Annotated in this window: 62 protein-coding genes and 4 pseudogenes (2 of these 66 running past the window's edge); 20 read left to right on the top strand and 46 right to left on the bottom strand. The window is 49.4% G+C overall.

The genetic code is table 11. The features are described from left to right. From JWG88_RS17085 to JWG88_RS16915, 35 genes are all read right to left on the bottom strand, one after another. A protein-coding gene (locus JWG88_RS17085) for a hypothetical protein (protein ID WP_205235015.1) crosses the window boundary here: on the bottom strand, positions 1 to 1608 show its beginning. It extends 1776 nt beyond the left edge of the window; only the first 1608 of its 3384 coding nucleotides appear in the window; its start codon is at positions 1606 to 1608; its stop codon lies beyond the left edge, outside the window. Further along, the gene (locus JWG88_RS17080) at positions 1605 to 1970 is read right to left on the bottom strand and encodes a hypothetical protein (protein WP_205235014.1); all 366 of its coding nucleotides are present in this window, start codon (positions 1968 to 1970) and stop codon (positions 1605 to 1607) included. The genes JWG88_RS17085 and JWG88_RS17080 overlap by 4 nt, the downstream gene beginning before the upstream one ends. Next, positions 1967 to 3718, bottom strand: a complete 1752-nt coding sequence (locus tag JWG88_RS17075; protein ID WP_205235013.1) for a hypothetical protein — start codon at positions 3716 to 3718, stop codon at positions 1967 to 1969. The genes JWG88_RS17080 and JWG88_RS17075 overlap by 4 nt, the downstream gene beginning before the upstream one ends. Continuing rightward, positions 3694 to 4008 carry a hypothetical protein gene (locus JWG88_RS17070; protein ID WP_205235012.1) on the bottom strand — a complete coding sequence of 105 codons (315 nt, stop codon included), beginning with the start codon at positions 4006 to 4008 and terminating at the stop codon, positions 3694 to 3696. The genes JWG88_RS17075 and JWG88_RS17070 overlap by 25 nt, the downstream gene beginning before the upstream one ends. Then, positions 4005 to 4466, bottom strand: coding sequence for a hypothetical protein (locus tag JWG88_RS17065; RefSeq protein ID WP_205235011.1), 462 nt, complete (start codon positions 4464 to 4466; stop codon positions 4005 to 4007). Before JWG88_RS17065 ends, JWG88_RS17070 begins: the two co-directional genes overlap by 4 nt. 6 nt (positions 4467 to 4472) lie before the next feature. Then, complete coding sequence (locus JWG88_RS17060; RefSeq protein WP_205235010.1) at positions 4473 to 5519, bottom strand: phage tail tube protein; 1047 nt, start codon at positions 5517 to 5519, stop codon at positions 4473 to 4475. 16 nt (positions 5520 to 5535) lie between these two features. Beyond that, positions 5536 to 5970, bottom strand: coding sequence for a hypothetical protein (locus tag JWG88_RS17055; protein WP_205235009.1), 435 nt, complete (start codon positions 5968 to 5970; stop codon positions 5536 to 5538). A gap of 4 nt (positions 5971 to 5974) precedes the next feature. Then, entirely contained in the window at positions 5975 to 6388 is a 414-nt protein-coding gene (locus tag JWG88_RS17050; protein WP_205235008.1) for a gp436 family protein, read from the bottom strand. Then, positions 6385 to 6804: an HI1506-related protein gene (locus tag JWG88_RS17045; protein ID WP_205235007.1), complete on the bottom strand. Its 420-nt coding sequence runs from the start codon at positions 6802 to 6804 to the stop codon at positions 6385 to 6387. Before JWG88_RS17045 ends, JWG88_RS17050 begins: the two co-directional genes overlap by 4 nt. A 69-nt stretch (positions 6805 to 6873) precedes the next feature. Beyond that, a complete protein-coding gene (locus tag JWG88_RS17040; protein WP_205235006.1) occupies positions 6874 to 7794 on the bottom strand; it encodes a Mu-like prophage major head subunit gpT family protein in 921 nt (306 codons plus the stop codon). A gap of 48 nt (positions 7795 to 7842) precedes the next feature. Beyond that, positions 7843 to 8247: a hypothetical protein gene (locus tag JWG88_RS17035; protein WP_205235005.1), complete on the bottom strand. Its 405-nt coding sequence runs from the start codon at positions 8245 to 8247 to the stop codon at positions 7843 to 7845. 63 nt (positions 8248 to 8310) lie between these two features. Then, positions 8311 to 9315 carry a phage protease gene (locus tag JWG88_RS17030; protein WP_205235004.1) on the bottom strand — a complete coding sequence of 335 codons (1005 nt, stop codon included), beginning with the start codon at positions 9313 to 9315 and terminating at the stop codon, positions 8311 to 8313. Beyond that, positions 9316 to 9873 carry a phage virion morphogenesis protein gene (locus tag JWG88_RS17025; protein ID WP_205235003.1) on the bottom strand — a complete coding sequence of 186 codons (558 nt, stop codon included), beginning with the start codon at positions 9871 to 9873 and terminating at the stop codon, positions 9316 to 9318. Between the two features lie 104 nt (positions 9874 to 9977). Continuing rightward, on the bottom strand, positions 9978 to 10217 hold the full coding sequence (locus tag JWG88_RS17020; protein ID WP_205235002.1) for a hypothetical protein: 240 nt from the start codon (positions 10215 to 10217) through the stop codon (positions 9978 to 9980). A gap of 48 nt (positions 10218 to 10265) precedes the next feature. Next, entirely contained in the window at positions 10266 to 10724 is a 459-nt protein-coding gene (locus JWG88_RS17015; RefSeq protein ID WP_205235001.1) for a phage head morphogenesis protein, read from the bottom strand. Positions 10725 to 10743: 19 nt separating this feature from the next. After that, positions 10744 to 12297, bottom strand: a complete 1554-nt coding sequence (locus JWG88_RS17010) for a DUF935 domain-containing protein (RefSeq protein WP_205235000.1) — start codon at positions 12295 to 12297, stop codon at positions 10744 to 10746. After that, positions 12297 to 13910, bottom strand: coding sequence for a hypothetical protein (locus JWG88_RS17005; RefSeq protein ID WP_205234999.1), 1614 nt, complete (start codon positions 13908 to 13910; stop codon positions 12297 to 12299). The genes JWG88_RS17010 and JWG88_RS17005 overlap by 1 nt, the downstream gene beginning before the upstream one ends. Then, the gene (locus JWG88_RS17000; protein ID WP_205234998.1) at positions 13911 to 14474 is read right to left on the bottom strand and encodes a DUF3486 family protein; all 564 of its coding nucleotides are present in this window, start codon (positions 14472 to 14474) and stop codon (positions 13911 to 13913) included. A gap of 3 nt (positions 14475 to 14477) precedes the next feature. After that, positions 14478 to 14777, bottom strand: a complete 300-nt coding sequence (locus JWG88_RS16995) for a VpaChn25_0724 family phage protein (RefSeq protein ID WP_205234997.1) — start codon at positions 14775 to 14777, stop codon at positions 14478 to 14480. Continuing rightward, positions 14777 to 15169 (bottom strand): DUF2730 family protein, encoded by a 393-nt coding sequence (locus JWG88_RS16990; RefSeq protein WP_205234996.1) that lies wholly within the window; start codon positions 15167 to 15169, stop codon positions 14777 to 14779. The genes JWG88_RS16995 and JWG88_RS16990 overlap by 1 nt, the downstream gene beginning before the upstream one ends. Next, positions 15166 to 15387 (bottom strand): TraR/DksA family transcriptional regulator, encoded by a 222-nt coding sequence (locus JWG88_RS22215; protein WP_205234995.1) that lies wholly within the window; start codon positions 15385 to 15387, stop codon positions 15166 to 15168. Before JWG88_RS22215 ends, JWG88_RS16990 begins: the two co-directional genes overlap by 4 nt. 1 nt (position 15388) lies before the next feature. After that, positions 15389 to 15553: a hypothetical protein gene (locus tag JWG88_RS16980; protein WP_205234994.1), complete on the bottom strand. Its 165-nt coding sequence runs from the start codon at positions 15551 to 15553 to the stop codon at positions 15389 to 15391. Next, entirely contained in the window at positions 15550 to 16065 is a 516-nt protein-coding gene (locus JWG88_RS16975) for a transglycosylase SLT domain-containing protein (protein ID WP_205234993.1), read from the bottom strand. The genes JWG88_RS16980 and JWG88_RS16975 overlap by 4 nt, the downstream gene beginning before the upstream one ends. A 212-nt stretch (positions 16066 to 16277) precedes the next feature. Further along, positions 16278 to 16631, bottom strand: a complete 354-nt coding sequence (locus JWG88_RS16970; protein WP_205234992.1) for a Mor transcription activator family protein — start codon at positions 16629 to 16631, stop codon at positions 16278 to 16280. Next, complete coding sequence (locus JWG88_RS16965) at positions 16618 to 17034, bottom strand: regulatory protein GemA (protein ID WP_205234991.1); 417 nt, start codon at positions 17032 to 17034, stop codon at positions 16618 to 16620. The genes JWG88_RS16970 and JWG88_RS16965 overlap by 14 nt, the downstream gene beginning before the upstream one ends. Position 17035: 1 nt before the next feature. Then, positions 17036 to 17587, bottom strand: coding sequence for an HI_1489 N-terminal domain-containing protein (locus JWG88_RS16960; protein WP_205234990.1), 552 nt, complete (start codon positions 17585 to 17587; stop codon positions 17036 to 17038). Next, the gene (locus JWG88_RS16955) at positions 17584 to 17754 is read right to left on the bottom strand and encodes a hypothetical protein (protein ID WP_205234989.1); all 171 of its coding nucleotides are present in this window, start codon (positions 17752 to 17754) and stop codon (positions 17584 to 17586) included. Before JWG88_RS16955 ends, JWG88_RS16960 begins: the two co-directional genes overlap by 4 nt. A gap of 107 nt (positions 17755 to 17861) precedes the next feature. Continuing rightward, the gene (locus tag JWG88_RS16950) at positions 17862 to 18131 is read right to left on the bottom strand and encodes a hypothetical protein (RefSeq protein WP_205234988.1); all 270 of its coding nucleotides are present in this window, start codon (positions 18129 to 18131) and stop codon (positions 17862 to 17864) included. After that, positions 18132 to 18494, bottom strand: coding sequence for a hypothetical protein (locus JWG88_RS16945; protein WP_205234987.1), 363 nt, complete (start codon positions 18492 to 18494; stop codon positions 18132 to 18134). 33 nt (positions 18495 to 18527) lie between these two features. Beyond that, positions 18528 to 19316 carry a DUF3164 family protein gene (locus JWG88_RS16940; protein WP_205234986.1) on the bottom strand — a complete coding sequence of 263 codons (789 nt, stop codon included), beginning with the start codon at positions 19314 to 19316 and terminating at the stop codon, positions 18528 to 18530. Then, positions 19313 to 19885 carry a hypothetical protein gene (locus JWG88_RS16935; RefSeq protein ID WP_205234985.1) on the bottom strand — a complete coding sequence of 191 codons (573 nt, stop codon included), beginning with the start codon at positions 19883 to 19885 and terminating at the stop codon, positions 19313 to 19315. Before JWG88_RS16935 ends, JWG88_RS16940 begins: the two co-directional genes overlap by 4 nt. 4 nt (positions 19886 to 19889) lie before the next feature. Further along, positions 19890 to 20609 (bottom strand): AAA family ATPase, encoded by a 720-nt coding sequence (locus JWG88_RS16930; RefSeq protein WP_205234984.1) that lies wholly within the window; start codon positions 20607 to 20609, stop codon positions 19890 to 19892. Between the two features lie 31 nt (positions 20610 to 20640). Next, positions 20641 to 22860, bottom strand: a complete 2220-nt coding sequence (locus JWG88_RS16925; protein WP_205234983.1) for a Mu transposase C-terminal domain-containing protein — start codon at positions 22858 to 22860, stop codon at positions 20641 to 20643. A 3-nt stretch (positions 22861 to 22863) separates the two neighbouring features. Further along, positions 22864 to 23742, bottom strand: coding sequence for a hypothetical protein (locus tag JWG88_RS16920; protein WP_205234982.1), 879 nt, complete (start codon positions 23740 to 23742; stop codon positions 22864 to 22866). A gap of 258 nt (positions 23743 to 24000) precedes the next feature. Then, a complete protein-coding gene (locus JWG88_RS16915; RefSeq protein ID WP_205234981.1) occupies positions 24001 to 24420 on the bottom strand; it encodes a hypothetical protein in 420 nt (139 codons plus the stop codon). Between the two features lie 326 nt (positions 24421 to 24746). On the opposite strand from JWG88_RS16915, the gene JWG88_RS16910 reads away from it, so the two are divergent. From JWG88_RS16910 to JWG88_RS16850, 13 genes and pseudogenes are all read left to right on the top strand, one after another. Then, positions 24747 to 25532: an XRE family transcriptional regulator gene (locus tag JWG88_RS16910; RefSeq protein ID WP_205234980.1), complete on the top strand. Its 786-nt coding sequence runs from the start codon at positions 24747 to 24749 to the stop codon at positions 25530 to 25532. A 42-nt stretch (positions 25533 to 25574) separates the two neighbouring features. Further along, a complete protein-coding gene (locus tag JWG88_RS16905; protein WP_205234979.1) occupies positions 25575 to 26000 on the top strand; it encodes a hypothetical protein in 426 nt (141 codons plus the stop codon). An 89-nt stretch (positions 26001 to 26089) separates the two neighbouring features. Further along, entirely contained in the window at positions 26090 to 27169 is a 1080-nt protein-coding gene (locus tag JWG88_RS16900) for a YaaC family protein (protein WP_205234978.1), read from the top strand. Positions 27170 to 27243: 74 nt separating this feature from the next. Next, positions 27244 to 28143 carry a hypothetical protein gene (locus JWG88_RS16895; RefSeq protein ID WP_205234977.1) on the top strand — a complete coding sequence of 300 codons (900 nt, stop codon included), beginning with the start codon at positions 27244 to 27246 and terminating at the stop codon, positions 28141 to 28143. Positions 28144 to 28197: 54 nt separating this feature from the next. Continuing rightward, positions 28198 to 28488 carry a hypothetical protein gene (locus tag JWG88_RS16890; RefSeq protein WP_205234976.1) on the top strand — a complete coding sequence of 97 codons (291 nt, stop codon included), beginning with the start codon at positions 28198 to 28200 and terminating at the stop codon, positions 28486 to 28488. 33 nt (positions 28489 to 28521) lie between these two features. Further along, on the top strand, positions 28522 to 28791 hold the full coding sequence (locus JWG88_RS16885; RefSeq protein WP_205234975.1) for a hypothetical protein: 270 nt from the start codon (positions 28522 to 28524) through the stop codon (positions 28789 to 28791). A gap of 297 nt (positions 28792 to 29088) precedes the next feature. Beyond that, on the top strand, positions 29089 to 29490 hold the full coding sequence (locus JWG88_RS16880; protein ID WP_205234974.1) for a hypothetical protein: 402 nt from the start codon (positions 29089 to 29091) through the stop codon (positions 29488 to 29490). Positions 29491 to 29572: 82 nt separating this feature from the next. Continuing rightward, positions 29573 to 30373: a DUF2971 domain-containing protein gene (locus JWG88_RS16875; protein ID WP_205234973.1), complete on the top strand. Its 801-nt coding sequence runs from the start codon at positions 29573 to 29575 to the stop codon at positions 30371 to 30373. Positions 30374 to 30761: 388 nt separating this feature from the next. Then, positions 30762 to 31190 (top strand): annotated as a pseudogene (locus JWG88_RS16870) (transposase); the annotation flags it as partial. Between the two features lie 63 nt (positions 31191 to 31253). After that, positions 31254 to 32383 (top strand): annotated as a pseudogene (locus JWG88_RS16865) (IS3 family transposase). A 253-nt stretch (positions 32384 to 32636) separates the two neighbouring features. Further along, on the top strand, positions 32637 to 33122 hold the full coding sequence (locus JWG88_RS16860) for a hypothetical protein (protein WP_205234971.1): 486 nt from the start codon (positions 32637 to 32639) through the stop codon (positions 33120 to 33122). A 35-nt stretch (positions 33123 to 33157) separates the two neighbouring features. After that, the gene (locus JWG88_RS16855; RefSeq protein ID WP_205234970.1) at positions 33158 to 33796 is read left to right on the top strand and encodes a hypothetical protein; all 639 of its coding nucleotides are present in this window, start codon (positions 33158 to 33160) and stop codon (positions 33794 to 33796) included. Positions 33797 to 34365: 569 nt separating this feature from the next. After that, positions 34366 to 34815 (top strand): annotated as a pseudogene (locus tag JWG88_RS16850) (transposase); the annotation flags it as partial. A 293-nt stretch (positions 34816 to 35108) separates the two neighbouring features. Here JWG88_RS16850 and JWG88_RS16845 read toward each other — a convergent pair. The 3 genes from JWG88_RS16845 to JWG88_RS16835 form a co-directional block, all read right to left on the bottom strand. After that, complete coding sequence (locus JWG88_RS16845) at positions 35109 to 37403, bottom strand: tetratricopeptide repeat protein (RefSeq protein WP_205234968.1); 2295 nt, start codon at positions 37401 to 37403, stop codon at positions 35109 to 35111. Position 37404: 1 nt separating this feature from the next. Further along, entirely contained in the window at positions 37405 to 37926 is a 522-nt protein-coding gene (locus tag JWG88_RS16840) for a QcrA and Rieske domain-containing protein (protein WP_205234967.1), read from the bottom strand. An 88-nt stretch (positions 37927 to 38014) separates the two neighbouring features. Next, entirely contained in the window at positions 38015 to 39286 is a 1272-nt protein-coding gene (locus JWG88_RS16835; protein WP_205234966.1) for a cytochrome b N-terminal domain-containing protein, read from the bottom strand. 648 nt (positions 39287 to 39934) lie between these two features. Here JWG88_RS16835 and JWG88_RS16830 point away from each other — a divergent pair. The 4 genes from JWG88_RS16830 to JWG88_RS16815 all read left to right on the top strand — a co-directional run bounded on the left by JWG88_RS16830 (position 39935) and on the right by JWG88_RS16815 (position 44278). Further along, complete coding sequence (locus tag JWG88_RS16830; RefSeq protein ID WP_353740694.1) at positions 39935 to 41473, top strand: arylsulfatase; 1539 nt, start codon at positions 39935 to 39937, stop codon at positions 41471 to 41473. A gap of 65 nt (positions 41474 to 41538) precedes the next feature. After that, on the top strand, positions 41539 to 42528 hold the full coding sequence (locus tag JWG88_RS16825) for an HAD family hydrolase (protein ID WP_205234964.1): 990 nt from the start codon (positions 41539 to 41541) through the stop codon (positions 42526 to 42528). Further along, positions 42471 to 43892, top strand: a complete 1422-nt coding sequence (locus JWG88_RS16820; protein WP_205234963.1) for a hypothetical protein — start codon at positions 42471 to 42473, stop codon at positions 43890 to 43892. Before JWG88_RS16825 ends, JWG88_RS16820 begins: the two co-directional genes overlap by 58 nt. Positions 43893 to 43981: 89 nt before the next feature. After that, a complete protein-coding gene (locus JWG88_RS16815; protein ID WP_205234962.1) occupies positions 43982 to 44278 on the top strand; it encodes a hypothetical protein in 297 nt (98 codons plus the stop codon). 258 nt (positions 44279 to 44536) lie between these two features. Here JWG88_RS16815 and JWG88_RS16810 read toward each other — a convergent pair whose 3' ends face one another. The 6 genes from JWG88_RS16810 to JWG88_RS16785 form a co-directional block, all read right to left on the bottom strand. Then, complete coding sequence (locus tag JWG88_RS16810; RefSeq protein WP_205234961.1) at positions 44537 to 45721, bottom strand: ABC transporter permease; 1185 nt, start codon at positions 45719 to 45721, stop codon at positions 44537 to 44539. After that, positions 45718 to 46887, bottom strand: a complete 1170-nt coding sequence (locus JWG88_RS16805) for an ABC transporter permease (protein ID WP_205234960.1) — start codon at positions 46885 to 46887, stop codon at positions 45718 to 45720. The genes JWG88_RS16810 and JWG88_RS16805 overlap by 4 nt, the downstream gene beginning before the upstream one ends. Next, positions 46884 to 47861: an HlyD family secretion protein gene (locus JWG88_RS16800; protein WP_205234959.1), complete on the bottom strand. Its 978-nt coding sequence runs from the start codon at positions 47859 to 47861 to the stop codon at positions 46884 to 46886. The genes JWG88_RS16805 and JWG88_RS16800 overlap by 4 nt, the downstream gene beginning before the upstream one ends. Next, entirely contained in the window at positions 47861 to 49237 is a 1377-nt protein-coding gene (locus JWG88_RS16795; protein WP_205234958.1) for a TolC family protein, read from the bottom strand. Before JWG88_RS16795 ends, JWG88_RS16800 begins: the two co-directional genes overlap by 1 nt. A gap of 134 nt (positions 49238 to 49371) precedes the next feature. Next, positions 49372 to 49734, bottom strand: a complete 363-nt coding sequence (locus tag JWG88_RS16790) for a hotdog domain-containing protein (RefSeq protein ID WP_205234957.1) — start codon at positions 49732 to 49734, stop codon at positions 49372 to 49374. 215 nt (positions 49735 to 49949) lie between these two features. Then, complete coding sequence (locus tag JWG88_RS16785; protein ID WP_205234956.1) at positions 49950 to 50555, bottom strand: TetR/AcrR family transcriptional regulator; 606 nt, start codon at positions 50553 to 50555, stop codon at positions 49950 to 49952. 335 nt (positions 50556 to 50890) lie between these two features. Here JWG88_RS16785 and JWG88_RS16780 point away from each other — a divergent pair, with 335 nt between their 5' ends. Both JWG88_RS16780 and ahr read left to right on the top strand, forming a co-directional pair. Then, on the top strand, positions 50891 to 51109 hold the full coding sequence (locus tag JWG88_RS16780; RefSeq protein WP_205234955.1) for a hypothetical protein: 219 nt from the start codon (positions 50891 to 50893) through the stop codon (positions 51107 to 51109). An 87-nt stretch (positions 51110 to 51196) separates the two neighbouring features. Continuing rightward, positions 51197 to 52198: an NADPH-dependent aldehyde reductase Ahr gene (gene ahr, locus JWG88_RS16775; RefSeq protein WP_205234954.1), complete on the top strand. Its 1002-nt coding sequence runs from the start codon at positions 51197 to 51199 to the stop codon at positions 52196 to 52198. A gap of 124 nt (positions 52199 to 52322) precedes the next feature. Here the strand turns inward: ahr and JWG88_RS16770 are convergent, their stop codons facing one another. Continuing rightward, positions 52323 to 54491 (bottom strand): acetyl-CoA hydrolase/transferase C-terminal domain-containing protein, encoded by a 2169-nt coding sequence (locus JWG88_RS16770; protein ID WP_240194536.1) that lies wholly within the window; start codon positions 54489 to 54491, stop codon positions 52323 to 52325. A 637-nt stretch (positions 54492 to 55128) separates the two neighbouring features. Here JWG88_RS16770 and JWG88_RS16765 point away from each other — a divergent pair. Further along, a protein-coding gene (locus JWG88_RS16765) for an IS5 family transposase (protein WP_205234953.1) occupies positions 55129 to 56636 on the top strand; the annotation gives its coding sequence in 2 pieces (ribosomal slippage) (positions 55129 to 55719 and positions 55722 to 56636; 1506 coding nt in all). 132 nt (positions 56637 to 56768) lie between these two features. Here JWG88_RS16765 and JWG88_RS16760 read toward each other — a convergent pair. Then, positions 56769 to 56897 (bottom strand): annotated as a pseudogene (locus JWG88_RS16760) (IS3 family transposase) (its annotated part continues 513 nt past the right edge of the window); the annotation flags it as partial.

Below are 56897 nucleotides of genomic sequence, written 5' to 3'. Positions count from 1 at the left end.
CGGCATCGAAAATGTGCGCCATGCCCCGTTTATATACATGCGGAAGGAAAGCTCCGGCGGGTCATAACTTGCAACATAATAATCCAGGGTATATTCCAACCATACCCCGTTATTATTCGGATAGTTCGGAAAGGTCACCTTATCCGACTGATAACTACTGCCCTCGATCCATTGCCCCAGCGGGAAGCTGCCGATACCCGTGGAAATCTCATTAACATTATTGCTCAGGGCATGATCATGATCGGGTGAGTTACTGTCAAAATCAGGATCCGAGTAATAATGCCCATGGTCATACCCTTTCTTATGGCTATGCGGATGATCGATATCCACATCCGCCTCAAGATCTACATAATCCTCCGGATTCGGTCGGGAGAGCCTGCGCACATTGCCGATGCCCGATACCCATACCTGCACGTAGTCCGATTTAAAGACACCGCTGGCCCAATGCACAATAGAGAGATAGGCCTTCATGATCGGCCCGCGATCGGGATTGACGGTCTCCTGGCGCAGGGCCAGGATGTTGGCACCCTCTTTTATGGTCGCGGCCGTCGCCACCTTGTCATTATCGAAGGCGTAGGCGGGATGCAGCGCCGTGTTGTTATCCGGCACATGGTCAAACTGCATCTCCAGAAAACGGGTGGCCTTGGAGAAGCGCTCCACATAGGGCGCCGTCTTAAAAACCACCCTGGCCGGATCGAGTTCAGGATGCACCGTATATATTGAAGACGGTGGCTCAATGCCTTCGATCTTCACGTTTTTGATGGACTCAACCGGCCCCTCGCAGAAGATAAAGGTATGATCGGTGATATGCTCAACCACCTCCGAATTATGCAGATGCTGATCCTTTTCCGAACTCCAGCCGCGCTGCACCACCACCAGGCTGTTGGCGGAAAAACCATTGTAGCGGATCAGCTCCTCGTCTATCTGCACCGTGCCGGAGCTGTGCAGGCCGCTCTCGCTTAGTTCTTCCTGCACCGGCAGCAACATGGTGGTACTCAGCACCGAGCCTTTCAGCGTCAGCTTCACCGGCGCTCGGGCATACAGAGACGGCACCGGGCCGGGAGCGCCCAGCAGCAGCGGAATGCCCTTGCCGATATCGCCATCCAGCGCATACGGCCAGTCCGCTTTTGTCAGTTTGCGGCCGAGCGGCCGGTTCAGCCTGATTGGCAAACCGACCAGGTCGAGTGTCAGCAGCCGGTTGTTTTCGTCAAACTCAATAGGGTCCTGGACCAAAAAAGTATCGATCAGCGCCTTGTCATCCTCGCTCAAGCCCACGAACCACTGGTAGAGATCAACCTCGATATTCTCGGGATGTTCGGCCAGAAAATAATCGGAGAAGGGCGCCTCTCCACCATTCCATAACGAAATGGAGACCTGGCGGATCTCGGCACTCTCTCCGGCCCTGTCATCACCGGCAGTATCCTGCAGCTCCCCCCAGTCCTCCACCAGGGGCAGATAGGTATTCGATAGTCCCTGGGCAGGCCCCAAAGGCTGATCGGAGACAAAGACATCGCCAGCCCCAGGGAAGTGAAACACCAAGAGCTGCCTCGGCCGCCGAAAGCGTTTGATCTTCTCAAGATTAAAATTATAAGAGAGATCAGACCTCATCCAACCACCTCAAGCTCAAGCTCCCCGGCATAGCGCTGGTAGGAGGTCTCGGAAAAATCGGCGGGATTGCTGCGCATGATCACCAGCATCGACTCGCCTGTCTCATCATAAAAGGTAAACTCCAGCCCGGCCCCATAGACGATATTGTCATACCAGTCGCACAGCGCCAGCCAGTCTGCCACCGGCAGATTCTTAAAACGCAGGATACGGCTGCGGATGGTGATGCCCAGATCCTCGGTCCTGGTGGAACCGCCCGCCGATCTGCTCACCGCCTGCAGCCGCTCGGCCGGTTTGTTCACCGGATACCGGATCCCCTTGGAAAACTGGAGCTGCTGCGCCCCTAAAACAAAACGTGGTTTCATGACCGATCCTTTATCCTGCTCTGCTCACTGCTGATATCAACAACATCCTGCCTGCTCATCTTGCCATTAAAGTTGTTATTGATGACGGTTGCGCCGCTCTGCCTCTGGCTGTCCTCATACACTTCTTTAGCGCTCTTGTTGGGATCGGTATTGACATATGGCGTCGATGATTGCGCCGCCTGGGCGCTGCTGCTCACCGCCTGCAGCTGGCGCAATTTGGCAATGATGGAATCGACCTGGCTGGTAATGCCGGAGCCATCCAGACTGGCGCTGATGCCGATATGGGAGCCGTCCAGAGTTTGAATTTCGATGCCGAGTTCCTGCAGCTGATTCAAGCCTGCCGTGGTAGTGGCAAAGAGCTCGTCAACCAGGGTGGAAGACTGCACCTGTAGATTATCCATGGCGATGCCCGCCATCTCTTCACCCTCCGTCCAGGCCTTCTCGGAGAGCTTGCCCAATTCACCATACAGCCAGTTCTCAATCGCCAGCACATCGCCGCCAGCCTTCTGCCACCGGGCTGCCTTCTCCACCAGGCTGCTGGCCTGCTGGTTGTAGTAGGCCTCGGCACCGATCCCGGCCTCCTCATACATCTGCCGTTCGGCAGCGGCCTGCTCTTCGGCCTCTTTTTGCTGTTGCTTGAGAAGATCCGTCTGTTTCTGCTGGATACCGGCAATCTCAGCCATCTCGTTTTTTTGAGAGCGCAGATTTTCAAGCACCTTTTCAGACTGAGGTTCACCGTCTTTCCACAGCCCGATCATAGTCTCCCAGGTCTCCTTCATATGCTCCATGCCGAGATCGGCAGCCGCCTCGGAATTGTCGCCGATGGCCTTGGCTTTTTCGGCCAGTCCTTCAAAAAGACCGCCGATCAGGGGAATATTGCCCGCCAAATCAAGCGATCTGCTTTGCCAGTTTGCCAGAGAGGCAACGCCACGATTAAACGTCGCTCCGATCCCGGTGAAAACGGTTTCGACAATCATGCCGGTAGAAAGAGTGATATTGCCGACAACAAGCAGTGCATCATTCCACCTGGCCTTGTAACGCTCCAGCTTATCCGCCGCCGTATCCTGCTGGTCGCCAAGTTTCTCGGTCAGTTCCTTCCCGGCTTTCAAGGTGGCATTCATAAAAGCCTGCTTACGTTCCAGATCCGTCAGCTGCGTGGCCGTCTTATTGATGCTTTGGGCATATTCCTCATTGGCCTTTTCTACATCCAGAATGATGCCCAGGTTATCCAGGATCATCTTGGACTGCCGTCCGACAGCCAGAGAGATATCTTCAAACGCCTTGACAGTGGTCTGCCCGGTCATTTTCGCGGTTGCGCGTGCCACCTTCATCAGCTCGGTCACCTTATCCGGAGCAATGCCCATCATCATGGCGGTACCGGCATTGCGTATCAGGGTCATGGTGTCGATGGTATGGCCGCTGGCCTCTTTCAATGCATCGATAATCTTTTTTGAGTTGACGCCATAAGATGCAGCCAGCGATTCAAAAGAGCGCTGTTCCTGCCTGGCCTTAGCTGCGGAGTTGGAAAGATTCCAGGCCTGGGCCATGGCCATAATACCCGCGACTATGCCAACCCAGGCGCCCCTAACCTGCTCCCAGGCGGACTGGATACGACCGGCCGCGCGGGTACCCGCCTGCTCAGTCTTATGAAAGGCCTCTTGAGTGTCCTGGGAAAACTGCTTTACCCTCAGCGTCCCCTTGTCGTCGACATACAGCTCTATGGCTACTCTGGCTTTGCTGTTTGGCATTGTTTCTCGCTGGCGTCTTTTCTCATCAAACGGTGCAGGGCGATAACGCACCGTCGGTATTTGCGGTAGTGAAAGGAGGGAATTGCAACATCCTTTAATGCCTGGTTAATGGCATCATGATCAAGCTCACCCCAGATGCAGGCCCGGTCATATAGCTGCAGGGCAAGATTGACCTCCTCATCCCATCTCTTCACCGGACAGTCTTCACAATCCGGCTCGATCTCGTCTTCTATAAAATTCGTTCCGCACTGGCGGCAGTTCACCCCTGGATAATCCAGGCTGAACCTCACCGCTTCCAGAACTTTTTTTCCAGCTGCTCCTCCCGTTCACGGTTGAGCAGCTCGATATTGAGGCTGACATTCTGCAGCCAGGTCTTAAAAAGAGGCGACCAGGTGATGAGGATCCGCCGCGCCTCCGCATCAAAGGCAATCTCTCCCTCAGCCTTTCGCAGCTTCTTAAAATCGCTAATCAACACCAGCCGCCGCAACTCTTTCACGGTCAATCCCTGCCAGCCGCACACCACATAGGCCCCGAAGAGCTGCAGATATTTCTCCTGGTTGAGCACCATCGTCTTTTTCATAAGGGCTTCATCCCATACCGGCTCGGTGGCTTCCTGGACAAACTCCTGATGCCTGTTGCCCAGCGGCCTAATATTCACCTTAAAGGTTGCCGAGCCGGGGAAGGCCACCAGCACCGGCGGCTGTTCTTCCCGCGTATCAACCAGGTATGTCAGAGTAAGCTTTTCCATAGTTATTTAAGCCAGCGGATCCGTGGTCCTGGTGTTGGTTGTCTCGATACGCAGCGGTGCAACCAGCCCGGTCATCCCGGCAGGTGCAACGTCCGCTCCGATCGCCCGTAGGTTCATGGAATAAGGGATCTTGCCGGGACCGGACACCGGCGCCTCCGGATTATCGATCTTCAGATTGGAAAAGAGGATCCGAAAAGAATATTTATGGGCCCCTTCGATGGTCTTACCGGTAAAGGTGATATCCATTTTCTTGCTCACCGTGTTCTTCCAGTCATCGAAATAGATGTCATTCTCGCTGTTGTACCTGGGAAATTTCAGCGCCAGCGAACAGGCGGGAAATCCATTGTCAGCAGGTTCGTCCACTCCCTCCTGACCCGCCACGAAATCGGAGTCCATCGGCCGGGTAAAAGTCAGCTCAAACGAAGATGGATGAAGTTTATCGGTATCGAGAAGCTCTCCGGCAGCCTGATCGTTCATCCTGAACACGGTATCCTTGTTCATGATGATGCGGTTTTTCTTCAGCGCCGTAACCTGCGCCATGGAAGCGGCCGTATTGGTCGCCGAAGCCCGGTCCAGGGTATCGCAGATGGCGTCAAAGCTGATCTTTACCGGCTTGTTCATCTCGCCGGAAAGCTTAAATCCATGCAGCTTGACCGCCGGATATTCCCAAACCTTGTCGGTCAGCTTCTTCTGGGCCAGGGTGGCAAACATGCCGTCGATCTTCGAGGCCAGGTCATAGGTGTTGCTATAGGCGGTAGTGAGCTCCAATTGGGTCGGCGCCCCCGATATTCCCATAATCAATGCCAGCCACAGATCAAAGCCTTCATAGCGCATATAAGCCTCGATATTGCCGGAGACATTCTCCACACCGGCATCCGCCTCGGTTATCCATTGCTGCCCGGCCGATTCGTCAAGCTCCAGATCCATGCCCACCTTGATATTGTCGGCAAGTATCAGCACGCCTTCCCCGACAGCGACGGCCACCGGTGTATGCCAGCTATCAGCTTTGGCCAGGCCGCATATGGTCTCCCGTCCGGTAATTTCTTTTGTCATGATTTATGTCCTTTGCTTAGCTGTATCGTTCAAATTTCATCACCACCGGCAGCATGACGATGTCGAGATTATCCGTTGACAATATTTCCGACTCCCCCACGGAAACCGGCAGGGCCAGATCTATTCCCGCAGGCAGGGTATCCACCAGCAGCGCGATCACATCCTTGGCCATATCGAGCACACCAATCGAGCCGGTCGAATCATCTCCCATGATGGAGGCCTCGCTTTTGGCCAGCTTCACCTGCAGGGAGAAAGAAAGCTGCAGCGACTCATCGCCCTGATCGCCTGACTCAAAAGCAAAATTGATGCCGCCGTCCTTTATACCAATAGCCGGATAGCTCCCGGAATTCCTAATCAGCCGCAGATCCTCGGTCACAAAAACATCCCGGTCCTTTATGTAGCCGATGCCGGTGCGGATGGTGGCCCTGGTGGATTCGATTAGCTGCTTCATTGCTTTAATAACCCTTTAAACTGTCGCGGGAGAAGATGCGCTCACTGCTGATCACCTGGGCTTCATCGCCAGCCACCGGAGTGGAGGCGCCCAGGCTTATCTCACCGGCCACCACTTTCTCCAAAAAGGAAATATGGTTGTCATACTTCTTCTGCCAGTGCTCCGGAGGGCCGTTGCGCCGGGAATACAGATTGACAATGGCAATGTCCGCCGCCACATGGGTGAGGATTTGCACGCCTTCCACCAGGGGCAGCGAGTATTTTGCCGCCAGATAACTGTCAATCTCCACATCGGCCGCTTCCAGCGCCGCATCGATCACACTATTGACAACACTGCCGGTATCGGCATCATCGCTAAGCTGGATCAGGGTCTCCTCATCCAGCTTGTTTTTCAGATCTGCCAGGGTGGCGTAGCTCATTTCTTGCCTTCCAGGTAGATTTCATAGGCGGTATCTCGATCGGCTGCAGAGATATCCTTCAGGCCGGATATCTCCTCCAGCGCATCTATCTGCGGCACTCCGCTTTTGGTCCAGTGCTTGGCGTTTTCCTTGTCCTGGTCAAGCTGCAGAATTGCCCGGACAAGCTGCGTCGAGATGGATAGGGCCGGGTATCCTGTACCGCCGGTTGCCTTCGGTTGCTCAGGAGATTTATTCTCTGGTTCACTTTCACTTTCTGCTGTACCGCCTTCAATCAAATCAACGACCAGCATATTCTCGGCCAGCAGCGCCTCCACTTGTTTTTCACTGAAAAAATCATCCGCATACTCACGCGGCTCCACCGTATGCGCCATGCCCGCCCGGCGAAAGCCGTTTTTCAAACTGCGTATTCTGATCATGATGTCCTCTCTTTCGTTTGTGTTAAAAGAAGCAGGCTAAAAGCCTGCCCCTTCAAAGATGATGGCCTGTTATCCCTGGCCGGTGGAGCCGTAGCAGAGCTGCCAGAAACCATAGCCGCCAGCGGCCCTTGCCTCTGCCCCGAAGAGAAACTTCTTCCGCTTAAAGACATCGTCCGCCTGCGGATCGGTCATAGAGACAAAGACCGGCTTCTTGCGCTCCTGATAGATAAACGGCTTGACCGGCTTGGAGGTATCGAGCAGGAACCAGGCGGTATCGGAGGTTATGTCGCTGTTCACCACGACCTCGCAGGCTCCTTTATACAGGTTCGGCTTACCGTCCTCGAGGCGATCGGTGGTCATAAGCGTTTTGGCGACATCCTCCAGGGCGGGTCCGACCATCAGTACATTGGGATTGACCTTGAGGGAGCGTCCCTCATCATCCTTGAACTTGCGCATGGCGGTCCTGGCCGCGCCGAACGATGCCATGGCCGCTGCCTGGGTGGCAATGGAGAGAGCGACCACTCCCTTGTTGGAGACACTTATCTCCCCACCGTTACCGTCACCAACCGGATGATCGGTATCGCAGAAGAACTGGCCGTCATAGCAGAGATTGGTGAAAGCACCGTTTACCACTTCACCGATGATCTCATCCGGCAGCATCTTGGAAGACTCACCGGCCGCCTGGGCCTGCGGTGCATAGATGCCGAGGCGGTCATCCTCGATATGGTTGCGGTCGACCTCGACAGTGGCCTCCCAGTCCTCGTTGACAATGGTGTACTTAAAGGCCTTCAGCTTGGCGATGAACTTCTCGCCGATCCAACGCCGCATCTTGGGAAACTTGGCCAGCCAGGCATAATCCTCCTCACCCGTGGTGGAAGGAACGTGCATGGCAATCTTTTGGTACATCGGCTCCGCTGAGGCAAAGGCCTTGTTGAACAAGGTATTGAGCCCAATGAAAGCCGCCGCGATGGTCGATTTATTTACAAGCATTTTCTAGCTCCTTTCTTGAATAGAAAAATTAAAGAGTCTACTGATCAATCAGCTGATTTCGACAAGCACGCCACGGCTGGAAACAGCCAAACACTTTCCGGCGACGATATTGTTCACGCCTCCGGAGCTGGAGACCGTCTCATCGTCTTCCACATACACATCCGTCTGCAGATGGGCGATGGTGACCGGGTTGCCGGAAGAGTTCTTCAGCCAGAAGGATTTTTTCCTCCGGGTCAGCACATTCTTGGCGCCATTTGCCCCAGCCGTGTTATCTACCTGCTCTTCCGATATGCCCACCACCTTCAGCCCGGCCGCATCGGCAGCGGGCAGGGCATAACCGGCAGCGTTCACAGCGGTCAAGCCGCCGCCGAATATTTTCGTACTTGCGGCAACACCGGATGAGAGCAGCTCGCTGTCCTGATGGCCTGTCATTCTGTCTTCTGTTAAAGGCATTTCATCTCTCCTTCATTGATATTAAAAAACTGCTTCGCTCAAATGTCTGGCAGAGACCGGCCTCTACTTCAAGCCGCCGTACTGCTTCAGATCCTCTTCACTCACATCCATCAGCTTGGCCACCTTGAGCACATCGCCGGTCAGCTCGGCCGTGGTTTGCTCCTGACCGCTCTCCGGCAGTTTATCCACGGGGATGACAACCGGCGCCTTGGCCACGAAGGTCTTGAAGCCTTCCAGGTCCTTGGCGGCATACTGCTTTGCCCAGTCCTTCTGATCCGGAGTGATCTTGCCCGCGCCGATTGCCTTGGCAATAACCTCATCGGCGTCTCTTTCAACCAGCTGCCTCTGCAGGGCCGCAAACTCCTCACGGCTCACCGCGCCCCTGCCGGTCTGCTTCAGGGCATGAATGGAGGCGACTACGGTGGAAACCGAGTCATCCTCTTTCAGATCGAGCGCCGAGAGCACATCGCCCGGCAGCTTGGCAACCACTTCGCCATCCTTTTCTAAAAGCTCTTTGACCTTGGCGACCACCTGTGCCTCTGTAGCGTCTTCATTCAGCTTGAGAGAGGCGATCAATAACTTGAGAAGGTCCATATCGTTCTCCTTGTGTTCTGCCCCAAGCTTGGCCAGGAGCGGTTTCAAATGATTGGTCTTGGGCGCATTGGTCAGCGCCACACTATGAACGGCGCAGAGCCGTCCGTCTGTTTTCCGTACAAAAAAGACCGGCGAAAAATAGCGGTATTCGCTTTTAGCTAGATATCCGGCCGCCTCCTCGGTCCAGTCCACTTTCGCTTCAATCCCCACGCCTTCGAGGTAGCGCCACTCCTTACACCAGCCCGCAGCCGGTGCCTTGGTATCCGCCAGTGTCTGATGCTCATAATCAAAGACGACTTCCAGGCCGCGCCTATCGATCCGCGCCTTCACCAGATTCCAGGAGTTCTGGTCGACGATAAATTTGCCTTCGCCTTCAACTTCGCTTTCGCCCTCGGGAAAAATCAGGTACCACTCAGGCAGGTTGCCACCGGTAGCTGACGACATGGCAGCAACAATCGTGTAGATCTTTTTCATTTACGCCTCTCCTGTAATCAAATATCCAGCCAGCGCTCCCTCGATCTCCAGCAGATCCCGGCGCTGCAGCAGCATGAACCGGCGTGCCGGAATATCGCCCCAGGGCAGTCTCATTTTCCGGGTATGCGCTCTCACAAAGACAACTCCGCTGGCCGTCTTCCTGCGGCCGCTCTTCATATTGCGGCCCTTGTACTTGCGACGGTGGGCCGGAACTTTGGCGACCACCGTGCCGAAAGAAAATTTCTTCGCCCCGAAGTTATGGACGGCGGCATAAACAACGTTGGTGCCGATGATCACGCTCTCGCTACCCACGGATGCGGCAATCGAGTTCTGCAGCCTGCCGGTCTTTCTCAGGGTCTGGCCGCGCTTACCCTCCACCCGTTTGGACGGTGTCCATTTCTCCGGCCTGCCACCTTCACGGAAATTCCTTCGTACCGACTCTCTGCCGATGGCGCCGATGGTTTTCAGGGCCTGGCGCTTGCTGCTCGAACGGGCAACGATATTGCCTAAAACCGTGTCCAGCTCGCTATCGTCTATTTTGATCCCTGTCTCAATCATCTGATACCGTTTAAACCATCTTTAAAATCGCCTGTATTAAACGCTGACCCTCGTGTGCCTCTGTGCGGAGGCAGACACTCCTCTTTTTCGCAGCACAGGGCCATTTACGGCTTTTTCTCTTCCAGCAGCGGATCCAGCTCCGCCTCGACCAACGCCGCCAGCTCGGCCGGGTAGGATTTGATGCGCTCCCGGATATATTCTTCCGTCTTCTGCCAGTACATCTTTGCGGGGTTATAATCGAAGCCTGCTTCCGGAATCATGTTGGCCGTCTCCAATTTATTCCCAGTCTGCCGGTCCACAACTTCCAGCATCCTGTCGGTGGGATCATCCGATTCCACCTTCAAGCCGCGCTGCTCAACCTGGCTCCCGGTCACGCCGGAGACCGAACAGCGTCAGTTGTAACCGTTGAGTGGATACCAGGTATTCCAAACCGGATGATCGGCGGGCCAGACGCGGCCATCCATGGCCAGGTGCGTCTTTCTGGTGCCGGTATCGTTAATGGCGTCATACATCCAGTAGGGCATCACGTCCTTTTCCTGCTGGAGCTGCTCATAGCGCCCGACGTTGTAGGCGGTTTGAATATTGGTCTGAAAGATATTGTTCACCCGCCAGGCCCGCTTGCCCACCCAGCCGCGCCGCTCGAAGATATCGGCGGCATCCTCTTTGAACTGCTCGAAGCTTATGCCCTCATCCACTGCCCGTTGCAGTGCGGCAAAGACCGTGTTCAGCTCATCTCCTTTGGCAATGCCGGAGACGGCAAAGGCCCGCTGCCTGGCTTCATCCGCCAGTGCCGCATATTCTGAGGCGGACATCTGCACCTTGTCCCGCCAGAAGGCCTGCGCTCCTCGCATCGGCAATGCAAAGGATTGCTCAATCACCATTGCTCACTGCCATTCTGCCGAAGAGGTTGCCGTTTACCATGGCCGTCTCCACACTGTCCTGCAGGGTGGCCACGTCCATGTCCGGATACAGGGCAAGCACGTTCTCGAAGGCCTCTTCATAGCTGTTCGCCCGCTGCACCGCCTCAAGGATCGCGGCTTCGTTGCCTGAAAGATCGGCGGCACCGGCAAGCTCCTCCGCATGGTTGTCGAGCACCTGTTGCCGTCTGTCCGGGGCTGGCTTGTCAGCGGCGACAATCTTGGCGCTATAGGGACTCTCCAAACTTTTTGAGGCGGTGATGATCTCCTCGCCTTTCTCCGGTTCCGGGATGCTGAACTCCTTGCGCAGCCAGGGCAGGCTCATGGGTACCGATCGATCCATCAGCTCACCGATCCATTCCGCCTTTTCCTTGAGGTTCTCACCTTCATCGAACTTCGATAGATATTTGGGCAGCGGAGTATCCCAGCCGAAGTTGAAGCCGACCAGGGGCCGGATCACCTGAGAGCGGATCGTCGATGCCAGCGCCCGGCCATCGGCTGTTAAAAGATCGAGCCGAACCTCGTTATGCGTTTTCGAGGCGGCATAGGAGCCTTTGTCTCCCACCTGGGCGGAAAGGGTCTGGCCAAGGACCGCCTTGGAAATTTCAGCATTACAGAAATCGGCCAGCAGTTTCCACAGATCACCCCTGGCGGACTTCACCGTTTCCACAAACTCGATCTCGGTTGACTTGGAGATGATCCCGGCGGCATCGCTACCCAGGGAGGAGATGGCATTGATCAGCGCATCCTTGTCTTCCTTGCCCGCGCCCTGGTCATATTTGCCGATGCGCAGCGGCATGCCGAACAGTTCACAGAAGATTACCCAATCCTTGATGGCGTAGTTTTTAAAGAGCACCATCCAGGAGGCCACCCGGTAGATTCCCGATCTGGCCGGGTGGCCGGACTTGCCGCCATATTGATGCATGGTCGCTTTCCAGGCAGGGATTTCCACACCCATGGCGTCGGTGTCCGTGACCAGGCGGGGATATTTTCTGAGCAGCCCGGCATCGTCGTTAAAGCGGAAACGCTTCTGCTCGACAAATTCCATCTGCTGGATAACGGCCTGGCCTTCACTTGCGTCCCAATGGTTCTCCAGGCAGGCAAAGCCCTTGCCTACGGCATCCTGCAGGGAGATCAGGCACTCTCCATAATCGGCAATGTCCTGCAGGCTCTGCTCGACAAACTCGGCCACCTTCGCGTCCCGGCCGTCATCGCTGGCCGGTTCAATGGTAAAATCGACATCAAGAATCACGTTCTTGCGCTTATCCCGTTCGCAGAGAAGATGGCCGTCGCGTTCCTCCAGTTGATCAAACAGCTCCGCCTGGGCACGCAGATCACCGGCATCGGCGGCTTTAAAAACAGCAGCAAGCCGCTCCGGAGTAAGACCGTAGGTTACATACTCCCGAAAGGAGTCAAGGATAGGGGCAACCGCAAGAGCAGCCCTTTCCGGCTTCTTGTTTTTGGAGATATCTATCTCGCGGTTGAATTGATCGTAGAGCTTTACCATTACCACATCCCTTTCTTTTCAAATCTTCGTTTGGATACCGATTCGTATCTCGGCTTCCCGCCACCCTTGTTCAAGGCTGCATATTCCGCAAGCGCCAGCCCGATGGCAAAGTCCCCATGACGCACCAGATCAGGATCCTGCAGGTCTTTGCGCTCGATCTTTCCAACCATGGGAATGCCGTCGATTTCTTCCACGGTTCGCAGATCCTGCTCATGGGAGGCATCCTTGATCAGGTCATAGTTGCCGTCCTCGAAGCGTGTAATCATCTTCGGCATCCAGGCGCCGTACCAGGTTCGCGACAAGGCCACCTGATGGATGATATTATGGCCGAACTTATCGGCCGTATATTCCGCCATCTGCTGACCGGGACCGGTCGCATCAAGGGCGGCTCCGCGAAACTTCGGCAACCCCTTAATAATCGCCCAGAGAATTTGCTCCTGTTGGCGGTTCGGCACGTTGTTCAGCTCCACGGCAAAGGGCTCCTTGCGGTCGAGATTCTGTTGGATAGCCAGCGGCACCAGGACGGAAAAATGTCTGTGTCTGGCGAAGTCCATACCGAGAACATGTTCCCGCTGCAAATCGAGGCTCTCCAGCAGCGGCATCACAAACTTGAGGATATATTTTTCTCCCCAGGCCATGCGCTCACCTTCGGGCTTACGCACGAAATCATCATCTAAATGCAATCTCAGAATCTTCCGCTCTTCTGCCATGGCCCGTTCGATCCAGACACCGGGAATACAGACGCCGCCGGAGTCCCTGGGAATGACGTCCAACTCCTCACGCATGGCCGCTTTTCTCGGCCCGTAGGCGGAGCGGATCCGTTTATACCATTTCTCTTTTTCTGCCGGTGTCGGCGTCCAGCCCTTCATCATGCAGACTCGCTCATACAGGCCGTTTTCCACCGCCTGATCGAAGGTGACGGTGAAGACCACGGCATCGTTGTTTTCTCCGTACCTGCCTGCTTCAATATCCTTGATGAGCTGATTAAAAGGATTGTTCTTGCCGTTATGCGAGGAGATGATGACAATCTCACCTCCCCAGATCAGTAAGGCAGTGGCGGCATCGAGCACGCCCTGGACATCGGCATGGAATGCCGCCTCATCGATTCGCACCTTGCCCTGCAACCCTCGAATATTGGCAGGGCGGCTGGACAGTGCTACGATCTGATAGCCGGAGGAGAAGCGGATGCGATAGGCGTTGATATGCCGAGAGTTGCCTTTTTCGTCTTGGTCTTCAAACAGAAACTCTTCGATCCCGGAGACGCCTTGCCCCTGAGCCTCGGCAATCACTCTGGCAAACTTGGCGCAGTAGCCGATAAACTCCAGCCCCTTATCTTTCGTATCGCCGATATAATAGACGTTATCCCCGCCTGCGCTTCGCCTGCTGCCTGCGGTTATGGTGTCGTCAAGCGCCTGGCAGAAGGTAATGCCGGTCCGCCTTCCTTTCGGGCACACCTTGAGTGCGGCCTTGATTGCCAGCCATTGCGACTGATGCCGCATGAGCACGCCTTCCGCCAGGGGATCAAACTCGTCGGGAATGTCCCTGGCCTGGGCAGGCAGTTCATCCCATTCGAGCACCCTGAGAGTGCTTTTCAGTGGAGCAAGGGCGCTCATCTACGCGACCCCCAGTACTTTACGGCGCCAGAAGTCCGCCTGATCGGCATCCATGCCTTGGGCGCGAGCCTCATCCTCAACCGCCTCGGCCGCTTTCTCAAGGGCCTGCTTGCGGATCTCCGCTTCGCGTTTGACATTGAGCGTCGCCGATGCCTCAAGCCGCTGTGCCGCCAGGGAGAGCGCCTTGAGATTGGAGATCACATCCGGGACCGTATCCTCATTGAGCTCAGCATCCTGGAGTTTGAGGGAGAGTTCAAAAGCTAAGGTTCTGAGCACTTCGTTGACCAGGTTCCCGACCTGCCCCTGGGGAGCAGCGCCGAGCTTGCCGATCCACATTTTGGCAACTTCTCTCGACTGCTGCAGTTTTTCACCGGCCTTCCGCATAGACAAGTCGTAGCGGTTGACTGACGATTTGGACAGCCTGTCCTCATGACCTTCCGCTTCAAGGATCTCGTTGATCCGGGCAGTGGCCTCCAGCTGGGTGACCCGCGGATCACGAAGCAGCTCCTGGAGCTGCTCTAAAATATCGCCCGGCAATTTATCGATGGTAGAGGGCTTAGCCATGGCTTATAGCTCCGGTTCCGGTCGTTTTACGCCGGGGATCACCACGGCGCCGGTGGCCACGTCAAGCCCCCTGGCTGTCAGCTTAGCGACCATGACGCCCGCCGGAGCGGAAGCGGAAATCAATCCCTGCTCGGCCAGCCAGCTCAGTTCGGTGCGAAGTTTATCCATGCTGACGGTATGGCCCAGCGAGCGCAGCGCCGAGCGCAACACGTGCTCATTATGGCTGTAGTCGGCATCCTCGGCCAGCACCCGCACAACCACCAGCCGCATATCTTCTTGAACAAGCTTGGCAAAATTCCCCATTAATCCGTCCTCAAATGATGTTGGTTGAGCAGATCCACCGCCCGGTTGATGCCACTCAGTCGGCCGTCGAGCGTGCCGAGTTTTTCGGTCAGAGTGCCGATTTTTCCGGAGAGCTCCGTAAGCTCCTGACGGCTCGGCAGATGATGAACATCCTTTTCCAAATCGGTGATGCGCTGCAGACGCTTATCACAGTCTCCGTCTTTTTTTTTCTTGGCATCATTGATAGTCTTGATGGATACCGCATGCCCGCTCACCATCTCCTCCAGTGCGCTAAACCGCTTCTCCGTTGTTTTTTTACGCCGGTCCCACCAGACATAGACGCCGATAGCGATAGTACCTGCAAGCTGAGCGGCATCGAACCAGAAGCGCCAGGCTGTATAGTCTTCAATCACAATCCACCTTTCAGTCTTTCGTACAGTGTTGCACACTCCACACACCGCAGGCATCCTGGGACCGCGATCCGGCGTGCCTGCGGAATCTTCTCATCACAGTCAACGCAGATCGTCCGGGCGGTCCCCGTCCCCTGGGATGCGGCCCTCTTGTGTATGGCGAGAGCCTGTTCGCGGAAAACCGCGTCAAGCTCCTGTGCTCGGTCGAACTGATCTGCCATGTTACTTTCCCGCTTTTGCGATACCGGCGCGCAGGCCTATAAAACCAAAGGCCTCCACCAGACGCTGCACGCCTGCAGGCGTATTGCCGTTGACAATCTCGAATACGCCGAGCAGCGCCATGCCGAGTGCGGCTATATAGGTTTTCTTGTTTGGGAGGAAGTTCATGCGGATTCTCCTTCTGATATTAGTTGCTTGTGATACGCTTCCACCCTGGAAACGTAGGTAATAGTTTCTCTCGCGTGTCGGCCGGTCACTTGTGGCAGGCAAGTGGCAATCGATGTCCATCTGTCGGTGGCAAGACCATCCTGGTCAGCGAGGTGTTGCGCCTTCAGGATACGTCCTGCTCCTGCGTTATAGCTCCCCAACATGAAGCGGATACGTTCGACGCCGGTCTCCTTTTTCCAGATATCGAAACAGTATCTGGCAAAAGCAACACCCATGTGGATGTTGAGATGGGGAGTGAGAGGAGAGTGCATTATGCCCAGTTTCCCGGCCATCCATTTCGAGGTGCCGGGGATCAACTGCATGACGCCTACGGCTCCGGCAGGGGAGACTGCCTCCGGATCAAGCCCGGATTCCGCCAGCGCCATGGCTTTCATCCATTGCCAGGAGAGTGCTCCGTCGAATGACTTAGCGGTATAGTCCTGGAAATAATGATCGTAGTAGTTGTTCTGCATCCGTATCCCTCGTTGCAACCTTCAGCAACCGGGACAGGCACAATGCCCATCCCGGCGTAGAGAAAAAAGATCACTTGCTGCGAGGGTAGATATAGAATTTTTGCTGATGGATTGTTACCCGAAGCATTTCGGTATTTAAGGTAAAAAGAGGAAAGGGCCTGGAGAGTCCAGGCCCTTATGAGAAGGTTTGATAATTTCCTTCAAAAGAGGTTTCAAAAAAGCTTTATCTGTTTGTTCTTCAACTGCTCCTGGCTGGGCGGCTCGGCCAGGATGTTCTCTATTTGGCGGGTGGATAATTTATATTTGATAGCCAGCTGCTTCACCTTGGCACCCTGGTCATACTCGGTCCTGATGGCGTCATTGCGAATCCGCATGGTGATGTCCCGCAGATTATGGATATACATCGGTACACCCGGAAAAAGCTGGCCCAGCAGGATAGCGACGCGCACACCGTTGCCCTCCCACACATCCTCTACCGAGGAGGCGATCAGCGCCAGATCGCCGGGCAATTGGGAGATCTCGGGCAAATACTCTTCCGGTATCTCAATCATCTTACTCTTCGACATCCGCATCCTCCCTCTTTCCCCACTTTTTCAGGCTCTCGATCAACCGATCGCAATCTTCACCATCGCACCACTTAAGATTTGCCACACCGGTCATTCGTTTGACATATGCCTGTAATGCCCAGTCGGATTTGTTGCGCACCACTCCCGCCTGTCCCAGGGTAATCCACAATGCCACTATTTTGCGTTTCTGCGGATCATCGTACTTCGGGCTGGAGGTGCTCTTCTTCCTCTTCACCTTCCACCCCAGCCTACGAAAATGCGCATACAGATCGGCCAGCTGCCGCCGGTTCAACAGCGTCGAGGACTGTAAGCCATACCGGTCACTGATAAGCTGATGCTTGTCGAGATTCAGCTCCTTGCAGGCTATATTGATTTTAGCGTAGTCGGCTTTGGTTGGTGCCATTTCAATCCATCCCCTTAACGATGCCTGAAACATTGTTTAAATCGACACTGACCTCGCCTCTTTTCATCCGCTCGTCATACTCCCGCCGTGCTTTTTCCATAGGGTCAAGCATGGGATCCGCGTTCCCCTTCGGCCGGTTCAGTATAGTGGTTTTCTTTTTCTCCGTCCCATAATCGGCCTGTTCAGCCAGATCCCAGGCGATCTTGGCCAGATATATATGACTGGCCATCGACAGGCGCAGGCTGCCGCGCTGCTCGACCATCTGCTCCATGGCCTTTCCCCACAATGAAGGTGGGCAGGTGCGGTCAATCTTACCCTGCACATGGACATAACCGGCGGCAACGAGCTGCTCGATCTCCAGGGCCAGCCGCAATGCCTTCTTCCAGGTGAGCGCCTGCTTGCCGGGCCGGAAAAGCGACAGATAACCAAGCGTCGCCTTCGGCAATGGGGCGGGCAACCGGCTAATAACCAGCAGTGTCTCCCGGCACAATTCATCATTCGACCATGTCTCGGCACTGGCGACCGCGCCACAGCCTGGGCAAATCAATTTCATATATTTCTCCATCGGCACCAGGTACCGTCAGCCTTGCACCATTGACCGCGATTCCTGCGGCACCATTCAACAGAGGTAAAATCAACGGCAGCATAGGCCTTGCAGCCAGGCAAGGTGTCCCGAGGATCCTGCATTTTCTTCGGTTTAATTTCCGTGATGTTATTCATCTGTCTTCCGTCTTATTTCTGATTTCTGACCTGGCTGGCATCGTCAGGCACCGGGTACCTCCCGGCACGACCAGGATCATAAGAGACCCTGGTTTCGCCTTGGTCGCTTAATGGGTAGGATTCTCCTTCTGCCAATCCTTCGTCTTCTCAGACTTCCGGAGTTCGTCAATAAAGCGCTCTGCCTCGGTACCCTCTATCTCGTGCCATTCCTCCAGATACTCCTGAAAGGCTTCATAGTTATTCTCGAGGAAGGTCGCGAATTCGAGGAAGATCGGGACCTGCTTCAAAGTTCCCTTATCACCAACTATATGCTCCCGGAATGCCTCCAGTTGCTGCCAGATAAACCCGGCCATAATTTCAAAGTCTGTTGTTTTCATCTATACCTCCGCCAATCCTGGGCATTGCACCAGCATTTTCCGCTGCAGATATACTCCGATCCGCTGTGCCAGTAACTCGGACGCCATTTTGACAAACGTCAGCTCATTATCGGTGGGAGCCTCGCCGCTGCCGATCTTGGCAAGCATGGTGTTCACCCGTTCGCACTGGTCCAGCGCGTCGTGGCGATATCCTGAAACCAGGGCATCTATCCCGTTCTCGCTGTTTTCTGTAAATCGGAGCATCTGCTTTTTTACTTTGCGGACCTTCTCGCTCGCATCGCCCTGGCCCGCCAGTGCCAGATCCAGCTGCACTTCGTTAAGATCCGCCAGCATGTTTTTAGTTATCTGCTGCATATCGTTCATAGCCTCTCTCCCTTACTCTTCATTTTTGTCTATTCAGGCCCCGGAGAAATCAAGACTGATCTGATTATAGTTACCCTCGTCATCCCGCTCATAGATGCGGTAGTAAGTACATGAACCGACCACCGTCACCGCATCGCCGATCGCGTCCATGGCCTTTTTCCAGGTTGGATGCTCGATATTTAAAGAGCGCAGGGAGAGAATGCGCTTGGCATTGATCCGGCCTTTTTTGTCCACCTGGAAAGCGCTCTCGACCAGGGTCCGCAGTTCGGGACCGGCATCCTTGCTCCACTCCCGCAGACAATCATCCACCAGCTCTTTCGCGGCCTGCAGCCTCTCGTCAAAATCGAGCCGCTCGCTTACCGCCCGCAGAACCTTATACCGTCCGTCATAGGAGGTGAGCGATAGGTTGCCGCGAGCTCCTCCCAGATCCACCTCGTATTTTTCGGCGGACAGTTCCAAAAAAGCCTGCATGTCGCCAGCCAGCTTCTGTTTGAATTTTTCGAGGATCCCGCTTACCTCTGCAGCCTGGGCGACAACCTCTCGAACGAACTCGTCGCGGGCCAGATCTATCTCCTTAATGCTTTCAAGCGGTACCAGATGCCCGACTCCATTCAGCATATAGCCGTCCGGCACTTCCTTTGTATTCATGATTTTCCCTCCATAGACTTCCATTATCTTTTGTGCAATTCCGGCAGTATCGCCGGGATAGCTACCGGCCACCGTCTGAGAGATGGTGGCCGGACTGTAACCGAGTTTGTTGGCGACTTTTGCCTGGCTGCCTTCTGCAAGTATCGCCTTGCGCAGCAGATCGCGCCAATTCATCGTTCATCCTCCATGTTTGCTATAAAATTACGTACCTTGCTCAGCTCATTGTCGATGGTATCAAGAGCCGAGATAACGCCCTGCTTTTGCTTCAGGCGCAGGGTACGGAGCTTGGCCGCTTTATCCGTATCCACCGGCATGTCAACAAGATCGTTTTTGATAAGGCGCCAGGAGTGGGGATGGTTCTTATTTGCCGGAGTATTACGCTGCGCGATCTTGCGCTTGACCAGCATCGCCAGCCACTGTTTGGCGTATTCATGGGATACTCCGGCAAACTCCTGCAGATCGGCAATGGTGACGATCCTGCGCATTCGCAGTGCCCGCCACATAACCTCACGCTTATCCGGTTCTCTTGCCTCCGCACTGAAGGTGTAAACGCCTTGACGTACCCGGACTGCCTTGCCGCTTTTCACCAGATCAGAGAGAGTATTGAGCATGCGCTTATGATCCTTGCGCGTCTGCAGATGCAGCGCACAGGAAAGATCGGTTACGGTAACATCTCCGTCTCGGACCAGGGCTTCTTTCCTCAGTGTATCGAGCACCGTTTTGGCAAATGATTGATGAGCCATGATACTACCCTCTCAAGCTCTGTTTGATGGCAGCCTTAACCATTTCCATATCCGGTACCGGCCGGGCCTTTGCATTCATGATATTGACCAGGGAGATAAGATCCCTCTTGATCACCCTGAAACAGCCGCCTGCTTCACGATGTAGGGTCTCGGCCACATCTGCGGGCAGATCGATACCGGCCGCATCCCTGGCAAACATCACCACATCGCCAAGACCGAGAGGCTCGAATTCAAGCTGTTGAAAAGTGCGGTTCCATATCCTGGTAACCTGCCGCATATGATGCTGCAGCTCATCTTCGCCGATCAGCACGAAGGGAGCGGCGGACAAATCGGAGAGATCTCTTACCAGCTCAAGATGCAGCCGGGGCAGTTTTTCAATTTCCTCGACGAACACAGGACGTCCACCCTGGGTATTCAAGGCATCCATTACAGCCAGAAAGGCAGGGTCCTTGCGATGAGGAATCTTTTTCACTCCCAGCTCCCTGCACAGTGCCTGCAGAAAACCAAGCTCGGTATGCCGCCAGATCGACAGGCAGCGCACAAAGGCGCAACGCTTGTTCGCCGCATACCACTGTGCCGTCCTGGTCTTGCCGCGCCCGGCCGGTCCGATAACCGCAGCCAGCCTGCCTTCACCGGCCGAGAGCATCAGGGCATCGATCATGGCCTGAAAGTTGCGGACATTCTTTACATTGACAAACTTCGGTAAAACTCGTATTTCTTTCATTACACCTCCAAGTCAATTTGCATTAAGGGGTTCATCCGGCGGCCGCCTCATCGGTCGCCGGATTTTTTTGTCTATAGATCACCGCGAGCGCCGCCCGCTGGCTTTCCCAGTAATCACGGTCCCGCTCAAACTCCGGCATCTGCTCATACACCCGCATGAAACGCCGCCATTCGCTGGTAAGCGTATCTCCTCGCATCTCTATTTCCAGCAGCTTGCCGTAGCGGTCGAACTCGTTCATTTCCTCCAGGTCGGCATGGAGCTGTGCCTCTTCCAGTTCACGCTGAAAAAGTTGGGCCTCGTCCGCCTCTTCAAAGGCCTTTTGCCTTTCGGCTTCGCTGAGTCTGGCCGGTTTGGCGGGCAGTCGCTTGATGTTGTTTCCCTTGCCGCCGTTCAGTCTGGGAGGTTCGCTGGGCCCATCGATACGAAAACCGGTATCCTCGATCATGCGCCGCGCCTCCGGGATCACGACCTCATCGGCCATGGCCCTGGCATGAGAAACGGTCTGTTTTCTCAGGCTGCCTATCATCTCCAGCTGATTTTCCAGTAGGGCTATATCGGTCTGGTCGCCGAGGATACGCGCTGCGGGATGCACTTTATCCACTCTGGATGCCTCGCAGATAAACTCGTCGGTTCGTTGATCGTAGACCAGGACGGAGTCCCGTTCCTGCATATCGAAACGCACAGAAACCTTATGGCTCCGGCCGTACAGCGCCGGGTGGTAATACCATTCGCCTTTATCAAAAACTTTGACGCCGCGCCCGTAGATCTTGCGTGATTCCTTCTTCATCATCAATATGCGTAGGGCCTGCTCGTCGACTCCGGGTCCTCTTCCTGCTTCAAATAATGTCTGGGGCGCTTGCCCGGCCAGGTGGCTGTTTGTTCCTTGTTTGCGGGAGGCATACAGGTCAAACCACACCGCTATGGCTCGGTGGCTGTCTACCAGGGAGGGCACATGCCCCTGGGTGATCGTCTTGTTGATGCGCCGATGCAGCTTCTCGCCTCGATTCATATGGGCAGGCTTGGTGTCAATTGCCGTGCCGATAAATGATGGGGACAGCCTCTCAAGCTCACCGAATGTCTTGAAGAAGCGCTCAATTGTCTTTGATTGGCCGTGGTACGGTTTGGCAACGATAAGCTGGATGCCAAGACGTTCATACAGGCCCGGCAGCTCGGTCTGCTCAAAGTCCGTGCCGGTAAAATACTTACCCTTGAAAGCCCGGCCGTTATCGAGATAGACGATCTTGGGCACCTTGCCCAGGCGGATGATTGAGCGACGCAGAGCAGCCGAAATAGAATCTGTATTTTCTGTGGGCATGATCTCCCAGCCCAGGGGCATGCTGCTTTTCATGTCGAAAAACAGCACCAGCATCATCCGCTGATCCTTGCCGGTCCAGGGATTGAGCACACGGAAGTTGAGCACATGACCGTCGGCAACAAGAACGTCGCCCACTTCGATACGCTCATAATCGCGCTCGGTCCAGAACAGGCACTTGTCGTTCAAGCCCTTGTCGCCTTCACGCCACCAGATCCACTCGTCATAGTTCACGGCAATCCAGTCGTTGAGAAAACGGCGGTAAGTGGCATCCGACAGGGTTTCAAGGCCTTTCTGCTTCATGATATCCATAGCGATGCGGATGATTTCGCTCTTCGGTCGGCTCTTGCCTTTGGGCTGGCGAACAATAGCCAGGATGATCTGAGCCTGCAGGGGAGTGATGCTCCGTTGACCTCTTTTCTTGCCGCGCCTGTCCGCGAGCTGAAGAGTGTTGCCGTCTGTCTTTTTCAGCTTGGTTTTCCAGCCCTCAATGGTCTTCCAGCTCAGGGCGCCCAGCTCTTTATACAGATCAGGGTAGGCGGCGCCGCTGTTGTAGCCGACCATGAAGCTTTCGCGGGCCTGGTCCTTCTTACCCCAGGCTGCTGTTGCCATGGCCTTCATATAGAGCTTGACCAGCGCCGCCTTATAATTTGCCTTGCGGCCCTGAGCGGCGCCGATGGTGGTTTCAGTGGTGGCGGGAAGGTTGCCGGAACCGTTGACCGGCACCAGGGTATCAATTTCTTCCTTATCGAGGATTGCCTGGCGGACCGCATCGGGCAGCAGGTAGGCGCGATACATCTTGATTGAACCGCCACGAACCGTTTCCCAATAAAATGACCAGCTTTCACGATCGGCCCTGCGGGCGATACCGTTTGCGGTGGTGGGTAATACCGGCAGCTCCAGGGCTGCCAGCTCTTTTGATGAATATGCTGATTTCATGAGTTACCCCCGCAGATGCATATCGTCCTGCAGGAGGTCCTTGAAGGCGGCTTCCATCTCTTTGATGGTCTCATAGGCACCGCTATGCTTCTGCCATCCCCCGTTTTCGCTGCGCCGCTTGATGCTCATACTGGCGCGGTCCATGCGGAACAGGGAAAAGCCCGCGCGTTCCAGCTTATTCATATCATCGCCGCCGCCATGAAAAACAGGATCGTCGATAAACTCGCCGTCCTCGGCCAGATCGGCGCGAAGCTGGTCCAGGCACTTCACGATTTCACCCCGTGACGTGAATTTATAGTTGGAGCCTCGCTCCTTGATTATCTGCCAGGAAAACTTTTCGAAGGCTTCGGAGAACTCGGGACTGGATGCTTGAATAACTTTTTCCTGAGCTGTGCGGACTGTCTTTTGTATTTTCTCGCCGAGATACTCTTTGACAACCTTCTTCACATGAGTTGCTGTCATTCTGCCGTTTGGTGCGCTTTCAATCGCGGCACGACAAACGCTGACCTGCTGCTCCGGTCGCAGTTTGGTGAGGGGCCGAATCTGGGACTCGTTTACAAAAAAGCTGGAGAGATCTACATCGTCATTTTGTCCGCAATTGCGGACGTTTTCGATGACGTCCGCAGCATTGATTAACTCATAAGCTCTTGATTTTGCTATATCGAACAGCTCTTTGCAGTATCTCTCAAACGTCATCGCTTTCTTGCGATAAAGCTTTCTGTCCCGGATCTCCGCCAAAGCCCTGCCAACCTGTATGAAGGTTTTGAAATTTTCAACAACCACATTTTCAAGCTGCTCCAATCTCTTCTCTTCTTGTACCGATAGCTCTTTAACCGGTACTTCATTCTGCCGGACTGCAATCTCAACCATTTTTCTGCTCATCTCGACTCTCCGTATCTCGCTTACTATGCTTTATATCTGAGGTAGGTCTTAATATCTTCCTCCTCATATCTTCGGGCAGGTCCAGATATTTCACCGGACACCCCTCATTCACAAGAAACCGCAAGACCTTTCTGAGGTTTTCACGGCCTGCCAGTGTATTGGATATGCCGGTATGAGTGCTGTAGCCCAATCGCTTCTGAATTTTGGCAACGCTGAGCCCCTGGCGACGCATCCATATGTCTATTTCAAGCCTGTCCCTCATAGCTCATCCTCAAGCTGTTTCATCTGCTTGCGCAGCTCCTTGGCCTGGTGGTATTTCCTCGCCCACTTCAACATGGATATATCCGCACCCTCGATAATCTCACCGCCAAGCAGACTCACAATGGCAGCCAGGGGAGTTGATGTCTGTAAAACCGCACAAAAGAAAACCACTCCCTTGATGCTCGGCTGGCGGCTGTCATCCTCTATGTTGAGCCATTTCTCGAATGTTTCCCTGCTCAGTCCGCCCCGGCCGTTCAGCCGTGTGCCGTATCTGGCGGCCAGTTCATTCATCATATCCACCACCTGTTCACGCGATTTGCCCGATTCCTTGACGGCTTGGTTCATCGCTCCCTTGATATCGCGCATCACGGTCGAAAGACTTGTCTGGTTGAATAGATCGAGCTGTCTGGGTGCCACGTTGTATCCTGTCCGTCAGATTTAGTTTTCTTGTCCGAAGTGTTTTGAATATCGGACATTGCCAAAAAGATGCAGCACGTGTAATATTGCGCACATACCAACTAACTACTGTTAGTGTATGGTGCTCAAGATAGCACTATTTTTAGCGTATATCAACGTTAAAAATGGCGCACAGCTTTAATTTTATTTCTTTCGATGATGGAAACGCAATAAAAAGCGCAACAATAACCGTTTAAATAACGTTCGTGCGCTATTTTTGTTGCACAGCTTTACGCACTGCTTTTAGACAAGAAAGCTGTGCGCTTAACTTTGCATAGAAATGAACTATGAACCTTGGTGATAGGCTAAAAATAGTGAGAGGTGATATCTCTCAAAAGGAGTTTGGGGAGAAATTTAATATCACACCTAATACTCTTCGCCGCTATGAGACAGGAGTTAATCCACCAACAACTGATTTCATTCTTGATGTATGTGAAAAATATAAAATTAATCCAATATGGCTTTTATTAGGAGAAGGCCCAAAACACCTGGAACCAGACGATATCAGCGATGCCCTCAAGATAGCCAAAAAAGCCGCACCCCCCTCATCCTCTACAGGAACTTGCCAAATCGTTGCAGACATACCTCGTCGAAGAGCGACAGACATCCAACCGTCCCAAACTCAGATTCCCCAATGGGAGAATCCAGACCCGGAGATGTTCTACTATGTTCCAATGGCAAAGGCTAAACTCTCTGCCGGTGGCGGAATGTTTGTATTAACAGAAGATATTTCAGACTATTACGCTTTCAGAAAGAACTGGCTCAACAGAGTAGCTTCTTCGCCAGACAGTGTTGTACTCATGACTGTCCAGGGCCGATCAATGGAGCCGACGATCAGAGATAAAGACACAGTAATGATAGATACCGGCAGAACGGAGATCATAGAAGGCCAGATCTACGCCCTACGCCTGGATGAAACAATAATGTTAAAGCGGCTAACACTCCGCCCAGGCGGAGTAGTCAACGTGATATCAGATAATAAAGAAGAATTTGATTCCTACCAGGCAAACAGAAACGAAATATACGTAATAGGCCAGATCATCTTCTTCTGCCGCGACCTGGTGGCATATTAGAAGAGCTATATTTCCTCACTCCTGCCACCTAAAGGAGATAACATGAGCGCTGCAGAGCTAGTAAAATTGGTAGAAGTGCTAATTTGGCCTTTAGTAATCTTGGTATTGTTTTTCTCTGCTAGAAAACAATTATTTGAGTTCATATTTCAATGCAGCGAGGTAGAAGTTAATTCTAATTTTGCGAAAGTTATAATTAAGAATCTAAAGGAAGAGCACAAGGTTTCAAGCACCCAAATTAAAAATCTCCGAGGCTTGACTGGGCATGACCTGTGGGCGCTACAAGCGTTTATGGAACAATCAAATGACCAATATAAATATGTCAAACAATTCAATCCTCAAAAGAAAGCTATGGTATTTTCTTTCGTCGAAATGGGCCTTCTTGAAATTGTAGGAACTGGAGAAAACAGAAGTGTTCAACCTACTGAATTAGCAAGTGAAGTTATTGAAGCAGCAAGCGATCTGCTCTGACGATATGGTAGTTTCGAGAAAACAAAAGACATAGAATCGCGGTGCTGACTTCGTCAAGCCCGCGATTGGGCATAAAAAGAGGATAAACTTTGACTAAAAATAGATTCTCAAAAGGTGAACCTGCACTCTATAAATACCAATCCATAAAATATTTTCATTTCGATGTCCCTCCCGGCTCGCCGTTAGCGCTCACATCAGACCCTTGGTCATATTTATACTCTTGGCTCTCTCAAAAAATAAAGAAGACACGAGGTGATAAAAAAAAGTGTTTGCAAAGGGCTATCTATTATTCAGAATTAGCAAATAACTTCTATAAAGCATCCGATTTAACTGAATTACCTACCAAAGGTACACTAGCATATTATGGCATGCTCAATCTGGTAAAATGCTTCATCTCAGTTAAAGGAGTCGAGTTAGAGAAAACATGGGAGCATCATGGAATTACGCTATTAAAAGATCATTCACAAAAAATTGAAATCAAAAAACCCACAAGCGGAGTATCAATATTCTGCAAATTTGCAGATATCCTTGGAACACCTGTTACAACACCAGTACAGGAAACTTTAAAAGATATCTGCCAACATATCCCCGAACTGCATGAGCTTTTATACGATCTCGGTTTATTAAAGGCATATGGGAGGAGAAAATTCCTACCTGTAAATATTTCATTTTTAGTAAATGAAGATAAAAACAAATTATTTACTGAAATAAGTTATGAAAAAAGCCATGAGGCAAGAGTCGAAACCTCGAAGTTTTACAAAGGATCAAGAGCAGAGTATTTTCATACTCCATATGTTGAAGACTGTAAGGTGATATATAGAAGTAAAAAACGGAAGAATCTAACAAAAGAAAATTGTCCAACAGTATATAGAAACACTATCAATGACTACAAAAAATTCAGTCTAGTATCTTTGCTTACGCGCTCTGGCTATCGCTACTACTGCGATCTGCGTCCAGGTACATTTCATCATCTTGCATATACTTTAGCTTTAATGTTTTATATTGGCTCGGTGACCAGGTACAGGCCATCTGAAACTGAAAAACTATTGAATGGTGCTATGAGGCCAATAATTGGTGAGGCAGTGAAGATATGCCCAAGACAATTTTTGTATCAAATAGTTGGACTAACAACAGAAAGTATTTGTGTAGTTCCACACTCAGACATATGAAATATTGCCCATAATCTATTACACCGGACTCGATGAAGCTGCCGATAAATTAAACGGTTAAATCAGGAAAGAAAATGTATGCACATCAAGTAATTGAATCTTTGAAGAAAGAAAGAGAAAACATTAATTATGATTATCGCAGAATTAATAATGTGATTCGCGATATCAGAAATGCGCAACATTTTCATTTCAATACAGTTGAAAACATTATCGAGCTGCTAAACGTTAAGCCTGGATGCTCACTCTTTAGCGGCGAATTCGGTGAGTATATCACTCCACCTTATGAACTATGTTGGTTTGATTTTTCTTTTGAAAAGAAAGAACGAGCATCAAAAAATGGTTACCTAGTGAAACAGGTTCATCCAAATTGGGTTATAACTCTATACTTTGAGTACAATTTAGCATTTGATAAATGGGTAGCATTTCCTTACTCCTTCATGATAGGCCTAGGAACCAGCACTTGGGAACTACACTCAGATGATTTAGAAAAAATCACCCAAATAAAAGACATTAAATGCAGAGTATCTGATAATGTTTTAGTTACAGATCATTATCGAATGCATTTGAAAAACATGTCCAATGAAGAAATTTATGAATTAGGCAAAAGCAGTGCTTCTATAAACGCATACCTTAACTTCTCACTGATGCTCATAAATTGCAAAAATGTAAATACAGTCACAATTGAACGCTCATCAAAGTTAAATAAAAAACGATCAAATAAATCAAAGCAATCGCTTTTCAATTATCATACTTTAGAACTACAATTCCCGAAAGAAAACAGCATATCTCTTCAGAGTATTGGTGGCACTTCGAGTGATACAATACTCCACTTTTGCCGAGGGCATTTCAAAACATATACCTCTGCAAATCCTTTGTTTGGGAAGCATATTGGTCGCTTTTGGTGGACACCCCAAATAAAGGGGAACAAAGGTAAAGGTATACTGGTTAAAGATTACTCAATTAATAAAAATTAGATTTAACAAACAGCGTGGCACCAATCAACCGTACGTTTTTAAAAAGATAAAATTATGGAAGACGATAAAATTTTGGCAGAAATTGAATCTTTGAAGAAAAAAATTAATTTCCTTCGAGTATCAGTGCAAGTTGACTACACACTTATTCCCCCTGTCTTAATGAGCATTAAAAAACTCGCTGAAGAAACTGGAAAGCCTGAAATGCTTCAGGAAATAAGAATGTATTTTCAGTCAGCCCTAGACAACATGTCATACACCGATATGACACTTGATGAGTCTTTTGAAATTGCCCAAAATGTTGCTTCATTAATTCTAAAAGATGAAAATGTTAATACGGAACAATAAGATATAAATGATCCAAGTATTGGGAGAACCTGAATGGACAAAGAAAATACGAAGAAATCAATTGAGGAACTGGCCGAAGAAGCTAGGGAATTGGCCAAACCTGTCGATTTTGAAAAATTGGAAAAGGAAGGCTTGTTAATCAAAGAAGGTGCTTGGTACAGGGTTCCAAATATGCATAAACTCCCGAAGCACGTTAGAGTAAAAGTTAAAGAAATATCACATGATAAAAAAGGTACCAAAGTAAAATTAGAGAAAGCATCTAAATTTGATAAATCAGCAAAAAAATTCAACAAGATAATATGAAATAATAGTGTTTAGGGGACAGACCCCGATAAACATCAACATATAGTAAACTCTTTTTATCAATTTTAATTGGACAAGAGGCTTAAGTGGCCAGAATATTCTCAAAATATTACCAGTGAATCCTGACCTCTCTGTCATCCTTCTTGCCATAAAAAACCATATTTCCTTCAAACAGAATGAAAAGGTAAATAATAGGCTGGGCGAGGTTATAATCACACTTGAAGAGGTTTCCAAACCTGGAAAAAGCTCTGGCTGAAGCTGCCATTTATTTTTAAAATTTTTCTCCCGGAGTTTGAAGTGTCTAAAAAAACTTGCAGAAAACGCTATTGCAATGAACCTCCAGTAAAATATAGATACTGTAAAACACACTATTCAGAATGCTTGTTGAAGGAAAAGAGGAGAGAACGTGCTTTAATCTTGCTACAAACAGGGGAAATAGAGGGTGAAAGAATTAGTAAGCCAGATCTAAATCAAGAATTTATACAATTGAATTCATTCTGGAGTGATGCATGTATTGCTGCTCAAACAAAAGCAGATGTTGGTCATATTACTTATAAGCAAGCAGAGCAAACACTTTCACTTTGCAAAAGTCTCGCAGAAGCTTTTGTAGATGAGGAGTTAATGTACCGAGGCCACCCCGAAGGTAAAGGACCAGAAGGCTTTACAAAAGACCTTATTTGGAAAAAAATAATAAATTAGAAGATATAACAGAAGCTTAATTTAATCTTTCACACGGACTTGCCGAACCCCGCCGGTGAAATCCACAGTTTTACACTCAGAAATGAAGATACCTACCAAATTATATAAGTACGAATCATTTAGTACAAGAAGTCTTGAAAATCTAAAAAACCAAGGCATATACTTTGCTAGCCCAAAAAATTTCAATGATCCTTTTGATTGTTCAATAGATGCAAATTTTAAAACAATAAGTAAAAGCAAATTAACAAAGCTCCATGCCGAGTTCAGGAGCGAGTGTAGTAATAAAACAGAATTTGATATTGTTTATGGAATATACCCAAATAAGGCGTTTATACAGTTACTTGAGAATTCATTGATAAAATTTTTCAATGAGATGAAAGATAGTATGTTAAATACAAAAGGCATATCTTGCTTTTCTGAAACGAAAAACGATATTTTAATGTGGTCTCATTACAGTGATTGCCATAAAGGTTTTTGTTTAGAATTTGACACCAAATTCGAACCATTCAATCAAGCTAAACCCGTCAAGTATAGTAAGTCTTTTCCAACTTTAGACACGCCATCTTTATTTCTAAAAGAAGACCCAGAGCAAGTTTTGGAAATCTTTTTAACTAAACATTCATCATGGAATCACGAAAAGGAATGGAGAATACTGCATAATCAGGTAGGTACTCTTTATACATATCCCACTGAATCCTTAATAGGCTTATATTTTGGAGCAGAAATTCCCTATACATATATGGAAATAATCTCTCTTATCATTCAGGGGCAAAACCCTAATGTTTCTTTTTATAAAGCAGAAAAAAGTTCTTCTTCGTTTTCTGTTAATTTTAAAGAGGTTACATATACTCCATTCATTAAAGCAAAAAAAAAGAAGGCATAACTAACAAATCATTCCACTGGTTTTGCAAACAGCGCAAATAGGGCCTGAATAGTAAAATTCTGGTTTTATCTGCAAAACTATTATGTCTTGAAAAAAAAACGGTAATTTTTCTGAAATTAGATTTCCGACCATTTTTTGAACACTACTGTTGAGGCGAGATCCCGCAACCTCCCATTAATTCCCGAAAAATCCCATATATTTCAAGCCAAAATATCTTTTTCACCGTTTTCCTCTTTTTCTTAAGTCATCTGTCTCTCTATATTGGGAATTGAATAGCCCTTTGCGATAACGTATAATAATTTTCGCACATTTAGAATGAAGAGGTGGCCTCAACATGGTTAATTGGCAGTCGCCAAACGTTAACCATCAACCAGAGGAAAAGGCCACCATGAGAAGAGATTATACAAAGAAATTAAGCAATGTCATCGAGATTAACGAATCTCAGATTCAAGATCATCTTGGAGAACTCGTCCGCGGAACTGTTGAGGAGACCATCAATGCTATGCTTGACGCCGAAGCAGATGCCCTCTGTAATGCCTCAAGATATGAACGCAGTGAGGCTCGCAAAGACACCCGAGCCGGATATTACAAGAGAAACCTGCACACTAAAGCCGGTGAGGTGGAATTAAAAGTGCCCAAACTCCGGCAGCAGAAGTTCGAAACAGCGATTATCGAACGTTACCGAAGACGGGAATCCTCCGTTGAAGAGGCCATGATCGAGATGTACCTGGCAGGTGTCTCTGTTCGTCGTGTTGAAGATATAACGCAGGCTCTATGGGGAACAAAGGTCAGAAGTGGCTCCGAAAATTTGAACAAGCTGTTAAGTGGAAAATCTGCTACCAATAGAACCCATTACAGGGCTTAAATGAAGGAGCAGAAAATGGCAAAAAGAACGAGAAGGAAACACTCAGCAGCATTTAAGGCGAAAGTCGCTATGGCCGCGATGGCTGGAGATAAAACACTGGCAGAGTTGGCTCAGCAGTTTGAAGTACATCCGAATCAAATCACCACTTGGAAAAAGCAATTGAGCGAACATGCTGCATCTGTATTTAGCAAAGGCACTTCAGCTGAACCAACAGTTGACCTTAAAACCCTGCATGCCAAGATAGGGCAGCTGACATTGGAAAATGATTTTTTAGAAGGTGCGCTCACCAAGGTGGGATTGCTGAGCGCAAAGCGATGATAGACCGCACCCATTCTCTATCGATAAAAAGACAAGCTCAGATCGTAGGTATAAGCCGTGGCAGCGTTTATTATCAGCGAAAACCAGTAAATGATAGAGACTTGAAGATGATGCGGAAAATTGATGAACTGCACCTGGAGCACCCATTTATGGGTACCAGAATGCTTCGCGACCAGCTGAGTCGCAGTGGTTTCTCGGTAGGTCGTAAGCATCTTGGAACGCTGATGAAACGCATGGGAGTTGAGGCATTATACCGGAAGCCGGGAACGAGCAAAAAACATCCAGGCCATAAAATCTATCCATATCTCTTAAGAGAAAAGAACATTGACTAATCCAACCAGGTTTGGGCGCTGGATACTACCTATATTCCCATGGCCAAGGGTTTTGTTTATTTGACAGCTGTTATTGATTGGGCCAGCAGGAAAGTTCTGGCAGCTAAAATTGCTATCACTCTTGAGGCTTGCCATGCGGTTGATGTTCTCAAAGAAGCGTTCACCCATCATGGTACACCTGAGATAGTGAATACGGATCAGGGGAGTCAGTTTACCTCGGAAGAGTTTATCCAGGCGGTGAAAGATCGTGGTTGCAGGATCAGTATGGACGGCCGCGGTGCTTGGCGGGATAATATATTTGTTGAAAGATTATGGAAAACAGTGAAATACGAACGAGTCTATTTATTTGCTTATGATACTGTCAATGAGGCGAGGAGATCAATCACCCAATATCTTGAATGGTACAACCAATCCAGGCCTCATTCCCGGTTGGGAAAAAGAACTCCTGACGAGGCCTACAGCATCATGATGCCAACAGTTGAAAAGGCAGCTTAAAAAAAAGCAGAGCTTCCACTTTAAAAACAGCAAATGCTGTTCAAACAAACTAAGCCACCTCTGAATTCCCATTTTTCCCGGTACCATTTGAAGTTATTTTCTGTTCCTTTGTTTTTAATTCTTTTTTTTTTCCACTGCAGATGTTTTCACGAATTAGTTCAAAAAAACTCGTTTTTCGCTCTTACTTATGGTTAAACTCAAAAGTTGTATAATATTTTCAATCCTTAAAGAAGATTTGCGGGAAGAGTGCTATATGCTCTATAAATTCGTTTTCCACTTAAAAACACATATTGCAGAATTTCAATCGTCGCTTATCGGGAAAAATCACAAAATAATTAGAATGAATAAAGCTAAATTATCAGCCATAATTTTTCTACTGTTCTTTATAACAGCGATACCAGCACAAAGCCTCACCAATAAATTTCGCAGAGGTTCTACCTATACTAATAAAGCTGTCGAGATAACAGATATAAGCTCCAAAAGGCTTGAGGACAGAAAATCAGGGTATATCAGATATTCATTTAAAGCCAAAGTTCGAAACAGAAAGAATCATCCCATAAGAGTAAGCGTTGGTTTCCAGGCCTTTGACCGTGATGGATATGAAATAGAAGACATCTATTTTGATAAAAGGTACATCAAGAAGAATGGTACGGGATCATTCACCGAGCGCGAGTATATAGATGTTATGGATTATGAAGATATTTGGGAGTGGAAAATTAAATATTTAAAGTTCCATTAAAAGCATCATCTTCGTCAGCAACGAGAAAAATCAAAATGACAACAGACAGTGAACATAATGTATCTGATCTGACCAAAGTATTAATCAAAAGAGTTCATGGTGGTCGAAAGCAGCACACCAGGTTTTATCAAAGCGCCCTGGACGACAAACAACTTTCACTGGCTGCAGTGCGATCCGGCCCTTCACTTCTGCAACAGATTCTCTTTCTAGCTCTTGGCTTAGTGGTCGGTCTTTTCCTGGTTCTATTTTTTAAAAACTATACCTTTTCATCAATAATTGATCTCCTGCCATTTGCTAAAAACGATTCTGTTATAGTTGTTCCTGATCATAACGAATCTGACATTACTCTTAAATCCATTCCTCCCTCTAAATCCAAACCTCTTTCTCCTCCGCAGCAGCAACCCAGAGAATTGATATTTACTGAAGCTCAAAAAAGAAAAGCCATTGAAGAAGTCATTGAGGAACGGAGGAAAAAACCAGCACAATACATAGCTTCATCCAACCAATCGGAGTCAGCATATCAATATAAGATTGATCTTTTCTCCGGCGGAACGATCTATACAGACAATGCTGATATAGGGAAAGACACTATCACATACAAGAGCGCCAGCGGCTTAGTAATTTCAATAAATCGCAACGAAATCAAAAGTATGAAATGGGTTAAGGCATATTGATAAAAGTGAAAATGGTGAAGCATGTTATTTCCGTATAACAATGCTATCTCGTGGTATTATGCGAGTCCGTATAACTAAATTAAATAGTAATATTTAATATCGCGGTTGGTTCAATAGAAAAAAATTGAAATTACAATAATGTATAGGCAAGCCGCATATGTTTCCGTTCTGTTTAAAAAAAACACTATAATCTAAAATAATTATCGGAGAAAGCTGAAGAAGAAGATTATACAAACCGTAATTCGGGACAGACCACGTTTTCATGATCACAAGTTAACACCGAAAGCCTTATTTTTGCTGGTTGGTCTAGTGTCTAACTCACTTCAGTCATACCAACTGCCTTACTGACTAGGTACCTCCAATATAGAGAAGTATAAGTATTTTAATTTTAAAGCTTTGTGTTTTTATTGTTGGCGGAGTCGGAGGAGCAGGGATTCGCCCCCTGTTTGCCTCGTTCACTCACGGAGGTGATATGAAAAGTGGTGTTTGAGGACGCCAAGAAAAAATAAATGACGTATCCTGTTGGGATCAAACCGCCAAGTTTAAATTCCAACAAAAAAGGATACGTCATGAGTAAGAGTAAAATTGTTGCGTTTAAAAAGCCAGGAGATATTTCAGAAGATCCGCTGACAGAGTTGCTTCGATCTGGTGCCAGGAAATTGATAACAGATGCTGTTGAAGTAGAATTGCAGGAACTTCTCAATCAATATTCTCATCTGAAAAATGAGTTTGGCCATAAGCAGATTGTCCGCAATGGATATTTACCGGAGCGAGAGATCCAGACAGGTATTGGTCCTGTAAAAGTAAGAGTTCCAAAGATCAGGGATAAAAGTGGCCAGGGTATCAAGTTCAACTCAGCACTATGACCGCCGTACCTGAGAAAGACAAAAAGCGTGGAAGAGGTACTGCCTTGGCTGTATCTCAAGGGAATATCCACCGGTGATTTTCAGGAGACCCTCCAGGCTCTTTTTGAGGTGAATGCAGCAGGCCTATCGTCTTCAACAATCAGCCGTTGTAAACGTTTGCCATTAAAAAACAGTCGGATTAGTTCCAAGGCCCCTGGATAGAGCTGACGGTCAGGCAAGGTAGACAGGCAGAAATAACCCCGGCCAGGGTTGGCTTGAATTTCCGACAGATCACCTTCTTCATACTTCAGCTTTTCCAGGGAGAAGGAATTACGGATGATTTACAGAGAGGTGAATCGCATCACCCTCTATCTCTTGGAAAACGACAGGAGATTGTCCGCTCATCTCTATCATCTCCTTGATTCCAAAGTAACAGCGGGCCTGACATAATTGCTCAACAGTCGTTGTTACTTTATTTGACGGAGAGTTTCGAGGATCTGTTTTGCCAGTTCGTGGTTCGGTTCTTTTGCAAGTATATACTCTGCGAGTTGACGCGCTCTGTCATTCATTCTGAAGTTTAAATAGAGCTGGACCAGGGTGGTAAAGTATTCCTGGTTGGCGGGTTCCGCTTCCAGTGCCTTTAAAAGTGCCGTTTCACCTTTTTCCCATTGCTGCAGTTTGAGGAATGCCAGAGCTTGGTTATACCTGGCACGGCTGTTCTCCGGCATGCCGTCGGCGGCCTTGCCGAGATATCGAGTCGCCTCCCGATACTGTTTCATCTCCGCCAGGAGGAGGCCATAGGAATAGGAAACCTGATGCATTTCAGGATGGGCTTCGACCACCTGCCGAAAAAGATCGGCTGCTTCATCATTTCTTCCCCGACTGTTCAGCTGCATAGCCAGATTGACCTTGGCTTGGTAGAACTGATCGTCGATCTGTATGGCCTGCCTGTATCGTTCTATGGCCATATCCGTTTCTCCCTGCAGGGCGGCCAAATTACCGAGATTGTAGCGCTGCGGGGCGAAATCGCTGTTATAGACCATGGCCTGGCGGTACTCCTCCAGCACCTGCGCAAACGTCGTCCTGTGCTCAGGCCGGATGGATTCAATCGGGATCCGGGCCAGAGCAATGGCCGCCTCTATCCGCACGGCCTTTACCTCGTCATAGAGCTTGGGCACAAGCAAGTTTGTCGGTGCCTGGCCGTGCAGGCTATTCAGGTGACGGATTGCCGTGTGCCGTACAAGCGCTTCATCATCATCCAGCGCCCTGGTAAACACTGCAGCGGTTCCTTCTCCCGGATAGCTACTCAGCAAAGATAGGGCTGTTGCCCTGACAATTGGGGTCAGGAGCCCATCTTCGGCAATGTTCATGAGTTCTTCCCTGGCCTCCGGTTGCCGGCTGCGGGCAAGCGTGAAGACCTCTCCATAATGGGGTTTTCTTGACGATCCATACCATTTGGTGAAATGCTCGTTGACCCAGGCGAGGCTTTTGTCTCCATGGCAGTCTTTGGCAGAACAGCTATTTGGCACACCGATGGTCTCGCTCAGGTCCGGTCTGGGAATCCTGAGACTGTGGTCCGGACGGTAATCGGTTCCCATATAGACCTGCCCGGGCAGGTGACATTTGACGCAGAGATGGCCATTGCTGGGTTTTCCCTGGTATTCGCGCTTGTGAAAATGATGGGCCGGAGTATCGTAGCTCTCGGCCCGATGGCATTGGAGGCAGAGGGTATTTCCCTCGCCGTGAAGTTTGAGGCTGTGCATATCATGGCAGTCACTGCAGCTGACACCAAGCCGGTACATCTTAGACTGGGTGAAGGAACCGTAGACATATACTTCTTCGAGGATCTGACCGTCGGCAAAATAGAGGCCCTCTTCTAGCAGCGAAGGAATCAGTTTATCAAGCAGTTCGCCCTCACTGTGCTCGTTGTCGCCCAGCTGATATCTCCTGGCATGACAGGGGGCACAGATGGCAATCTGGGCCCGGTTGTTGGTGTTGCCGGTTTCCACCTGAAGCTTGGCGTTGGCAGCTTCCGGTCTGGCAATCCCTGGTATTTCCGCCCACTCGACATGACCGGAACCGGGACCATGACACGCCTCGCAGCCGACATGAATCTCGAACCATCGAGTATCATAGGCTTGACTCTCCATGTCATACCCTTTTTCGAGTCGGGTAGAGTGACATTCTGCACACATGCTGTTCCAGGTCTGTCCTCCATTGGTCCAGTGGAGCCAGTCACCAGGGCCCTTAACCTCGTAGGGCGGCATCCTGTACCACCTGTTATCCCGTGAATCCCAGCCGATGTTCAGGCACTGCAACCGTCCTCCCGGAAAAGGAACAAGATACTGTTGGACAGGATAGACTCCGAATGTATGGGTTATGGGAAACGTGCCAAGCTTGCCGTCCGGTCCCTCTGTTTCAACCAAAAACTTTCCCTGCTCTCGAAAAAAACGGCTGGTGACGCCGTTATGCGGGTCGGAATAGATGGTATCCCCGAAATCACCCAATACCGTTTCTTCGCTGGCAACATCCATGGCCAGATCGTGATGGGACCCTTGCCACTTCTCATAGGCGGCCCTATGACATGAAGCGCATTTCTCGCTCCCAGCAAAAGTGGGAGCCGCTTGTTCGACTGCTTGTATGTCATACTCCGAACGCTGCAGATAGACAAAGGGGGCCAGCAGGCAAATCAAGGCGGCAACGAGTCCGGCAATATGCCACCCGGCAGACGATGAGGTCTTTTTCTTCTTCTCTGCGCTCATGTCAGGATTGCATTGCCTGGGAGGGATCGAAGTGCTCTCGTTTCAAAGGGGTCGCGGCATTGACCTTTATCCTGCCGTTTTCGATCCGCAACGGATAGTAATCTAGCGGCCGGGTTGCAGGGGCAGTCAATACCACCCCTCGCCGGTCAAAACTCGAACCGTGGCAGGGACAGACAAACTGCTTCTTTTCCTCATCCCACGGAACAGAACAACCGAGATGGGTACAGGTCCTGGAAACAGCCATAAAGCTGCCGTTTTCCAGGCAGACCAGATAAAATTTGCCCTGGGGAACGGCCTTGACATCGCCAGGCCTGAACTGGTCGATGCTGCCGGCTTCAATTAAGATATCAGCGTCTTTCTTCCGGAAAGGGTTATCTTTCCTGGCTCGCAGAAGTGAGCCGGCGATCCAGCCGATTTCCAGGATACCGACAGCCGCAAGAAACACCCAAATTCTGCTTATCAGTGTTCGGCGAGAGGTAGTGTCCGGTACCTCGTCTTGTGTGTGGTTATTGTCTTCGTTCATTTTTCGTCTGTTTGATTTACTCGTTACTCTGAGAGGACGGCCCTGGCAAAAGGTATTGGCCCAATTCCTTGCTGCGATATCACTGGCACTACCAGACAAGAGCCATTCCCGGCCCACGAAACCAGATCCCGACTACAGTGAGGGTGGTGACTGCGCTTAAGACCAGAGTCACAGCTCCCAACATCGCTTCTGCCTTTGTACAATGCCAGACCAGACGCAGCAGGTAATAGTGCACCACAACAACAAGGATAAAAAAAACCGTGGGAATCACGCCATACAGGAGCAATTTTGCCTGGGATGCCCCGGCGCCGACAAAAAGCATATCGTCAAGTATTACCCCGAGTACCACCAGAGCCGCCCCGGCGACACTCGATGCAGCGGCAACCTGGCGCCCTTTCCTGCCGCCGAACCATACCCCCGGAGGTAGAATCGCCTCCTGACGAAATGGCACTACCGCCAGGAAGCCAAGCATTAGCGACGGTACCACGCACACGGCAAAGACCGGGTGCAGGTGAAGAAGAAGTTCCTGGAGGCCCATGAAATACCAGGCTGCCTTCGCCGGGTTGGGGCTCTGGCCGGGATTGGCCTGCTCCGCCAGCGGCGCGTCCACGAAGGCTGAAAACATAAACAGCAGAGCCAGGAGCATGAAACCGGTGGCAGCTTCCCGGGCCAGCAGGTGTGGTATGGTCTGCAGTTTCTCCTCCGACACCTTGCCTGCCGCTCTTCGGATAAGCCCGCCGGCTTTTCTGATGAGCCAGAAATGGTAAACAAGCAGGAACAGCAGAAGCGTCGGGATGAAGCCCACGTGGACGGCATAAAAGGTCGACAGGGTCGCAGCTCCCACCTCCTCGCCTCCCCTCAACAGAGCCATCAGGTTTTTACCGACAAGTGGTATATAGGAAAGCATGGAGGTGAATATCGTCACCGCCCAGTAGGCCAGCTGGTCCCACGGCATGAGATAGCCGGTAAAGTTAGCCAGAAGAACAAGAAGAAAGGCGCTCAGTCCCACCAGCCAGTTATACCGGCGCGGCCCCGTCAGGGCACCGGTAAGGAAAACCCTGAGCAAATGGAGAAACGGGATCACAACGAGAAGATTTCCGGCCCAGTGGTGACAATTCCTGATAAACCCGGCCGGGTTGCCATTATTGTACATCTGCTGGATTGACAGGTAGGCCGAATCGGAATGCGGTGAGTAGCTCAACAGTTGCAGGAGCCCTGTTCCGAAAAGAACAAGAACCAGTGTCGCACTCATCCCGCCAAGCCCGAAGCTCAGAGTATAACGCAGAGTGTCTGCATTCACGGTCCGTGGGTGCATGTGAAAGACAAAAGCGGAAAACGGCAGTTGAGCTGTTTTTTTCACGTCTTTGAGGTCGGGGAAGAGACCGAAGCTATTTGATTCATTTGCTCCGTTTGATCCATTTCATAACATTTTATATGATCACGCCACTATAACAACTCACAGGTGTATGTTCCAGTTCTTTCTGGCGCTCTTAATATTCACCTTTTGGATTGGCACTGGTTAATTAACAATGCGTTGAGCCAATCACTGTCCGCTACAGGTTCACAGTGGCGGTATTTCTCTCTCCCTGGCATGCCGTACGAATCACTCTATTAATCTCCCCCCGGCAAATGGGATAGAAACCTACAGACAGATTCATTTCGTACAACTAAAACACGACATGAATCTGTAAGATTTTAAAATAGATGAAAATATGAGAAAATTATCGTCCTCCACAAAACCAAAAGCTTTCCCGTAAATCAAAAATAATGATTATTCCTATCAGTAAATTCTTTGATACTCGATTCTCTGATGATATAATAAGTCTTTGGACTAAATCTAACAGTTAGAAACTGTCTCAAGGCCTTGCAGACAAGCCTTACTGCACTCAATCGCACGCAAAATATTTCAAACATCGCAGTCACTTTAAAGGAGGAACTTATGTTCTGGCAAAAACGAGTTTTGGCTCTCGTGCTTGCAGGCAGTTTACTGTTGAGTGCAAGCGCAGTGATGGCGGCAGAGAAACCCAACATTCTGGTTATATGGGGGGATGATATCGGCATATGGAACATCAGCCACAATAACCGCGGCATGATGGGATACCGCACACCCAATATCGACAGCATCGCCCAAGAAGGCATCAGCTTTACTGATTACTATGGTCAGCAGTCCTGTACGGCCGGCCGGGCGGCGTTCCTCAACGGCAGTGTGCCGGTGCGTACGGGTATGACAAAGGTTGGTATGCCCAAGGCGGAACAGGGATGGCAAAAGACTGACGTGACATTTGCCACCGTGCTCAAAGCCCAGGGGTACTCCACTGGGCAGTTCGGAAAGAATCACCAGGGAGACCGCGACGAGCATTTGCCGACAATGCACGGGTTTGACGAGTTCATGGGCAACCTCTACCATCTCAATGCCGAGGAAGAACCCGAAAATCGTGATTATCCCGGCGATATGAAGTTGGCCAACGGCAAGACATTTCGAGAGTATTTCGGGCCGCGAGGGGTAATCAAGTCCAAAGCCCTGGCCGACGGTACGCAGGAGATTGAGGATACCGGTCCGTTGACGAAAAAACGAATGGAGACGATCGATGAGGAGACTCTTGCCGCCGCTAAAGATTTTATCAAGCGGAAGAATGAGTCCGGCGAGCCGTGGATGTGTTGGTGGAATGCAACACGGATGCACTTTCGTACACACGTCAAAGAAGAACACAAGAACCTCGCCGGCCCCAATTCCAACGAATACCATGACGGCATGGTTGAGCATGACATGCAAGTAGGTGAACTACTTGGATTGTTAGACGAGTTGGGCGTTGCGGAGAATACGATCGTACTCTACTCGACCGATAATGGTCCGCACTTCAATACCTGGCCCGACGCCGGTTACACAACATTCCGCAACGAGAAAAATTCAAACTGGGAGGGTGCCTATCGCGTTCCGGCATTCGTCCGTTGGCCTGGTAAATTCCCCTCAGGTGTGACGGTCAACGGCATCGTTGCCCACGAGGACTGGTTGCCGACCTTTGCCGCAGCCGCGGGAGCGCCGGATATCAAGGAGAAACTGAAAGCTGGCGTCGAGTTGAACGGACGCATGTACAAGAACTACATCGACGGCTACAATATACTCGATTACCTGCAAAAAGCAGGTACTTTTAAGACAACTGTCGAGGACCAGCAGGCTTCTCCCCGTAAATCGTTCATCTATGTGAACGACGGGGGAGAGGTTAGTGCCATCCGCGTGGGCGACTGGAAAGCTGTCTATCTGGAAAATCGTGCCCATCAGCTGCAGGTCTGGCGTGAACCATTTATCAAACTGCGCCTTCCCCTGGTGTTTAACCTTAGGCGCGACCCTTTTGAAAAGGCACAACATAATTCGAACACCTATCACGACTGGGTAATCGACCGTGCTTATATCCTTGGTCCAATGCAGGTTGTTGCCAGTCAGTTCCTCATGACCATGAAGGATTATCCGCCGAGCCAGACACCTGGCGACTGGAGTTTGGGCACTCTTGAAGCGCAGATCAAAAGCATGACATTAGGCGGCAAATAATCATTCATCAGGGTGGGGATCAATCGGAACCCACCCTCCTTTTTACTCGCACGCAAGGAGAAGACATGTCTGTTCGCATGTTATGGCTGTTCTTTGTGTTGGCTGTTTCTTCCTTGTCTATCCATGCTCAGGCAGCCGATCCTTTAGCATCATGGAATGATACCGCAGCGAAAAAAAACATCATCACCTTCGTCGAGAAGGTGGCAAGCCCAAACTCCTCGGATTTCCTGCCTGCAAACGAACGCATCGCCGTGTTTGATAACGACGGAACGCTGTGGTCGGAACAACCCATGTATTTCCAACTTTACTTCGCTCTTGACCGCATCAAAGAACTCGCTCCCCGCCATCCTGAGTGGAAAACCCAAGAGCCGTTCGCTTCTCTTCTTAAAGGAGATGTGAAAGCTGTCTTGGCCGGCGGCAAAAAGACACTGCTTGAAATTATTATGGCCAGCCATGCTGGTATGACGACGACCGAGTTTGAAAATATCGTCAAGGATTGGATCGAAACGGCACGACACCCCAAGACGGAACGTCTTTACACTGAGATGGTCTTTCAGCCGATGCTCGAATTGCTGGCTTATCTGCGTGACAACGATTTCAAGACGTTTATCGTCTCCGGCGGCGGCATTGAGTTCATGCGTCCGTGGACAGAAAAAGTATATGGCATTCCACCGGAGCAGGTGGTGGGCAGCAGCATAGTGACTACATTCGCATTACGGAATGACGAGCCGGTATTGGTACGGCAAGCGAAAGTGAATTTTATCGATGATAAGGAAGGGAAACCCGTTGGCATCAACATACACATCGGCCGTCAACCGATCGCGGCCTTCGGCAATTCCGACGGCGACCTGCAGATGATTCAGTGGACAACAGCCGGAAAAGGTATACGGTTCGGGCTGCTGGTTCACCACACCGATGCTGAACGGGAATGGGCCTATGACCGTGAATCTCATATAGGTCAACTCAACAAAGCGTTGGATGAAGCCGAAACAAAAGGATGGACCGTTGTCGACATGAAACAAGACTGGAAGGTTATCTATCCCAGCGTAAAATAGACCGACATGACTTGAGGGCGTCCTATAAAGCCAGAGCTCAACAGATTATCGGTTCAGCTCAGGAGCGGAATGGGCAGATCAACGGTCTTAGGATAGGTGTAACGGCGAACGGAGCAGCAAATGCTGGAATGGGATTGGGAGCGTATGCAAAAGCGATTGAAAAGATAGGAGTGGTTGCCAGTCGATCTATTAATCAAGATCAGCTTCATGTTGACCTGGAGAAGGATGTCATAAATGCGGCTGCGGCAATGGCAGGGTATACTGATTCAGAGCAGAATATTGGCGATATGTTCGGTAACAATCTCACTCTTGATACTATTGATGTGCACACCGCCTCGCAGATAGTTAATGCCGCCGGTGCCCTGGCTTCTCACTCCAAAGCAATACAGAACATAGGGTCGATCCAGGTCGGTAAAACATCTGTTGGCCAGGGAGCTAAAGCAGACCAGGCGAAGGTCACAGAAAATGCTGACGGTAGTATCGTTAATACGGCCGCAGCCATTGCTTCACAATCGATTGCAAAGCAACAGGTTGGCGAGATAACAGCCTCCGGGACTGGCAACAGCCTGGCAGTCACCATCGGCGGAAAAATCCGTAATGCAGCTGGTAGCTTGGCTGCAAACGTAAAGGCGGATCAGGATGTCGGCGTCATGCAGGGAAACGCCGATTTCAGCATGATTAACGTTGATATTGAAGGTGCGGTAAAAAATATCGGCGGCGGTGTCGCGGCTTCCGCCAAGGCAGAACAGAAGATCGGCACTATAGATTCTACAACGGGTGGGCATAGGAACCAAATCCAGCTGACTGTCGACAAGGATACTACTATCAGTAATGCAGCAGCTGGATATGTGGGCTCCGGGACTGTAACACAAGCCGTAGGTGGTATTTCCGGCAAGAGGATTTCAAATAGTTCGGTTTCCTTTGAGAAGATGGGGTCGATCTATAATTTCGGACGTGGCATCGTCGGCAAAGGGAGCTCATCTCAACTTATCGGTGTGATTGATTTAGGCAAGGGCTCAGGCTCTGAGGATCAAATCTCACTGAATATAGGCAATGTCAGCGGTTCGGGCTCGGGCCTTGCCGGCAGCGGAAAGGTCAATCAGGATATTGGAGTCTTGAAGGCAGGTGGTCACGATAACAGTATCACGGTGAACACTGGTGATATTTCGGGTACCACACGGGGAATTCTGGGAGCGGGGACCTCCCGTGAGACGATTGGCGCCATTCTCGGAAGAAGTGCTTCCAACTCCTCAGTTACCGTAACAACCCAAAATATTGTCTCTTCCGCCCAAGGATCGGGAACAGAGGCGCGGACATTGCTGTCGGTGTCCTTGCCGGAGATTCGGCTCAATATCAGCATCTGACAGTCGAGACCGGCTCTATTACTACCGAGGCCATAGGTGTCGATTCTCGGACAGATATCAAAATAGGAGTGGTCGACAGCAATAGTAAGGTGAAAGCGATTCCCCCGGCGACCACGAACATTCAGCTCGGCAATGTTCATAACAAAAACGAGTCGGTTCATGCAAAAACGGTTATCGAGGTCGGTCATATTTATTCTGATGTCAAAGGCACTGTGAATATGGATATAAAGGCTGGTGACCTGGTAGTTGACACCTTAGCTGTTGGAGCATCTTTTAATCCAGGCATTCAAATTGGAAATGTCAAGGGGGTGCATGGAGGGACAGTCAATCTTACCATAGGCGATGTCTATGTTGCCCCGGACTGTATTGAAGTTTATATTCCTTAGTGGGAAATGTGACCTTGTGCTCGGGAAAATCGTTAGTCAGGATTGGCAATATCGGCATAAGTAATAAGGATAAGAAGTGGATTTCGGGGTGACTTTTGCGCCGCAACTTCCCTAAGTACCCTCCTCTTGTAATAACACAGCGAAAACAGGCTCCCTTTCCGTCATTCCGGCCAGCGGCACCAAAGGCAACAACTTCAATAGAAATTGTCAGTAAGTTCTTCTACAACGTGCAAACCTTTCAACAAAAACTGCCAAGTCTTAAATAGGTTGAGATGGAAGGCTGGCAGAGGAGAATCTGCAAGAGAAGACTTTTCTGCGAAGGAGCAACCAAGCGATGCAACCATAGATGGCGGCACATAACCAGAGTTGTTTCCAGAGTGGCAGAATCGACGAAAACTCGGCTCCCATCTGATTCAGACCAATAAAAGCCTTGATAGCCGGAATAACAGGAATAAATTGTATAACAGCGGTAAACTGATCGGGGATTGCAGAAGCCGGCCAGATAAAGCCGGAGGCAAAGATAAGCGGCATGGAACTGAGGAGAACCAGCAGGGTTGCCAACTCGCGCCGGGGCAAAAGCAGTCCCAGGCTGATGCCTAGAAATGTGGTAGCCAGCAGGAAGGGTAGAATAAGTAGATTCAACTCGGAAAAATCTGCAAGGTGAGGAATGTTGTAAAATGAAAAGCTGAAACCGAAATAATACATGCAAAGCAACCAGTAGATGGCAACAAAAAGTGAACTCCGCACCAACAGAAGTTTCCATGGATCTGCTTCAAGCCAGTAATCTTTTCCCACCGACAGACGCTGTTCATTCTGTCCACCACCAAGGATCCCTGCGCCCATGATCAAGGTCTGATGCAAGATGAGTATAAAGACGGCCGGAATTACGTAATTAACGTAACCCATTGTCGGATTAAACACCGGTTGGGAATTGAGTTTTACAGCACTGTAATGCTCTGCTGCCAGTGCCAGGGCCTGACCCGACATAACCATCCGTAAAATCTTGACCTTTGCGGCCAGAGTCTGACCGGAGCTTGCGAGTCCCTCCAATACCGTACCGTAAACCAGGAAATAGCTGGCATCTCCGGCAAAGGAAAGGGTGGGCCGCCGCCCCTGGAGCAGGTCTCGATAAAAATTCTCAGGAATAACGAGAATACCGGCCATTTTCTCATCGATAAAAATCTGCTGTGCTTCTTCGATGCTATAGGCCCGAGAACTAAGCTGGACCTGTGGAGTCGCATCCACCATCCTTTCCAGCCGCCGACTGAGCTGACTGCCGTCCAAATTGACAACGACTACGTGCTGATCTCTTGGGATCTGTTTGGTGTAGGGCAGCGGATAGAGAAAAGAATAGAGCAGTACCCCACCGAAGACAGTGAGCAAGATAGCTTGATTGGTGAAAACAGCTCGCAACTCATTTTTACAGATATCCGCCCAGCTCATTGATCGACCCCATGCTCATTTTGTATGGCGCCAAGTTTCCTGGCTTTGTAGAAGAGCAACAAGAGCGGAATAAAAAATAGTAAAAGTTGCTGCAGCTGCGGCAGAGCTGTGTACAGCGGCGCACCATAATTTACCTGTCCGAATTGAATCTCTATATAGTGACTTATTGGCAGCATATTGCGCCATATTCTAGCCGGCAGAGTCATATCAGTAACCGGGAAGGTCACTCCCATGAAGGCAAGCCCCGGCGCTGCATATGCTGCGGCAAGGCTGAGGCCCCTGGCCGCATCCTGTGTCAAAAAAAAGAACAGGCCACCCGTGCCAATACTGGCGCAAACAGTAAGAAGCTGGGCAAGAAGCAGCAAGGCCCCGTTACCATGCATAGGCCAGCCGAGAAAAATATACATCAACCAAAGAAAGAACAGACCGTGCAGCCAAAAAAGAAGGATGAGTGGTAAAAATTTTGCCAGTAAAGCTCTGACCGGAAAAGCTCCCAACCATATACCGAAGCCCATTCTTCTCTTTTCAGCGGCAAGAGAGAGAACCGTTATCGCCACCATCAGAATCTGCCAGACCGCGGGCAGTATTGCGGAAACAAGAAACTGCGCATAGTTTTTATTGAGGTTGAATAAGGGGGTTGCCTGGGTACTAATTGGCACAGCCGCTGAAAGTGCCATATCGAAAACCTGAGCCCCGGCTGCCAACTTTTGAACAGTTTCAACCTTGGCAGTAAAAGTACCCTGGGCTTGAAGGAGTGCCGAATTCACATTCTTGCCGATCAGCAGAAATTGATTGTTAACAAAAGCGCTCACCTGTGGCGGTCGACCGATGATCATTCTCTTTTCAAGCTCATCAGGAATGATAACCAAACCATAGATTTTTCCAGTACGAAGGTCATCCACTCCCTGTCGTATATTGAGATAATCATATGTTATTTCAAGGGCAGGACTGGCATCGTAATGGCGAATAAGAGCTCTGGAGGTCTGGCTTTTGTCGAGGTCAACCACTCCGACCGGAAGGTCTCTGGCGATTCCCTGTGAAAAAATAGCCCACATGAGAAAAAAAAGCAGGATCGGGACCCAGCTGACCAGAGATACCAGCCAGGGATCGTGCAGCAGAACCCTCCATTCCCGGGTCACCATGGATGCAAAGGATGGCACCGTCATTTTTGGACCAGAACACTCATCCCGGCCCGCAAGCCTTCTATTGGGTTGATCGGTCGGGCTTCAACTTCGAAGCTTCGCATATCAAACCCCTTGTCACTATTCGTGGCACGCCAGGTCGCAAAATCTCCCATAACGGCAACGTGGCTTACCCTAAAACGCTGGCTGCTGTTGGTAAGAGATGGAATTGAAGCAGTGAATTCGGTTCCTTTGGCAAATTCTGCAAGCCGATCTTCACGAACATGGAAAACCACCCAGGCATCATTCATATCTAATATGGTGACTACGGGAAATCCCTGAGGAGCAAGTTCACCGGATTGAAGGAGAACCTGGGAAACCTCACCTCCATGCCAGCTCTCGATACGTGTCTCGGCTGCATAGACCTCTGCCTCAGCCACGGCACCTGCAGCCATGCGCGCCTTGCCTTCTGCCGCCTCTATCTCCTCATTGCGGGCTCCCTCTTCCGCCATTTTGAACATCTGGTAGGCGCTATTGGCGGCAAATCGAGCAGCCTGGAATTGGGAATACGCTTCATCCCGCTTCTGCTCGGCCACAACTCCATCGCTGTAGAGACTGTCTATACGGTGGAAGGTCTTTTCCTTGAGGTCAGCGGCAGCTTTTGCCTGCTTCCACTGCTCCCGAGCTGCTTCAATCTGCTGTTTTCTTGCCCCTGTATTTGCTTCTTTGGCAAGGGCATCAGCAGCATCCTTTCCGGCAACGGCCTGTGCCAGTTTAGCGTCAATTTCCGGACTGAAGATGGTAAAAACAAGCTGACCTTTTTCGATCAGATCTCCTTTTCGGACAAAAACCTGATCAATACGACCGGCTATTTTTGAGCTGATATTATACTGCTGTGCTTCTACCTGGCCCTGCAATTGGAGTGGCTTGGGCTGGTAAGCGTGCCAGAAGGTGTAACTGAGCCAGGCAACCCCGGCAGCGAAGACTATGGAGATCAGAAATATTTTGAAAAAGCGCATTATCGTACCTCGGTCCTATTCTGATAAAGTAAAAAACTGTCGAGCTGGCCACTAATGGCGTAGAGTTTTGCCAAAGTGACGACATACTTGTAAGCGGCGACCGCACGTTGAGTCTTGATATCGGCACGAAACAGTTCGGCATCGACCACGTCAAGAGAGGTTGATAAGCCCTGGTTAAATGCTTTCACCCTGAGCTCAACGGTTTCTTCGGCTAAAATCAGGCTTGATTCAAGTCCTTTATATTCCTCAATTGCCTGCTTTGTCTGGTGATAACTCTTTTCCACTAGCACAGAAAGATCACTTTGCGCCTGAAGCTGCAAAGCGTCGATTTGCTTGACCATGCTTTTTGCCGCCGCGAGGTTTCCAGAGCGGCCTGATCTGTCAAAAAGGGGAATACTCAGGCCAACTCCCACGATCCAGTCGGGAACCAACTTGGTCGCCAGATCGTCCTTCTCATAGAGGATGTAATTTCCAAAAACAGCCACCGTCGGCAGGTATTTGCCTTTTTCCACAGCGATCAGACCTGTGGCCTGTTCTTTTTTTGACTCAAGAACGCCAAGACCTGGGTAGTAAGCAAGGGTTTTGTCCAGGAAAGTAGCGAGAGGAGGCATGGTATCATTGATAAATAGTGCATCAGAGGGAATAACCGGCCGCGAACTTTTCAATAATCTTGTCAGGGCGAGTCTGGCAATCTCCAGTTCGCGCTCTGCCTTGTGGCGGTCAACTGTAGCCCTGACGTGGGAGGCGTCCGCCTGCAATCTTTCGACCCTGGCTATCTGCCCCTTTTTTTCCAGGAGGATCGCGTTATCACGATGTTTCTTCAACCCGGTTTCAACATAGACCTTGGTGTCAAGTACTCTTTTGGCCAGTACAACTCCAAAATAGGAACGAGCAAGGTAATCAAACTGCTCCTCGAGTTTCTTTTCCAGCTCATGATTCGCTTCGCCAAGTTTCCCTAAGGCAATGTCCTGGGCCGCATCAATTCGACCTCCGGTATAGATGGGCCACTGAGCTCGAATTGAGCTGGTTAGATTTTCACGTTCAGCAATGGTTGAAGTAAGACCGCTGTTTAATTCAGTCACTGACAAGCCATAACTCGTGGCCAGACCAGCAATAATCGGTGCCAGCTGATCACCGGCCGGCGTACTCTCTAGAATATCTTCAGGAGAAAGCGTAATCTGGTCGTCAAGGTAGAGATAAGTCGCAGATATTCCTACTTCCGGGAAATACAAGTCCTTTGCCGCATCACGTTTGTATTTCGCCTGCTCGACGTTTGCCCTTGCAGCCGCAAGGGTATCGTTTTTAGCAGATACCTGCTGCCAGGCTTCAGCATAACTGACTGTAGTGCCCGCAGGCGAGCAAAACGCTGCTGTCATACTGCTGAATATGATGCCTGACACTGTGAGCGCAGTCAGTAGCTTTCTTGAATATCTGTACACTTACCTACCGTTTGTACTTTTTTATTTTTGAGTAACCTATTGCTGCAAAAACATTTCAAGGTATTGACCACTCAATCTGATATCGCTGACGCCATTGCCTCGATATCCTCCTCCGGCATGATCCCCATTCGCAGAAAATGTTTCTTGGAAAACAGGGCAAAATCACCTTCCGAGACAGCGCAGATATCACCATCCTCATCCCGGATCTCAGCCACGACCTCGGCTTTGCGTTCACTGCTCTGTTTTTTGACGTAACCGATTGCGGTCAGTGCCGACCCCACATGCACCGGTTTTTTAAATGTAACTGTCATTGACCGGGTGAGCATGAATTTTCCGGTGAACTTAATCACTGCCCAGCTCATCGTCTCATCAAGCATCGTCGAAAGAATTCCACCATGGATAAGGTTGCTCCAGCCGCGAAACGTCTTTTTCACTAACAGCTTAGAGCGAATTTGTCTGCCATTGGATTCAAAACACATTCTCAGACCATGTGAGTTTTCTGGACCGCAGGCGAAACACTCTTTGTCTATCGATGCAAGAGGTTTCCAGTTGGTTTCCGACTTTATGCCGCTATTCTCAAACATTCAAATACCCTTTTTATTTCAATTTTTCAATACGGCTGAACCTTTGTTTTATTGATGAACACCGGTCATTGTTCAATGACTCCCAAAATCTTTTTCGCCACCACTATCATGTTTCTACAGTGTTCACTAAAGGTGCCGTTTTCAATATGAAACCTGCAAAAATAATGTGAACCTTCTGAAAGGGATATGAGTCCCTGTGCCGCAGCCTCCGGGTTAGCCACCCGAATGACACCGGCATCTGCAAAAAAACGTACCTGTTCACGTAGGTACCTGTCATACCTCTCATAAAGTGTATGCAAACGGCTCATCACCCTTTCATCCCTCTGGCTTAAGGCAAGAAATGAAAAAATTACCGAAAAACTGACAGCTTCATGCCATTCACGGCTCCAGATCAACGCCAGCAACTCTTCAAGCCTCTTGTGCGGTTCTCCGCTATCTGGCAGTTTACCTATCAGGTCCGCGTAAGTCAGAAGTACTTCGTCCACTAACTCCATTACCATGCGTTCCTTTGAACCAAAGTAGTGAATAACAAGGCTTGCATGCACTCCCGCTTGTTTTGCGACCTTGGCAACCGAAGCATTTTCAAATCCAACAGCCTCGATAACTTCATAAAAAGCCTTTAGTATTGCAGGCTTTCTTTGTTCTGCATTCAGTCTCTCACGCTCTTGCATACCGCACCCTGATTGTTGTTGGCGTTTTCTCAAAACGAGGACTTGTTAATTGAACGTTCATTTAATAAACAGAAAAATATCTCCTGTCAATAACCTTGACTAGCAGACTTGCTCCACTCATGAAATAATCAGATTAGATGAGAATTTAGTCCCGTCTTCATCAGACAGTTACTGTTGCTCAATGAAATTTTTTATTTCATAACGTATTGGTTTCACACAAATGTCCATATCCTTTTCGAAATAAATCTGCCACATTTACTCGACGATCGGTCAGTTACTACTTACACTTTATTCAATCAAGAAAAAGATCGAAAAACCTCGTCAGCAAACTCCAGATGCCGGCTATAGGCTTATTGCCAGCAAAAGATTTTTCTGATGTTGATTCAGCAGAAGTCCTGCAATCTGCTGAGGTATCTGATGGTACATTCTATTATTATTCAAGTCTAAAAAAATATTTGCTCTCGATTTCGGGAGTGCCTGGATTTACAACCTATGTGGGGCTTTTTGACATTGGCCAACCAAAGCTGGGTTCACCTTTGTCGTGGCTGCGGTAAACTGGTCCGGTTGGCTCAACTGTGGGTAGTCAAGATCCTGAAGAGCTAGCCTGATATCATCAAATCTTAACGAATGAGGATAAAAATATGATTAAAGCATATGCAGTTCATGAGCCCAAAGGAGAACTCAAACCGTTTGAATATGATCCCGGTCCATTAAAGGATGATGAGGTCGAAATTGATGTTGAATTTTGCGGAATTTGCCACAGCGATATATCAATGATTGATAATGAATGGGGCATTACCCAATATCCTCTTGTGCCGGGCCATGAGGTCGTCGGCACCATATCTTCTGCGGGAAGCAAAGTAGATCACCTTAAAATTGGAGACGTTGTTGGTTTGGGTTGGCAATCAGGTTACTGCATGACCTGCGATTCCTGTCTCTCCGGTGATCATAATTTATGCTCAGCTGCAGAACAAACAATTGTCGCTCATCATGGAGGTTTTGCAGATAAGGTTCGGGCCAGTGCAGCGAGTGTTGTCAAACTTCCCGATAGGCTCGATAAGGAGAGTGCCGGCCCTCTTTTCTGTGGCGGAATCACAGTATTCAACCCGCTCATTCAATTTGGCATTAAGCCGACTGACAAGGTGGGTGTGATCGGAATTGGTGGTCTGGGGCACTTGGCACTACAATTTTTAAATGCCTGGGGCTGCGAGGTTACCGCCTTTACCTCAAGTGAAGAAAAGAAAAAAGAAGTTCTTGAGTTAGGTGCGCATAAGGCAATTAATTCCCGCAATCCTTCTGAAATTGAATCGGCTGCAGGCCAGTTCGATTTCATCTTATCGACTGTCAATGTGAAGCTTGACTGGAATACCTATCTCGGAACCCTACAGGCAAAAGGACGCTTACATTTTGTCGGTGCAACCCTGGAACCACTGGACATAGCTGTGTTCCCTCTGATTATGGGACAGCGGTCATTGTCAGGTTCTCCCGTTGGCAGTCCCGGAAATATAGCAAAAATGCTTAATTTCGCTGCCCAGCATAACATTACCCCGGTTATAGAGAAGTACCAGTTTGCTGATATCAACGAAGCCATTGCACGTTTAAGGAGCGGCAAGGCACATTTTCGTGTTGTACTCTGTCGATAATTTGAATTGTAAAAAGTATTTCTCTAAACGATAACGATAGTTTTTACCAATGGGCATGCGTACCCTACGGCCCATTTTTATCACTATTATTTTAAAAGACAGCTCAAAATGTCAAATCAGTTTCTTATATTTTTCCGTGAGCCCTCATGGCTGAGAGTACAACTTTGCGCATTATCTTCTCTTTGCCCGTTTTCGGTCTATCGAGTTGCATTCTTTTCAGGTATGGTTTTGCCCGAGGAGGAACGGGCCTGAACAACTCTGTGACAAGGCCTTTGATAATGAGAGGTTTTTTCTTTGCCGCCAACGCTTTGAGTGAGCCGCCGATGGTTATTTCTTCAGTTGTAAAATCGGTTCCGAATGGAAAGGATGCAAGGTGACCGTCGGCCTGGAAAGGTTTCAGCATCGCATCAAGTTTCTCTGGAAAATTCTGTCTGTACTCTGGCGCAAGCTCGAAATTTGGGGGTAGCTTCCCATGAAGTTTTGCTTTCTTAATCAGCTCGTCCTGAAAACGCGAATCTGTTATTTTCAATATTTCTTCAATGATTTTGGAGTCCGGTTTTCCTCTGACATCGGCAATACCATATTCGGTTACAATTATGTCCCTGAGATGCTTCGGAATCGTGGTATGGCCGAAATTATATATTATGTTAGACTGGATTCGTTGGCTGGAATTTCTAGTGCTTCGTATCATCATGATAAGCCGACCGTCCGGAAGCGCGTGGGCCATGGAGACAAAATTATATTGCCCTCCGATACCGCTTACCACCCGCCCACAATCAAGCGCATCTGAAGTGATGGCACCGAAAACATTTACCATCATTCCGGCGTTTACAAAGCGGCCGTCTTTTCTCTGCAGTGTACGGAGTTCCTCATTGCCATAGAGCTGATTTACTTTATCAACCCCGGACATGCCAAACTGCTTTCTCTCTTCTTCGCTCATGGAGTTAAGTGCGTTATAGAAGGCACGAGGTCCGATGAAGAATGCACCAAGTATCACCTTGCCGTGTTTAAGTTGACTTCCCAGAAGAGGTTTCATCGCCGCAACGTTTTCTGGACGGGTGAAATCAGCGGAGACCCTGGTATTGCCATCGATAATGTAGCCGTTTTCGAATTTCAGCCCCTCCTTGAGGATGCCGTATTCAGAGAGCATGTTAAAATGTTTTTCTTTTAATACAGCGTGTATGCCTTTGATTTCTATGAGGAGTTCGATAATATCGGCGGGTATTTCGTCAACAGCGAGTTTCCCTGCGTTTATCAGTTTCATAATAGGTATGCTGTCATATACTTTCCGCTTCAATACGCCGCTCTTGTAAAGCTGGAAAAAGGCATCAACAAACATCTCGGAGGACCCGTAAAGCCCCTGTTCAAATTTGCCGGTTCCTCCTATTTTGTTGATCAGATCAGGGTATTTGTCGGTTATACCTGTCGCCTTCAACACTCTGTTGTATTCTTCATTTTGGTTCTGTCTCATGCTTAAACCGGCGGCAATGGCATCGCCAAGAGCGCCGATCCCGACCTGAAGAGTTCCGCCGTCTTTCACCAAAGCGCTGACATGAAGACCGATTGCATGATCCCTGAGGCTTACAGATTCTTTAGGTGGTCCGAACAAAGGATAGTTGAACTCAGGCCCTTGGAGAAGCATATCATAATGGTCCCCTGCAAACACCGCATCGCCATACATAAATGGCAACCTGGTATTCACTTCGCCAATAATAGCGACCTTGCCGCCTTTTGCCCTGATCTTATGCATTTCTTTTATTGCTTCAATGCAAATATCGGTATTGCAACCCATGGAGTACATCATCTTACCGTTTATTTCACGGCATGAGATCAGCTGGCCGAAAACATTACAACCGAAATCCATTGCATCGCGCACAACATGCGTGTAGTTCGAATTCAGGTGGTTTCTCTGCGCTTCAGGTGTCTCCATGTAGCCGCCGGCTTTGTTGAAAAATTCATAAATCTCAATATTTTTTGGGAGCTTTCCGGTGCGGAAGTCATGCATATAGTGAAATTCCGGTGTCCCTTTGAATATTCGGTCGACAAGAGGTCCCATAAATCTTTTTTCAATTTCGCTTTTGAATCTCGGCCGTTCCAGGGCGAGGGCGGTGACAATGTTCAGCTTAATCGTCGGGTCTTCTTTTGCCCTTCTATACAGCTCATTGATGAATAAAATAGGCTTTCCCAGGGCGAGAGTCATGGCAAAATTGATCTCGTTGCCCATGTAATCAAGGACATCATCAACACTTTTTTCTACGTCATTGTAAATCACACCTGTCTTTCCGTTCATCATTCACCCTTAAAATTTAGATTAATTGGTAGGTGATCCGACTGATCGATGGGTTATTTCACCCACAAGCAGTTTATTATTTGTTCTTGATTGCGTTGGCGAAAAAGAAGAGAGCCCTTTTTTGTCGGTGAGAAATTGATAAAAAGAAGCTTCAGCAAATGGCTAACTCTATAATTGGTGTATCTGTACGCTACTCGATGAAAATCCCGGAAAAGCTGATCGGCACAGGTATCTGCGAATGAGGGGTAATTTTTCTTGCTGAAATCCATGATGAGGCCCTTATTGGTGAAGAGATCATTTTGAAAATCGAATTCGACAATAGTAGTCCAAACCATGTCCTCGATCAAGATTAATCTTTACGTAAAGATAAAATTAAGGATTACATTAAATTTACAGAACATGCGTGATTTACGATCTGCCACAGAGAGGGGCGAAATCACTAATACGTCAATGTTGATAGAAGTACCTCAATTACAGAAAGAAGAGTTAATTCTTCTTATTTGTCCGTCTCTAATTAGGGCTTGCTGATTTATTAATATAGTTTTGATATTACAAAGTAAATACAGTATATTTAACGTCGAAAGTGCACAGAAAACGACATACACTCCCTCAAAAACCTTGCACATTCCGACACCAAAAAATGTATAAATACAATCTGAAACAGCTTGAGCTCCCTCAATTCGCTTTGCCTTTTCAAGGAGAACTCTCCGGCGACAATAAATGGGTGAAAATGGCAGCGTTCATACCTTGGGAAGAGTTCGAAGAACGCTACAAACAAAACTTCTCCAACACTGGCATCGGCCATCCTGCGCTCTCTGTCAGAATGGCTCTTGCCGCCCTCATCATCAAAGAAGAATTGGGTGCCAGTGACAGGTCATGCGTAGAGCAGATCACGGAGAATCCATACCACCAGTACTTTTGCGGACTCAAGGCCTTCGTAACAGATCCGCCCTTCGATGCCTCCATGTTCGTCCATTTTCGTAAACGCTTCCCGGCAGATGTGCTGCGCCAGGTCAACAATGTCATTGCTGCGAAGATGCATGAGAGGCAGGATCGACCTGAAGATCCTCAGCCTCCAAAAAGCGATACAAAAGGCGGTACCGCCAATCAACTCCCTCTCAATAATGGTCAGTTGATGGTCGATGCAACGTGTACTCCCGCTGATATCACCTTCCCGACTGATATCAAACTGCTCAACAAAGCTCGTGAGAAGAGTGAGCAGCTCATTGATATGAGCTGCATCATGCCCTAGGAAAGGGCCATAAAAAACCACGCACATATCGTCGGCGTGCCAGAAAACAATTTCTCTCCGTTGCCAAAGACAAACGGATGAGCCGGCAAAAGATACGCAAGTGCCTTCGTCAGCAGTTGGGGTATCTTCGGCGCAATCTGGGATCCATCGATCGCCTGGCCAAGGACACCGGGCTTTGCGGCCTTAGCGCCCGCCGTTACAAGGAACTGCTGGTCATCTCGGAAGTGTTCCGCCAGCAGCAATGGAGGTATGACAATCGCAGCCGTCGCATTGTTGACCGCATCGTCAGCATCAGCCAACCGCATGTTCGGCCCATAAAGCGGGGCAAGGCTGCAGCGGACACCGAATTTGGAGCCAAGGTCAGTATCAGTCTGGTTGACGGTGTGAGTTTCGTTGACACAATCAGCTGGGACAACTTCAACGAAGGTGGTGATCTCATCGCCCAAATCGAATCATACCGGGAACGTTTCGGCTGCTACCCAAAGTCAGTTCATGCCGACAAAATCTATCGCTACCGGGACAATCGCCAATATTGCAAGAAAAGAGGAATCAGATTATCCGGTCCCAGGCTGGGTCGACCACCAATAGTAACCGAGAGCAACGCTCAAGCCTTGAAAGCAGCAGAACAACAAGCCAGGCAGGATGAAATCGACAGAAATGCAGTCGAAGGTAAGTTTGGTCAAGGGAAGCGGCGCTACAGTCTTAGCCGCATTATGACCAAGCTCTCCTGCACCAGTGAGACCGCCATAATGGTAAGCTTTTTGGTTATGAACCTGAGCAGGTGGCTGACCACCTTTATTTTTTTTATTTTTTCAAAGATCAAGAGCTATTTTCTCTATTTTGCGGTCGCATTGCCAAGATATATTTGGCCCATGTGCAGGTTCGCAAAACAATAGAGAAAAGTCGATTAAATTAATCAGCAAACCCTAATTATCTCACTAGAATTGAATTGTTTATATGAAAAAAGGCTCATTTCTATTTCCGCTTTAGCAGCTTTCATGAATTAGGTGCTATGGGAAGAGATGGGTTATTGGCGCATTGTCGTAACAATTACCCCTGCGACTCATTGAAGCCTTCATTTCAAACTGTTTCAACATTTTCATATATCTGTGAGGGCAATACTGGCTTCCCCGATCAGAGTGATGGATCAGGCCTGC

Source organism: Desulfopila inferna (assembly GCF_016919005.1).
GTDB classification, from domain to species: domain Bacteria; phylum Desulfobacterota; class Desulfobulbia; order Desulfobulbales; family Desulfocapsaceae; genus Desulfopila_A; species Desulfopila_A inferna.
The sequence above is the reverse complement of the archived record's forward strand: the minus strand, read 5'-3'. Positions and strand labels throughout refer to the sequence as shown.

Bases quoted from the DNA above. Each gene is read 5' to 3' on its own strand.
- JWG88_RS16785 (WP_205234956.1), bottom strand. From the start codon at position 50,555: ATGCAAGAGCGTGAGAGACTGAATGCAGAACAAAGAAAGCCTGCAATA.
- JWG88_RS16890 (WP_205234976.1), top strand. From the start codon at position 28,198: ATGGAAGACGATAAAATTTTGGCAGAAATTGAATCTTTGAAGAAAAAA.
- JWG88_RS16955 (WP_205234989.1), bottom strand. From the start codon at position 17,754: ATGAATAACATCACGGAAATTAAACCGAAGAAAATGCAGGATCCTCGG.
- JWG88_RS17025 (WP_205235003.1), bottom strand. From the start codon at position 9,873: ATGATTGAGACAGGGATCAAAATAGACGATAGCGAGCTGGACACGGTT.
- JWG88_RS17060 (WP_205235010.1), bottom strand. From the start codon at position 5,519: ATGACAAAAGAAATTACCGGACGGGAGACCATATGCGGCCTGGCCAAA.
- JWG88_RS16855 (WP_205234970.1), top strand. From the start codon at position 33,158: ATGACAACAGACAGTGAACATAATGTATCTGATCTGACCAAAGTATTA.
- JWG88_RS17045 (WP_205235007.1), bottom strand. From the start codon at position 6,804: ATGATCAGAATACGCAGTTTGAAAAACGGCTTTCGCCGGGCGGGCATG.
- JWG88_RS16935 (WP_205234985.1), bottom strand. From the start codon at position 19,885: ATGGCTCATCAATCATTTGCCAAAACGGTGCTCGATACACTGAGGAAA.
- JWG88_RS17065 (WP_205235011.1), bottom strand. From the start codon at position 4,466: ATGGAAAAGCTTACTCTGACATACCTGGTTGATACGCGGGAAGAACAG.
- JWG88_RS16800 (WP_205234959.1), bottom strand. From the start codon at position 47,861: ATGCGCTTTTTCAAAATATTTCTGATCTCCATAGTCTTCGCTGCCGGG.
- JWG88_RS17000 (WP_205234998.1), bottom strand. From the start codon at position 14,474: ATGGCTAAGCCCTCTACCATCGATAAATTGCCGGGCGATATTTTAGAG.
- JWG88_RS16795 (WP_205234958.1), bottom strand. From the start codon at position 49,237: ATGACAGCAGCGTTTTGCTCGCCTGCGGGCACTACAGTCAGTTATGCT.
- JWG88_RS16860 (WP_205234971.1), top strand. From the start codon at position 32,637: ATGCTCTATAAATTCGTTTTCCACTTAAAAACACATATTGCAGAATTT.
- JWG88_RS16830 (WP_353740694.1), top strand. From the start codon at position 39,935: ATGGCGGCAGAGAAACCCAACATTCTGGTTATATGGGGGGATGATATC.
- JWG88_RS17050 (WP_205235008.1), bottom strand. From the start codon at position 6,388: ATGAGCTACGCCACCCTGGCAGATCTGAAAAACAAGCTGGATGAGGAG.
- JWG88_RS16820 (WP_205234963.1), top strand. From the start codon at position 42,471: ATGGACCGTTGTCGACATGAAACAAGACTGGAAGGTTATCTATCCCAG.
- JWG88_RS16805 (WP_205234960.1), bottom strand. From the start codon at position 46,887: ATGACGGTGCCATCCTTTGCATCCATGGTGACCCGGGAATGGAGGGTT.
- JWG88_RS16995 (WP_205234997.1), bottom strand. From the start codon at position 14,777: ATGGGGAATTTTGCCAAGCTTGTTCAAGAAGATATGCGGCTGGTGGTT.
- JWG88_RS17030 (WP_205235004.1), bottom strand. From the start codon at position 9,315: ATGAAAAAGATCTACACGATTGTTGCTGCCATGTCGTCAGCTACCGGT.
- JWG88_RS16770 (WP_240194536.1), bottom strand. From the start codon at position 54,491: ATGATGAACGGAAAGACAGGTGTGATTTACAATGACGTAGAAAAAAGT.
- JWG88_RS16875 (WP_205234973.1), top strand. From the start codon at position 29,573: ATGAAGATACCTACCAAATTATATAAGTACGAATCATTTAGTACAAGA.
- JWG88_RS17010 (WP_205235000.1), bottom strand. From the start codon at position 12,297: ATGGTAAAGCTCTACGATCAATTCAACCGCGAGATAGATATCTCCAAA.
- JWG88_RS16780 (WP_205234955.1), top strand. From the start codon at position 50,891: ATGCCGGCTATAGGCTTATTGCCAGCAAAAGATTTTTCTGATGTTGAT.
- JWG88_RS16840 (WP_205234967.1), bottom strand. From the start codon at position 37,926: ATGAACGAAGACAATAACCACACACAAGACGAGGTACCGGACACTACC.
- JWG88_RS16905 (WP_205234979.1), top strand. From the start codon at position 25,575: ATGAGCGCTGCAGAGCTAGTAAAATTGGTAGAAGTGCTAATTTGGCCT.
- JWG88_RS16965 (WP_205234991.1), bottom strand. From the start codon at position 17,034: ATGGCACCAACCAAAGCCGACTACGCTAAAATCAATATAGCCTGCAAG.
- JWG88_RS16970 (WP_205234992.1), bottom strand. From the start codon at position 16,631: ATGTCGAAGAGTAAGATGATTGAGATACCGGAAGAGTATTTGCCCGAG.
- JWG88_RS16975 (WP_205234993.1), bottom strand. From the start codon at position 16,065: ATGCAGAACAACTACTACGATCATTATTTCCAGGACTATACCGCTAAG.
- JWG88_RS16910 (WP_205234980.1), top strand. From the start codon at position 24,747: ATGAACCTTGGTGATAGGCTAAAAATAGTGAGAGGTGATATCTCTCAA.
- JWG88_RS17015 (WP_205235001.1), bottom strand. From the start codon at position 10,724: ATGCGAGGAGCGCAGGCCTTCTGGCGGGACAAGGTGCAGATGTCCGCC.
- JWG88_RS16940 (WP_205234986.1), bottom strand. From the start codon at position 19,316: ATGAATTGGCGCGATCTGCTGCGCAAGGCGATACTTGCAGAAGGCAGC.
- JWG88_RS16960 (WP_205234990.1), bottom strand. From the start codon at position 17,587: ATGAAATTGATTTGCCCAGGCTGTGGCGCGGTCGCCAGTGCCGAGACA.
- JWG88_RS16950 (WP_205234988.1), bottom strand. From the start codon at position 18,131: ATGAAAACAACAGACTTTGAAATTATGGCCGGGTTTATCTGGCAGCAA.
- JWG88_RS17005 (WP_205234999.1), bottom strand. From the start codon at position 13,910: ATGAGCGCCCTTGCTCCACTGAAAAGCACTCTCAGGGTGCTCGAATGG.
- JWG88_RS16825 (WP_205234964.1), top strand. From the start codon at position 41,539: ATGTCTGTTCGCATGTTATGGCTGTTCTTTGTGTTGGCTGTTTCTTCC.
- JWG88_RS16930 (WP_205234984.1), bottom strand. From the start codon at position 20,609: ATGAAAGAAATACGAGTTTTACCGAAGTTTGTCAATGTAAAGAATGTC.
- JWG88_RS22215 (WP_205234995.1), bottom strand. From the start codon at position 15,387: ATGGCAGATCAGTTCGACCGAGCACAGGAGCTTGACGCGGTTTTCCGC.
- JWG88_RS16980 (WP_205234994.1), bottom strand. From the start codon at position 15,553: ATGAACTTCCTCCCAAACAAGAAAACCTATATAGCCGCACTCGGCATG.
- JWG88_RS16810 (WP_205234961.1), bottom strand. From the start codon at position 45,721: ATGAGCTGGGCGGATATCTGTAAAAATGAGTTGCGAGCTGTTTTCACC.
- JWG88_RS16845 (WP_205234968.1), bottom strand. From the start codon at position 37,403: ATGAGCGCAGAGAAGAAGAAAAAGACCTCATCGTCTGCCGGGTGGCAT.
- JWG88_RS17040 (WP_205235006.1), bottom strand. From the start codon at position 7,794: ATGCTTGTAAATAAATCGACCATCGCGGCGGCTTTCATTGGGCTCAAT.
- JWG88_RS17080 (WP_205235014.1), bottom strand. From the start codon at position 1,970: ATGAAACCACGTTTTGTTTTAGGGGCGCAGCAGCTCCAGTTTTCCAAG.
- JWG88_RS16895 (WP_205234977.1), top strand. From the start codon at position 27,244: ATGTATGCACATCAAGTAATTGAATCTTTGAAGAAAGAAAGAGAAAAC.
- JWG88_RS16925 (WP_205234983.1), bottom strand. From the start codon at position 22,860: ATGAAATCAGCATATTCATCAAAAGAGCTGGCAGCCCTGGAGCTGCCG.
- JWG88_RS16885 (WP_205234975.1), top strand. From the start codon at position 28,522: ATGGACAAAGAAAATACGAAGAAATCAATTGAGGAACTGGCCGAAGAA.
- ahr (WP_205234954.1), top strand. From the start codon at position 51,197: ATGATTAAAGCATATGCAGTTCATGAGCCCAAAGGAGAACTCAAACCG.
- JWG88_RS16920 (WP_205234982.1), bottom strand. From the start codon at position 23,742: ATGAGCAGAAAAATGGTTGAGATTGCAGTCCGGCAGAATGAAGTACCG.
- JWG88_RS17035 (WP_205235005.1), bottom strand. From the start codon at position 8,247: ATGCCTTTAACAGAAGACAGAATGACAGGCCATCAGGACAGCGAGCTG.
- JWG88_RS17055 (WP_205235009.1), bottom strand. From the start codon at position 5,970: ATGAAGCAGCTAATCGAATCCACCAGGGCCACCATCCGCACCGGCATC.
- JWG88_RS17075 (WP_205235013.1), bottom strand. From the start codon at position 3,718: ATGCCAAACAGCAAAGCCAGAGTAGCCATAGAGCTGTATGTCGACGAC.
- JWG88_RS16945 (WP_205234987.1), bottom strand. From the start codon at position 18,494: ATGAACGATATGCAGCAGATAACTAAAAACATGCTGGCGGATCTTAAC.